The 57,671-nt window shown below is 38.0% G+C and carries 56 protein-coding genes and 1 tRNA gene (2 of these 57 running past the window's edge); 32 read left to right on the forward strand and 25 right to left on the reverse strand.

Annotated features, from left to right (window positions below; translation table 11 throughout):
- Positions 1 to 1,365, reverse strand: partial view of an FAD-dependent oxidoreductase gene (locus AC1M9M_RS06830; RefSeq protein WP_481595955.1) — the 5' portion only. The gene continues 378 nt to the left of window position 1, outside the view; 1,365 of the gene's 1,743 nt are visible here — the first part of the coding sequence; it begins with the start codon at positions 1,363 to 1,365; its stop codon lies beyond the left edge, outside the window.
- Positions 1,366 to 1,524: 159 nt separating this feature from the next.
- Between AC1M9M_RS06830 and AC1M9M_RS06835 the strand changes: the two genes are divergently transcribed.
- Both AC1M9M_RS06835 and AC1M9M_RS06840 read left to right on the forward strand, forming a co-directional pair.
- Complete coding sequence (locus tag AC1M9M_RS06835) at positions 1,525 to 2,433, forward strand: LysR family transcriptional regulator (RefSeq protein ID WP_481587770.1); 909 nt, start codon at positions 1,525 to 1,527, stop codon at positions 2,431 to 2,433.
- Positions 2,426 to 2,743, forward strand: a complete 318-nt coding sequence (locus AC1M9M_RS06840; protein ID WP_481595956.1) for an NGG1p interacting factor NIF3 — start codon at positions 2,426 to 2,428, stop codon at positions 2,741 to 2,743. Before AC1M9M_RS06835 ends, AC1M9M_RS06840 begins: the two co-directional genes overlap by 8 nt.
- On the opposite strand, the gene AC1M9M_RS06845 is transcribed toward AC1M9M_RS06840, so the two are convergent.
- The 4 genes from AC1M9M_RS06845 to AC1M9M_RS06860 all read right to left on the reverse strand — a co-directional run bounded on the left by AC1M9M_RS06845 (position 2,692) and on the right by AC1M9M_RS06860 (position 6,725).
- A complete protein-coding gene (locus AC1M9M_RS06845) occupies positions 2,692 to 3,762 on the reverse strand; it encodes a helix-turn-helix domain-containing protein (protein ID WP_481595957.1) in 1,071 nt (356 codons plus the stop codon). The genes AC1M9M_RS06840 and AC1M9M_RS06845 overlap by 52 nt on opposite strands.
- Positions 3,763 to 3,942: 180 nt before the next feature.
- Positions 3,943 to 4,959, reverse strand: a complete 1,017-nt coding sequence (locus tag AC1M9M_RS06850) for a DUF6670 family protein (protein WP_481595958.1) — start codon at positions 4,957 to 4,959, stop codon at positions 3,943 to 3,945.
- A gap of 159 nt (positions 4,960 to 5,118) precedes the next feature.
- Positions 5,119 to 5,868, reverse strand: coding sequence for a nitroreductase family protein (locus tag AC1M9M_RS06855; protein WP_092767080.1), 750 nt, complete (start codon positions 5,866 to 5,868; stop codon positions 5,119 to 5,121).
- A gap of 56 nt (positions 5,869 to 5,924) precedes the next feature.
- Positions 5,925 to 6,725, reverse strand: a complete 801-nt coding sequence (locus tag AC1M9M_RS06860) for an enoyl-CoA hydratase-related protein (RefSeq protein WP_481595959.1) — start codon at positions 6,723 to 6,725, stop codon at positions 5,925 to 5,927.
- 103 nt (positions 6,726 to 6,828) lie between these two features.
- Here AC1M9M_RS06860 and AC1M9M_RS06865 point away from each other — a divergent pair, with 103 nt between their 5' ends.
- Together AC1M9M_RS06865 and AC1M9M_RS06870 are read left to right on the forward strand one after the other, a co-directional pair.
- Positions 6,829 to 7,410 (forward strand): nicotinate-nicotinamide nucleotide adenylyltransferase, encoded by a 582-nt coding sequence (locus AC1M9M_RS06865; RefSeq protein WP_481591405.1) that lies wholly within the window; start codon positions 6,829 to 6,831, stop codon positions 7,408 to 7,410.
- Between the two features lie 32 nt (positions 7,411 to 7,442).
- Positions 7,443 to 8,000, forward strand: a complete 558-nt coding sequence (locus AC1M9M_RS06870) for a YceI family protein (protein ID WP_481591406.1) — start codon at positions 7,443 to 7,445, stop codon at positions 7,998 to 8,000.
- 27 nt (positions 8,001 to 8,027) lie between these two features.
- On the opposite strand, the gene AC1M9M_RS06875 is transcribed toward AC1M9M_RS06870, so the two are convergent.
- On the reverse strand, positions 8,028 to 8,909 hold the full coding sequence (locus AC1M9M_RS06875) for a LysR family transcriptional regulator ArgP (RefSeq protein ID WP_481595995.1): 882 nt from the start codon (positions 8,907 to 8,909) through the stop codon (positions 8,028 to 8,030).
- 101 nt (positions 8,910 to 9,010) lie between these two features.
- On the opposite strand from AC1M9M_RS06875, the gene AC1M9M_RS06880 reads away from it, so the two are divergent.
- Both AC1M9M_RS06880 and AC1M9M_RS06885 read left to right on the forward strand, forming a co-directional pair.
- Positions 9,011 to 9,613, forward strand: coding sequence for a LysE/ArgO family amino acid transporter (locus tag AC1M9M_RS06880; RefSeq protein ID WP_481595960.1), 603 nt, complete (start codon positions 9,011 to 9,013; stop codon positions 9,611 to 9,613).
- Positions 9,614 to 9,745: 132 nt separating this feature from the next.
- Positions 9,746 to 11,902: a TonB-dependent receptor gene (locus tag AC1M9M_RS06885; protein ID WP_481595961.1), complete on the forward strand. Its 2,157-nt coding sequence runs from the start codon at positions 9,746 to 9,748 to the stop codon at positions 11,900 to 11,902.
- A gap of 56 nt (positions 11,903 to 11,958) precedes the next feature.
- Here AC1M9M_RS06885 and AC1M9M_RS06890 read toward each other — a convergent pair whose 3' ends face one another.
- The 3 genes from AC1M9M_RS06890 to queC all read right to left on the reverse strand — a co-directional run bounded on the left by AC1M9M_RS06890 (position 11,959) and on the right by queC (position 13,606).
- Positions 11,959 to 12,420 carry a peroxiredoxin gene (locus AC1M9M_RS06890; protein ID WP_481590296.1) on the reverse strand — a complete coding sequence of 154 codons (462 nt, stop codon included), beginning with the start codon at positions 12,418 to 12,420 and terminating at the stop codon, positions 11,959 to 11,961.
- Between the two features lie 87 nt (positions 12,421 to 12,507).
- A complete protein-coding gene (locus tag AC1M9M_RS06895; RefSeq protein WP_481590297.1) occupies positions 12,508 to 12,921 on the reverse strand; it encodes a hypothetical protein in 414 nt (137 codons plus the stop codon).
- Between the two features lie 16 nt (positions 12,922 to 12,937).
- Entirely contained in the window at positions 12,938 to 13,606 is a 669-nt protein-coding gene (gene queC, locus AC1M9M_RS06900) for a 7-cyano-7-deazaguanine synthase QueC (protein ID WP_180028449.1), read from the reverse strand.
- Positions 13,607 to 13,883: 277 nt separating this feature from the next.
- On the opposite strand from queC, the gene filA reads away from it, so the two are divergent.
- The gene (gene filA / locus AC1M9M_RS06905) at positions 13,884 to 14,759 is read left to right on the forward strand and encodes a putative pilus system protein FilA (protein WP_481587782.1); all 876 of its coding nucleotides are present in this window, start codon (positions 13,884 to 13,886) and stop codon (positions 14,757 to 14,759) included.
- A 72-nt stretch (positions 14,760 to 14,831) separates the two neighbouring features.
- Here filA and queE read toward each other — a convergent pair whose 3' ends face one another.
- Complete coding sequence (gene queE / locus AC1M9M_RS06910) at positions 14,832 to 15,542, reverse strand: 7-carboxy-7-deazaguanine synthase QueE (RefSeq protein ID WP_481595962.1); 711 nt, start codon at positions 15,540 to 15,542, stop codon at positions 14,832 to 14,834.
- A 109-nt stretch (positions 15,543 to 15,651) separates the two neighbouring features.
- Complete coding sequence (dapD, locus tag AC1M9M_RS06915) at positions 15,652 to 16,473, reverse strand: 2,3,4,5-tetrahydropyridine-2,6-dicarboxylate N-succinyltransferase (protein WP_035267212.1); 822 nt, start codon at positions 16,471 to 16,473, stop codon at positions 15,652 to 15,654.
- Positions 16,474 to 16,771: 298 nt separating this feature from the next.
- Here dapD and carO point away from each other — a divergent pair, with 298 nt between their 5' ends.
- Complete coding sequence (gene carO / locus AC1M9M_RS06920) at positions 16,772 to 17,515, forward strand: ornithine uptake porin CarO (RefSeq protein ID WP_179997890.1); 744 nt, start codon at positions 16,772 to 16,774, stop codon at positions 17,513 to 17,515.
- A gap of 93 nt (positions 17,516 to 17,608) precedes the next feature.
- On the opposite strand, the gene AC1M9M_RS06925 is transcribed toward carO, so the two are convergent.
- The 7 genes from AC1M9M_RS06925 to AC1M9M_RS06955 all read right to left on the reverse strand — a co-directional run bounded on the left by AC1M9M_RS06925 (position 17,609) and on the right by AC1M9M_RS06955 (position 24,293).
- Complete coding sequence (locus tag AC1M9M_RS06925) at positions 17,609 to 18,538, reverse strand: CysB family HTH-type transcriptional regulator (RefSeq protein ID WP_481591412.1); 930 nt, start codon at positions 18,536 to 18,538, stop codon at positions 17,609 to 17,611.
- Between the two features lie 55 nt (positions 18,539 to 18,593).
- Positions 18,594 to 19,655: a sulfate/molybdate ABC transporter ATP-binding protein gene (locus AC1M9M_RS06930; protein WP_481595963.1), complete on the reverse strand. Its 1,062-nt coding sequence runs from the start codon at positions 19,653 to 19,655 to the stop codon at positions 18,594 to 18,596.
- A 12-nt stretch (positions 19,656 to 19,667) separates the two neighbouring features.
- On the reverse strand, positions 19,668 to 20,558 hold the full coding sequence (cysW, locus tag AC1M9M_RS06935) for a sulfate ABC transporter permease subunit CysW (RefSeq protein ID WP_481589027.1): 891 nt from the start codon (positions 20,556 to 20,558) through the stop codon (positions 19,668 to 19,670).
- Positions 20,555 to 21,388 (reverse strand): sulfate ABC transporter permease subunit CysT, encoded by an 834-nt coding sequence (gene cysT / locus AC1M9M_RS06940; protein WP_481595964.1) that lies wholly within the window; start codon positions 21,386 to 21,388, stop codon positions 20,555 to 20,557. The genes cysW and cysT overlap by 4 nt, the downstream gene beginning before the upstream one ends.
- Before the next feature lie 84 nt (positions 21,389 to 21,472).
- Positions 21,473 to 22,078 (reverse strand): alpha/beta hydrolase, encoded by a 606-nt coding sequence (locus AC1M9M_RS06945; RefSeq protein ID WP_481595965.1) that lies wholly within the window; start codon positions 22,076 to 22,078, stop codon positions 21,473 to 21,475.
- Positions 22,079 to 22,093: 15 nt separating this feature from the next.
- Positions 22,094 to 23,110: a sulfate ABC transporter substrate-binding protein gene (locus tag AC1M9M_RS06950; protein ID WP_481595966.1), complete on the reverse strand. Its 1,017-nt coding sequence runs from the start codon at positions 23,108 to 23,110 to the stop codon at positions 22,094 to 22,096.
- A 175-nt stretch (positions 23,111 to 23,285) separates the two neighbouring features.
- Positions 23,286 to 24,293, reverse strand: coding sequence for a sulfate ABC transporter substrate-binding protein (locus AC1M9M_RS06955; protein ID WP_481595967.1), 1,008 nt, complete (start codon positions 24,291 to 24,293; stop codon positions 23,286 to 23,288).
- 153 nt (positions 24,294 to 24,446) lie between these two features.
- Here AC1M9M_RS06955 and pabC point away from each other — a divergent pair, with 153 nt between their 5' ends.
- The 4 genes from pabC (at position 24,447) to AC1M9M_RS06975 (ending at position 27,430) form a co-directional block, all read left to right on the forward strand.
- On the forward strand, positions 24,447 to 25,256 hold the full coding sequence (gene pabC, locus AC1M9M_RS06960; protein WP_481595996.1) for an aminodeoxychorismate lyase: 810 nt from the start codon (positions 24,447 to 24,449) through the stop codon (positions 25,254 to 25,256).
- Between the two features lie 5 nt (positions 25,257 to 25,261).
- Complete coding sequence (mltG, locus tag AC1M9M_RS06965) at positions 25,262 to 26,311, forward strand: endolytic transglycosylase MltG (RefSeq protein ID WP_481595968.1); 1,050 nt, start codon at positions 25,262 to 25,264, stop codon at positions 26,309 to 26,311.
- 14 nt (positions 26,312 to 26,325) lie between these two features.
- Positions 26,326 to 26,949 carry a dTMP kinase gene (tmk, locus tag AC1M9M_RS06970; protein WP_180028439.1) on the forward strand — a complete coding sequence of 208 codons (624 nt, stop codon included), beginning with the start codon at positions 26,326 to 26,328 and terminating at the stop codon, positions 26,947 to 26,949.
- Positions 26,950 to 27,010: 61 nt separating this feature from the next.
- On the forward strand, positions 27,011 to 27,430 hold the full coding sequence (locus tag AC1M9M_RS06975) for a PaaI family thioesterase (protein WP_481595969.1): 420 nt from the start codon (positions 27,011 to 27,013) through the stop codon (positions 27,428 to 27,430).
- Between the two features lie 36 nt (positions 27,431 to 27,466).
- On the opposite strand, the gene nadB is transcribed toward AC1M9M_RS06975, so the two are convergent.
- Positions 27,467 to 29,098, reverse strand: a complete 1,632-nt coding sequence (gene nadB / locus AC1M9M_RS06980; protein ID WP_481595970.1) for an L-aspartate oxidase — start codon at positions 29,096 to 29,098, stop codon at positions 27,467 to 27,469.
- Positions 29,099 to 29,331: 233 nt separating this feature from the next.
- Between nadB and AC1M9M_RS06985 the strand changes: the two genes are divergently transcribed.
- From AC1M9M_RS06985 to AC1M9M_RS07035, 11 genes are all read left to right on the forward strand, one after another.
- Positions 29,332 to 30,717: a Do family serine endopeptidase gene (locus tag AC1M9M_RS06985; protein WP_481595971.1), complete on the forward strand. Its 1,386-nt coding sequence runs from the start codon at positions 29,332 to 29,334 to the stop codon at positions 30,715 to 30,717.
- A gap of 112 nt (positions 30,718 to 30,829) precedes the next feature.
- Positions 30,830 to 31,291: an acyl-CoA thioesterase gene (locus AC1M9M_RS06990; RefSeq protein WP_481595972.1), complete on the forward strand. Its 462-nt coding sequence runs from the start codon at positions 30,830 to 30,832 to the stop codon at positions 31,289 to 31,291.
- A gap of 163 nt (positions 31,292 to 31,454) precedes the next feature.
- Positions 31,455 to 33,272, forward strand: coding sequence for a translation elongation factor 4 (lepA, locus tag AC1M9M_RS06995; protein WP_035267184.1), 1,818 nt, complete (start codon positions 31,455 to 31,457; stop codon positions 33,270 to 33,272).
- Positions 33,273 to 33,288: 16 nt separating this feature from the next.
- A complete protein-coding gene (lepB, locus tag AC1M9M_RS07000; protein WP_481591419.1) occupies positions 33,289 to 34,143 on the forward strand; it encodes a signal peptidase I in 855 nt (284 codons plus the stop codon).
- Between the two features lie 25 nt (positions 34,144 to 34,168).
- Entirely contained in the window at positions 34,169 to 34,543 is a 375-nt protein-coding gene (locus AC1M9M_RS07005; RefSeq protein ID WP_035267180.1) for a DUF4845 domain-containing protein, read from the forward strand.
- The gene (rnc, locus tag AC1M9M_RS07010; RefSeq protein WP_035267179.1) at positions 34,515 to 35,216 is read left to right on the forward strand and encodes a ribonuclease III; all 702 of its coding nucleotides are present in this window, start codon (positions 34,515 to 34,517) and stop codon (positions 35,214 to 35,216) included. The genes AC1M9M_RS07005 and rnc overlap by 29 nt, the downstream gene beginning before the upstream one ends.
- Entirely contained in the window at positions 35,213 to 36,241 is a 1,029-nt protein-coding gene (gene era / locus AC1M9M_RS07015; protein ID WP_035267178.1) for a GTPase Era, read from the forward strand. The genes rnc and era overlap by 4 nt, the downstream gene beginning before the upstream one ends.
- Positions 36,242 to 36,267: 26 nt before the next feature.
- A complete protein-coding gene (locus AC1M9M_RS07020; protein WP_481595973.1) occupies positions 36,268 to 36,459 on the forward strand; it encodes an NF038104 family lipoprotein in 192 nt (63 codons plus the stop codon).
- Between the two features lie 12 nt (positions 36,460 to 36,471).
- On the forward strand, positions 36,472 to 37,185 hold the full coding sequence (recO, locus tag AC1M9M_RS07025) for a DNA repair protein RecO (RefSeq protein ID WP_481595974.1): 714 nt from the start codon (positions 36,472 to 36,474) through the stop codon (positions 37,183 to 37,185).
- A gap of 9 nt (positions 37,186 to 37,194) precedes the next feature.
- Complete coding sequence (gene pdxJ, locus AC1M9M_RS07030) at positions 37,195 to 37,920, forward strand: pyridoxine 5'-phosphate synthase (RefSeq protein WP_481591421.1); 726 nt, start codon at positions 37,195 to 37,197, stop codon at positions 37,918 to 37,920.
- 14 nt (positions 37,921 to 37,934) lie between these two features.
- Complete coding sequence (locus AC1M9M_RS07035) at positions 37,935 to 38,588, forward strand: MiaE family protein (RefSeq protein ID WP_481591422.1); 654 nt, start codon at positions 37,935 to 37,937, stop codon at positions 38,586 to 38,588.
- An 87-nt stretch (positions 38,589 to 38,675) separates the two neighbouring features.
- Here AC1M9M_RS07035 and AC1M9M_RS07040 read toward each other — a convergent pair.
- Positions 38,676 to 38,751, reverse strand: a tRNA-Asn gene (locus AC1M9M_RS07040).
- Positions 38,752 to 38,990: 239 nt separating this feature from the next.
- Here AC1M9M_RS07040 and AC1M9M_RS07045 point away from each other — a divergent pair.
- Positions 38,991 to 39,434, forward strand: coding sequence for a hypothetical protein (locus AC1M9M_RS07045; RefSeq protein ID WP_481595975.1), 444 nt, complete (start codon positions 38,991 to 38,993; stop codon positions 39,432 to 39,434).
- Positions 39,435 to 39,938: 504 nt separating this feature from the next.
- On the opposite strand, the gene AC1M9M_RS07050 is transcribed toward AC1M9M_RS07045, so the two are convergent.
- On the reverse strand, positions 39,939 to 41,165 hold the full coding sequence (locus AC1M9M_RS07050) for a pyridoxal phosphate-dependent aminotransferase (protein ID WP_035265512.1): 1,227 nt from the start codon (positions 41,163 to 41,165) through the stop codon (positions 39,939 to 39,941).
- Positions 41,166 to 41,380: 215 nt separating this feature from the next.
- Between AC1M9M_RS07050 and AC1M9M_RS07055 the strand changes: the two genes are divergently transcribed.
- On the forward strand, positions 41,381 to 41,563 hold the full coding sequence (locus AC1M9M_RS07055) for a hypothetical protein (RefSeq protein ID WP_179997905.1): 183 nt from the start codon (positions 41,381 to 41,383) through the stop codon (positions 41,561 to 41,563).
- Positions 41,564 to 41,605: 42 nt separating this feature from the next.
- On the opposite strand, the gene AC1M9M_RS07060 is transcribed toward AC1M9M_RS07055, so the two are convergent.
- The 4 genes from AC1M9M_RS07060 to AC1M9M_RS07075 form a co-directional block, all read right to left on the reverse strand.
- Positions 41,606 to 44,500, reverse strand: a complete 2,895-nt coding sequence (locus AC1M9M_RS07060) for a calcium-binding protein (protein ID WP_481595976.1) — start codon at positions 44,498 to 44,500, stop codon at positions 41,606 to 41,608.
- A 260-nt stretch (positions 44,501 to 44,760) separates the two neighbouring features.
- Positions 44,761 to 46,203: a sensor domain-containing diguanylate cyclase gene (locus AC1M9M_RS07065; RefSeq protein ID WP_481589035.1), complete on the reverse strand. Its 1,443-nt coding sequence runs from the start codon at positions 46,201 to 46,203 to the stop codon at positions 44,761 to 44,763.
- 145 nt (positions 46,204 to 46,348) lie between these two features.
- Positions 46,349 to 47,764: a sensor domain-containing diguanylate cyclase gene (locus tag AC1M9M_RS07070; protein ID WP_092767051.1), complete on the reverse strand. Its 1,416-nt coding sequence runs from the start codon at positions 47,762 to 47,764 to the stop codon at positions 46,349 to 46,351.
- Between the two features lie 76 nt (positions 47,765 to 47,840).
- Positions 47,841 to 48,626 carry an A1S_2505 family phage non-structural protein gene (locus tag AC1M9M_RS07075; RefSeq protein WP_481595977.1) on the reverse strand — a complete coding sequence of 262 codons (786 nt, stop codon included), beginning with the start codon at positions 48,624 to 48,626 and terminating at the stop codon, positions 47,841 to 47,843.
- A 190-nt stretch (positions 48,627 to 48,816) separates the two neighbouring features.
- Here AC1M9M_RS07075 and uvrB point away from each other — a divergent pair, with 190 nt between their 5' ends.
- The 7 genes from uvrB to AC1M9M_RS07110 form a co-directional block, all read left to right on the forward strand.
- Positions 48,817 to 50,838 (forward strand): excinuclease ABC subunit UvrB, encoded by a 2,022-nt coding sequence (gene uvrB / locus AC1M9M_RS07080; RefSeq protein ID WP_481595978.1) that lies wholly within the window; start codon positions 48,817 to 48,819, stop codon positions 50,836 to 50,838.
- Between the two features lie 122 nt (positions 50,839 to 50,960).
- Complete coding sequence (locus AC1M9M_RS07085; RefSeq protein WP_481595979.1) at positions 50,961 to 51,563, forward strand: lipocalin family protein; 603 nt, start codon at positions 50,961 to 50,963, stop codon at positions 51,561 to 51,563.
- Between the two features lie 106 nt (positions 51,564 to 51,669).
- The gene (rarD, locus tag AC1M9M_RS07090) at positions 51,670 to 52,614 is read left to right on the forward strand and encodes an EamA family transporter RarD (RefSeq protein ID WP_481595980.1); all 945 of its coding nucleotides are present in this window, start codon (positions 51,670 to 51,672) and stop codon (positions 52,612 to 52,614) included.
- Positions 52,615 to 52,771: 157 nt separating this feature from the next.
- Positions 52,772 to 54,484 carry a hypothetical protein gene (locus tag AC1M9M_RS07095; protein ID WP_481595981.1) on the forward strand — a complete coding sequence of 571 codons (1,713 nt, stop codon included), beginning with the start codon at positions 52,772 to 52,774 and terminating at the stop codon, positions 54,482 to 54,484.
- 245 nt (positions 54,485 to 54,729) lie between these two features.
- On the forward strand, positions 54,730 to 56,187 hold the full coding sequence (locus tag AC1M9M_RS07100) for a glyceraldehyde-3-phosphate dehydrogenase (RefSeq protein WP_180028420.1): 1,458 nt from the start codon (positions 54,730 to 54,732) through the stop codon (positions 56,185 to 56,187).
- 189 nt (positions 56,188 to 56,376) lie between these two features.
- Positions 56,377 to 57,135 (forward strand): MFS transporter, encoded by a 759-nt coding sequence (locus AC1M9M_RS07105; RefSeq protein WP_481595982.1) that lies wholly within the window; start codon positions 56,377 to 56,379, stop codon positions 57,133 to 57,135.
- An 11-nt stretch (positions 57,136 to 57,146) separates the two neighbouring features.
- Positions 57,147 to 57,671, forward strand: the 5' portion of a protein-coding gene (locus AC1M9M_RS07110; protein WP_481595983.1) for a hypothetical protein. 156 nt of this gene lie beyond the right edge of the window; the window shows 525 of its 681 coding nt (coding positions 1–525); its start codon is at positions 57,147 to 57,149; its stop codon lies beyond the right edge, outside the window.

Consider the following 57,671-nt stretch of genomic DNA (forward strand, 5'->3'; position numbering starts at 1 on the left):
AAGTTGATCATCTTGTTTAAATACTTCAGGTTCTGATTCAGAGATGACCGCATTTGAGCTATAACGCTGATTCAGTTCAACACCTTGAGCATTAAATTCAAAATTTTTAATTGCTAATGCATTGTAGAGTTTTGTACGTATTTCAGCGCCTTGTTCATTTTCAGCAAAAATACGCTCCAGCATTTGCTTTTGGGTTGTTACACCTTGATCAAAACCAAAAACTTCTTTGAGGTGTTTATAATCAAATCGTGATTGGTTGGCACGTGCAACAATTTGCTTACCTACAGGCGCACGTTCAACGGTATAAGAATCGAGAAGCGTAGGTTGAGACCAACCTTTAACTGCATATGCAAGTTTCCAACCGAGGTTAAAGGCATCCTGCATGCAGGTATTTGAGCCTAAACCACTTGATGGTGGATGACGATGTACGGCATCGCCACCACAGAACACGCGACCTTTCGAATATTCAGTTGCCCATGTTTGGTTCACGTACCAATAAGACAATTTTTGAATTTCGACATCTTCTACATGCTCACCAACGAAGGCATCAAGGCGTGCGCGAACTTGTTCTTCAGTCACTTGAGGCTCACCTTTAGAAATATCGAAGCCCCAACCCATAATCCACTCATTCCATGGGGTGATAGCACGCAATAGCCCCATACCTAAATCACCAAAACTGGCTTCAGGATTGACAATCCATTGCAAAATCGCAGGACGGTGCTGAACGTATTTAGACAAATCTGCCTTGAAGGTTACATAGACTGTACCAGCCCGTGCCATCACGCCTTCAAGGGGTAATCCAAGCTGTTCAACGACTTTTGAACGTGCACCATCCATTCCCACCAAGTATTTGGCGCGTAAATTGAATTCGGTACTGGTTATCCGATTGAGGAAAGTCGCAGTCACACCGTGTTCATCTTGTACGTGAGATAAATATTCAGTATTGAAGTTAAAAATAGCGCCTCGCTTAGCCGCATTTTTAACGAGTAGCGCTTCCATTTTAGGTTGGATAAGATCTACTAAAGGGCATGGACTTCCTTTGATATAATCGCCATGACGTTCATCGCCTGTGCCCCAAGCACTGATACGAGCAATTTCTTCACCGACTAAACTGGTTGTGATGAGGCTTTCACCCATGTGTTCCCAAGGTGTTGCGATTTCCTTCACCTGTTCTTCGATACCTAAATCACGGAGGACTTCCATGGCACGTTGATTAGTAATATGTGCACGAGGACTGTTGGCTAACCAATTAAACTGGGTAAACAATTGAACTTTGACGCCATAATTGGCAAGGGCAAGCCCCAGAGTTGAACCAGCAGGACCAGTACCAATGACAAGAACATCAGTGTCAAAATGTTGAGACATGCTTTTTCCTAAATGAATTGAATACATGGGGAGAGTTTTTGAATTGAGTCAGTCTAGAAAAAAAGTGCAGTGATCTATAGTCGTATTCATATAAACTATCGATCTATATAAAATTCAAAGTAATGAACGTGCACTTATGCACGATGGGCTGATTGAGATATGGAATTACGACATTTACGGTATTTTATGACTGTTGCTCAAGAGCAAAGCTTTACTAAAGCTGCCGAAAAGCTCTATACCGCACAACCATCACTCAGTCAGCAAATTAAAGATCTTGAACAGGAAGTCGGTGTTACTTTATTTGATCGGACCACTCGTAAAGTCAAACTGACTGATGAAGGGGAAGCATTTTTAAAATACGCAGCTTTGACGCTGGACAATGCCAAGCAAGCTGTAGCTGCAGCTAGACAGGTCGCTCAGCAAAAGAATAATCAGATTCACATTGGATTTTTGAATGTGGCTGAACTGAAACTGATGCCTAGCATTCTGGCGCAGTTAAGAAAGAATATTCCTAATCTTAAAATTCATTTACACAGTTTGACTTGTACTGAGCAAATACAAAAACTTAGAAATGCTGAACTTGATATATGTTTTACTCGATACAAAATGGATCATTCAGATTATGAAGATATCCATATTCTGACAGAACAAATTTATTTGGTGGCTGCGGACAATCTTCATCCTTCAGAACGGACATTGAAACTACAAGAGTTAAAAAATTCATCAGTGATTATGTGTGAACAAAATGCTTCACCAATATTCTATGACAAATTAAATGTTCTAGTTCCCTTCGAAAAGATGGATGATCAAATGCTGTGGGTGACTAATGTATTACAGCATATCAATCTGATTAATTTGGGAATGGGCTTTAGTTTTGCTCCCGAATACCTCCTGAAGTTTTTAAATCATAATATCAAAATTGTGAAAACAGATGAGCAATTACCACAGCTTGGTCTATATGCGAATTATCATCGTCATTCAAACAATATTGCATTGAAAATGATTACTGAAGCCCTTATGCAAATGACAACAGAGCGGAAAAGAGTGGAAGAGGTTATTCATGCTTAAACTGATCTATTTTGTACCAGAATCACATCTAGAGTTGACGAAACAGGCAGTATTTGAAGCAGGTGCAGGCGGGATCGGTGATTATGAGCAATGCGCTTGGCAGGTCAAGGGCTTAGGTCAATTTAAACCTGTCAATGGGGCTCAACCATTTATAGGTCAAGTCGGAGAGCTTGAACAAGTTGAAGAGTGGCGTGTAGAAACTATTGTGCCTGAAGATAAAGCCATAGATGTGGCACGTGCATTAAAAGCCAGTCATCCTTATGAAGAACCAGCTTTTGAATTCTTACACATTATCTCTATTGACCCATGATCGGTTGAATTTTGTATGCGCTGACGATACGAGGATGGAGATTCTCCTGTCCAATATTTGAAGGCTCGAGAAAAGGCTGATGGCTCTGAAAACCCTGTTAAATAGACAATTTCATCATGTTTGAGTGCGGTTTTCGCTAGTAACTGACGAGCAAGTTTTTGTCTGAATGACGTTAGAACATTCTCGTAATTCGTTCCAATATCTTTGAGTGAAATTTGGATTTTACGCGGGGAGAGTTTAAGAATTCTTGCGATATCTTCTAGAGCGAATTGTCTTAATTTTAGTTGTTCGCCTAAAGCCTCTTCAATTTTAATGACTAGTTCATGTTTATCTACAAGTTCAATGTGCTTCTCAATGATAGCTTGATGTAACAGAAATAAATCAGGCTGAGCAGACGGAGAGGCATATTCTAGAATTTCTGCTTTGAATTTTATACAACCATAAGGCTGATTAAAATAAACTGGGCAATGCCATAGCTCATGATATAAGTCCTGAAATTCTGTATTGTCGTAGCTGAGCCAAATTTCTTGTGCTTGAAATTTTCCCTGACTGATATAATCAAAAAAAGATAAAACAATGGTAATCGTACATTCTAAATAATGACGGACAGGGTGATGAAAACCTTTTAGGGTAACGGTGTCATCTTCTATGTGAAGTTCAATATCCAATCCTGTAGTGAAATATTGATAGTATTTCATTGCTATTTTTAATGCATCGCCAAAATTTGCACTACTTAAAAAAATGTATTCAAAAAGTTGACCACGAAAAGTGGGGAGATGGTGACCGACAGTTAAACCAATATTGGAATTTTGTGTAATAACTTCTGTGAGTTCCCAGAATTTTTTTTGAACACGATTGTCATATCTTAAATCGCGTTGAGGATAGTCGATTGGATGTTGTAACGCATTTAATTGCGACAATATTAAATCCACATCAACGCCCATATTTTGCAGTGTCTCGTATACCATGCTTGGAAAAATACCAGCATCGGTTCTGATTTTACTTTTTCTTGCGCTCATACCGATATTCAAGACTCAAGTCATGCATTGGAAAAACTAAGGATGCTCTATCCTCAGTTTAAAATGCTGAAATTATAATGTTGAAATGAGTTTAGAAATAATTTGAATGAATGAACATGTCTTTAAATGTCAAAGCCCCATCTCATGAGGCTTAATTATTGAAAGTTTATTTTGAAGCGCTTAATTGCTTATAGGATCAATATACTCAATATAACCTCGACCCTGAATATGCTGACCTTTGAATTGACCTGAATATTGGTAACTACCTGCATAACCGCCAGCCATACCATATTTAAAGTCGCCATTAGCCTTGCCATAAATAGAAATCAGAAGATTGCCTTGATCATCATTGACTTGCCATTCAAAGACTCGAGGTAAACGCATTTTAATGCCATTTGGTGTAGTTACAGGTTCAGGCTCATATTCATGCACCACAGATTCAAGCCCTCGTTCGTATATTCCTCCATGATGATCTACAGAACGAACGTAAACACGACTTTGCAAAACTAAACCCATTGGACCATGAGTGTCCACAAATAAGACTTGAGTGTGGTTATTAATATTTAAGATTTGATAAGTAAAAAATCGAATGGGAATGTTGATATTGACACCACGTGCATATTCGAAGGTGCATAGACCTTGAACCTGAGTTTTCTGCCCATCGAGTTCTAAATATCCTTGGTACTCACAAAGCAGTGACCAATGTTCATACATGCTTCCGGCGAGTTTAACGAAATGTGCGATTTTATCAGTCGCTTTTAATTTAAGTTCATAATTGAAAGCATGACCTTGGCGAGTTGCTTTAATGTCTGGGTAGTTAACCTCTATAACTAAGTCATTACCGAATTTGAGATATTGACCATTAGTCGCCAGTAAACATTCATGCTGTATACTATATCCAGAAAATAAATTAGGCTGCGTTGCAGCAGTACCAATTAATAGATTTGCGGTATCTAAATCTGAAGTTTTTATTAAATGAGAATTTCTGAATATTTTAACGAGAGGTTGTCCTGCAACCACAATCATATTTAAGAAGTTGAATGGGGCAGGTAGATTAGGAATCATGATCCCGTAGTGTACACAGGTATATTTCCCGACAGGTGTGTGTGTCGCAGTGTTTGGATCAAAAGCTTGACCATTTACAAGAGATGAATAATCTATATGTTTAACAATGCTTGAGGGAAGTTTAATTTTCATCTTATTCTCAATTAATATTTTGGCTTAAAATCATTTTTGGAAAAATACAATCAAAAATATAAATCGAGATAAAAGAAAAAAATTGACACTACAAACAGTAAGCAATTGTTTGAAGTGTCAACACGAAAAATAAGTCATCAAAAATGTGTGATATTACATTTAAACTTTTTGAATAAATAAGTCTCGATCGAAACGATATTGTGGGAAGAACACACCATCTTCAGCACGCTCTCCCGCACCAATGACCATTATTGGAAACTCTTTAGCATTGAGCCCCAATGTTTTACATACTAAAGGTTCGTCAAAACCTTCCATCATACAACTGTCGAATCCATAAGCTCTGAGCGCGAGTACAAGATTTTCGCAGGCTAAAGCTGTTGTCTTCGCTGCCCAAAGTTTGGCATCCGCAGGTGTAAAAGCGGTAACAGGCATTTGTTTGTCAAAAGTACGTGCTACTTTGAAAGTTACTTTCTTAAAGTTACCAATTGCATTTAAGTAACCCGTTTTATAATTCAGTGGAATATAGGTGTAATATTTTTTGACGAGTGGAGGAATCTCAGGAAATGGAAATTCTTGAATATTCAGCTTTGCCATTTCATTAATTCGATCTGTACGTGCGACACAGACAATCAATTCAGCCGCTGTGCGCGCAGCCCATTGATTTAGACACGCTTTTACAATCTTTTGTTTCTTTTCAGGATTTTGGACAACATAAAAAGTCCAAGGTTGTAAGTTAGATGAATTAGGGGCCAAGAGTGCTAAATCTAAACATTGATCGAGGATATCAGACGGTATAGGTTTTCCTGTAAACTTCCGAACAGATCGACGACTGGTCACGACCTTTTTGAAATTTTCAACATCAATGCCTTGTGGTGCAGGTTCGTAGTAGCGTTTTTTTTCAGTCGTCATGATCCATTCCTTAGATAGAGAGTATTCACCGAGTCGTGAGACTCGGATCTTTTAGCTTAATTAAATTGTGTGAAATCAGGTTTACGTTTTTGCATAAAAGCTTGTACAGCTTCCATCATTTCTGGAGAACCGACGCGCCCCATAAAGATTACTGCTTCATGATCAATCCAGGACACGATCTCATCAACATCATGTTTCATTAAGGCTTTAGATTGCACGAGAGAAGCAAGTGGTAGTGAAGCCAGTTGAGTGGCTTTTTGAGCGGCAGTTGCATAAACGTCAGATTCAATACTGTTGATCAAGTTTGCAGCCAATGCTTTTTCACTGTCGAATTTATCAGCAGTTAATAAAAGTTCTGCTGCTTTCACATGACCTGCTTGACGTGCTAGTAATTTACTAGATGCGCCTTCAGGTGAAAGACCTAAGCTTACAAATGGAATTTGGAACAAAGCAGTGTTATCTGCATAAACTAAGTCACAATGCAATAAGATCGTTACGCCAATACCAATTGCAACACCACGTACCGCAGCAATCAGTGGTTTAGAAAATTTAGCAGCAGATTTTAAAAGCACAAAAGGAGGACCATCTTCTGGACGAATTTGATCTTTCATCGCCGCAGATTTCATGAAGTCTTGCATATCATTACCAGCACTGAAATCCGCATCTTCGCCACGTAAAATGACCACACGAACAGCTTGATCTTTGTCTGCTTCATTAAGGGCTTTGGCGATCCATAGGTATAATTCGCCGTATAATGCATTTTTGGCTTTAGGACGATTAATCGCCAAGGTCAGCACACCATCTTCTAATTTTGCATTTAAATGCTCATGAGGTTGTTGAATACAACTTAATGACATCGTACTATCCTTGCTTTCAATTAATATAGATTTTATGAAATCTATTATGTCGTATTCTGGCGAAGAGTGACATAACTGATCAGTTCATAAACGTGACTTGGCGATGAATTATAAATTTGATTATTTGGTTTATATCGGACGTTTTCAGCCTTTTCATTTGGCACATATGGAAACCATTAAAATTGCGCTGACGCATAGCCAGAACGTTATTTTAGCGCTTGGTTCTGCTCAATTAGAGCGGAATATAAAAAATCCATTTTTAGCCATTGAACGTGAACAGATGATTTTGTCTAACTTTTCTCCTGATCAACAGGCAAGAATCAAATTTGTACACGTCATTGATGTTTATAATGATGAAAAATGGCAAAAATTGGTCAAATCTTTAGTGGCGGATGTAGTACAGCCAAGTGATCAAGTCGGCTTAATCGGTCACTTTAAAGATGACTCATCTTATTATCTAAAATTTTTCCCAGAATGGGAGATGTTGGAACTCGATAGTTTAAAAGGTGCAATTTCTGCAACACCACTTCGTGAAGCATACTATCGGGGGGAAATTATGGAAAAAGAACTTCCCCACGGAACCATTCAATTTTTACAAGCGTTTCAAAATTTAGAAATTTACCAACAACTGAAAACTAAATACCAACGTCAAGACAGTACAAGTTTGAGTGAATCAATTGAATGATTGTGTTTAACACAAGAAAACCGAGGGAAATCGTGCGTACTATTACACAAATGAGTTTGGCCACAGTGCTATTGTCTGCTTCTGTTTTTGCTCAAGCGCAAACATGGACACTATCACCTAGCAGTAAGATCAGCTTTGATATCCGATCTGCAGGAATGTCGATTGTAAATGGGCAATTTCAAAAGTATCAATCACAGATGAATTTTGATCCGGCACAGCCTAATCAAGGTTCAGCTAAATTTGTGATGGATGTGAATAGCCTTAAACTGAGCAAAAACTCTTTAAAGGATATGGTCTTTGGTGACAGTTTCTTTCATGCAAGCAAATATAAAACTGTGACCTTTCAAAGTAATCAAATTCGTGCTTTAGGAAATAATAAATACAAATTTGATGGACAACTCACTATGCGTGGTGTGACACGTCCAGTTTCATTTGAGACAACTTTAACTCCAAATGCATCGAATCCAAATGTGTTGAATGTACAATCTTCAACAGTCATCAACCGTAGTGATTTTGGTATGCGCAAAGCGATTGGTGGAATTGGCGAAAAAGTGAATATCAAGCTTGAAGGGCAATGGAAAGCCAACTAAATCGATAAAAAGAAAGCAGTGATTCAATCACTGCTTTTTTAATGTCATGAGTATGTCAGTAATATGTTTGAGTTGTGGGGACTGCTGTTTCCAATGATGCCAATATAGATCAACGTCTTGTGTTGCCTCAGGCAACAAACAAATCAATTGTCCTTGATCGAGTAAGTCTTGAATTTGCAGTTGAGGCACCATGCCATAGCCTAAGCCGAGTTGGATTGCATCGACAAATGACTTAGAAGAGGGGACATAATGATATGGATAACTAGATTGCGGTAATCCAAATTGATTGAGTAGAACAGTTTCATGTAAATGATCTTTATCATTAAAGATGACCGCAGGCGCACGGCGAAAGGAATCGCGATTTAGTCCGTTTTTAAACCATGCTAATTTGAATTCTGGCGTACACACCATTTGATAACGCATCGTGAACAAAAATTCTGAGTGGCAACCTGTCATGGGTTGGGATTCAGCGCTTATACATGCATTTACATAGCCTGATTCCATTAATTGATGCGTATGATCCTGATCATCTATTCGAAGTTGTATTGTGATTTTATGCTCTATTAACTTTTCAGCAATCGCAGGCAAAAGCCAAGTTTCTAATGAATCTGCATTCGTTCCAATGATAATTTTATAAAACTCAGAATTTTGACTTTTTCCCTGAATAAGCTGCAGAACATTTTCTTCTTGACGCTTTTGCCTTAATAAATGTTCAAGCAATATTTCACCTGAATGTGTCACACGACAAGGTCGTTCTCTCAGGATTAATGTTTGCCCAATCTGCCGTTCTAATTGTTGGATTCGAAGAGTAATTGCAGCCGCAGAGAGACAAAGCTTTTTAGCAGCCAGATCAAAACTTCCAGTTTCCGCCACGGTGATAAACGCGACACAGTCTTTATAATTGAAAATCATGATTTAATAAAACTTAATGAACTTAATATTAATTTAATAATACTCAATTTAAGATTGAATTGTTCATAATCCGCCTAATGATAAATATTAGGTGTTTTATGTCTTTATCCGTACTGTTTAATGGCTTTGTAACGAGTTTAAGTTTGATTATGGCGATAGGTGCTCAGAATGCTTTTGTGCTCAAACAGGGCTTAAAAAAAGAATATGTTTTATCCATTTGCCTCATTTGTGCCTTTTCAGACTCACTTCTAATTTTGGCTGGGGTATTTGGATTTGGGAAGTTTATCTCAGGCCATCCACAAATAATGACGTATGCACAATGGGGTGGGGCTACATTTTTAGTTGTATATGGTGCCCATCATTTTTATCAAGCGTTTTCGACCAAAAAATCGATGTGTCTTGATCATCATACGGCTGTTTCATGGTTTAAAATTATTCTCATTTGCTTGGCATTCACATGGCTAAATCCCCATGTATATCTAGATACTATCGTGCTTGTAGGTGCGATATCAACGCAATTTGAAGATCACTTATTATCGTTTGCTATCGGTGCGATCACAGCATCATGGTTATTTTTCTTTAGTTTGGGTTTTGGTGCGCATTATCTATCAGCTTACTTTCACAATCCCCGCGCATGGCAAGTCTTGGATATTTTGATTGCTTTAATCATGTGGTACATCGCCTATCACTTAATTATATGAATATTGATTAGATAAATTCCTCTAAAGCTTGTACGTCGATTAGATGACAACATTTAATGAACAAAAACTCACATAAATATAATAATGAGAATCATATAATAATGATTCTCATTATTATTAATTGTTCCGAAAATGAAAAATTACAGTACCAAATTACTCTCTCAATCTGTAAGTGTTCTTATGATGAGTGGCGGTATAGCGACTATCACATGGGCAAATGATCAAAACCAACTTCCTACGATTACAACACAAGCTGAAGCGATAAATGCTTATGCAGATGGAAAATTAAGCAATGTATCTAAGTTAGGTGCTTTAGGTGAAAAAAAATTAATCGATACACCATTCACTGTAATGCAATATGAGGAGCAATTAATACGAGAAAGACAGGCATCCACCGTAGGTGATGTTTTAAAAAATGATGCCAGTATTCGACTGACGACAAATCAAGGTCATTTAAACGAAAACTTCAAAATTCGTGGTTTTGACTTAAATCATGAGGATATGAACTACAACGGATTTTATGGTATTGCACCATACGGAAAAGTGCCGACTGAATTTTTAGAATCAGTGACAGTTTTGAAAGGACCAAATGCAATTGTCGCTGGTATGGCACCGAATGGAGGCGTTGGTGGTGTGGTCATTGCCAACTCTAAACGCGCTGACCAAGACATGACAAGACTAAACACACAATACCAAGATGGCGGCTACTATCAATCAGGTATTGATGTCTCAAGACGATTTGGTGCAAACCGTGAGTTTGGTGTTCGGGTCAATGGTGCATATGGTGATGGTGAACATATCATTAATGATATGAATGATCGCATAGTTCTTGGTTCCATCGCTGCGGATTACACCACGGATAAACTTAAAATTAATTTTGATAGTTATGCTATTAAGCAAAATCGCGATGGTGGGTCACCAACAATGGTTGCACTGGGTGGAAAAGATACAGTTAATAAAGTCATTGCACCGCCTAAAGGTGACCAAAACTATTTTACGTGGTTAGAAGGGAATTCTGACAGTAAATTTGCTGGCTTATCAGGTGAATATCAATTTTCACCCTATTTGAAAACCTTTGCTGGTCTAGGATATGCTGAAAAATCATATGATGGTCATTTATTCGGTACACGAATGATCGTAAAGAATGAAGACGGCGATGCCTCTTCACAATATTACCGAGTGGGTGCAAATGAAAAAAATAAAACAGCACACATTGGGGTTGAAGGAAAATTTGATACTGCTGGAATACAGCATAATGTTGGATTGCGTGCAGATTATTTAAATAAAAAATCGGATCAACATAAAGGACGTGGAGCTCCTCCTGTAGATTTTAACACCAATCTTTATGACCCAAGTAAAGAAGGCAATATGCCTTTACAGCGTCCAGAAATTGCACCTTTAGCAGATAATAAGTACATCAGTTATACATTGACTGATCAAATTTCATTATTGAATGATCAGCTTCAATTGATTGTAGGCGCTCGTTATCAAGATATTGAAACGAATAATTTACAGACCAAAAAAAATTACCAAGAAGACCGTATTTCACCAAGTTTAGGGATCGTCGTTAAACCTTTTGGTGAAGACTTGTCACTATATGCAAGCTATGTAGAAGGGTTATCAGAAGGATCGACCGTTGATAATGTCAATGATGCAAACGACAAAGTCACTTTTGCGCCGTTTGTGACGAAGCAATATGAGTTAGGTGCAAAACATCAGCATGGAACTTGGCTGAATACGCTGGCACTTTATCAAATTGAAAAACCAAGCACGATGAGCAAGTCGATTGAACCTTATACAGAAAATGGTGTAACAATTAATCAAATTACAACAGATGGTGCTGAAACTCGATCACGCGGCATTGAGTGGTCATTTTCTGGAGCGATTACTGAAGATTTAAACCTAATGGGAAGTATGGCTTATATTGATGCAAAATATTCCAAAGCTCAAATGAATCAAGGAAATCAAGTTTTTGGTGTACCTGATTTTACTGCAACGCTTGGGGTGGATTATGATGTCCCACAACTCGAAGGATTAAATTTAAATGCCAGAGCAAGTTATGTCAGCGAACAGTATTTAAATGATACCAATACCTTGCAACTTCCAGATTATACCGTCATCGATCTAGGTGCACGTTATAAGACCAAGCTTGGTGGCGTGAATACGACGTTCTTAGCTAATGTTGATAACATTACAGATAAAAAATATTGGGAAGGTGCTTTTAACTCGAATTATGCGCTGATTGGTGGATCAAGAACTTATAAACTTGGTGTAAGTTTTGATTTCTAATCGTAGTTAAAAAGAAGTATAAATAGATGAAACCCACGTCAATCGTGGGTTTTTTATTAGCTTTGCAAAGCTTTTAAATCTTCAAGCACTTGTTCAGCATGCCCTGCAGCTTTGACTTTACGATATTCTTTAACGAGTTTTCCTTGATGAAAAATAAAAGTTGAGCGCTCAATCCCCATCACTTTTTTTCCATACATATTTTTCTCTTTAATCACATCAAAGTGTTGGCAAAGCACTTCTTCTTTATCGCTAATCAAATCAATTGTTAAAGATTGCTTTTCGGTGAAGTTTTGATGGGCTTTCACTGAGTCTCTAGAAACACCGAAAATAGTGGTATGAAGCGCATCAAACTGATCTTTCAAACATGAAAAACCAACAGCTTGCGTTGTACACCCAGGTGTTGAATCTTTTGGATAAAAATAAATGATGAGCCAATCTGTATTCAACTCAGTTAAATTCACAGAACCTGTAGTCGTTGGGAATGTTTGATTGGGTAAACTAATCGTTTCCGTAGACATTATATTTTCCTCAAAATTTGTCACTACATTTATAGGGGAATTCAAAAAAAATAGCCACACGAGGTGGCTATCTTATGTAAACTGCGATTATTTTTTAGCTTGTGCTGCTTTCATTGCTTCCTCTGTTAACGACTGTAGCTTAGACGTTAACTGTGGGCCGAAGCATGCTTGAAGATCAGCGTTCTGTTTCTTCACGATAGCTAAAGTAGAAGGGCTTTTCTTTTGGTTAATCGCACTTTGGATTTCCCATTTTTGAGCATTAGTTAGCTTGCCGTCTGCTTCAATTGCACATGTACAATATTTGCTGACTTCAGTAGCAGAAAGCTTGTTCCCTTTAGCAGTTTCTTCCTTACAAACATTAATCAGTGCAGATTTTACGTTAGTACTTTTGTAGGCTTGCTGCATTTTATTATTCGGCTCATTTGCTTGAGCCGCAGAACCGAAAAGTGCTGCAGCAGAAACAATCGCTGAAAGAATAATGTTTGATTTTAAATTTTTCATATATGGCACCCTGTTATTACGGTATATAACGAGTTGGGTCTTCAACGCCAGCATCTGCAAAACCTTGTTTACGCAAACGACAGCTGTCGCATTTTCCACAAGCTCGTCCTTGGTCATCTGCTTGATAGCATGACACCGTTTGACTGTAGTCTACGCCATGTTCGATGCCTAAGCGAATAATATTTGCTTTGGATAATTGTAGTAAAGGTGTTTCAAATTTAAGAGGTTTTCCTTCCACACCTACTTTTGTCGCTAATCTTGCCATATTGGCAAATGCTTCAATAAATTCTGGTCGACAATCTGGATAACCCGAATAATCTACCGCATTAATTCCAATTACGATGGCTTCTGCGTCAAACACTTCTGCTGCTGCAAGTGCATAAGACAGGAAAATCGTATTACGTGCTGGAACATAAGTGACAGGGATCCCTTCTTGTTCTTGATCAGGAACATCAATGGAATGATCAGTTAATGCAGAACCACCTAAATTACCCAAATCTATATTAATCACGCGATGTTCAACGCCTGCTTGTTGTGTCAGTTTACGTGCAGCATCCAATTCAGTTGTTGAGCGTTGACCATACATAAAACTTAAAGCGATACATTCATAGCGTGCTTGCGCCCAAGCCAAGCAAGTCGTTGAGTCTAAACCACCTGATAACAATACAATGGCACGAGGGCGCATAGGAGAACTCCAAAAAATTAAAGTAAATAAAAAATGAATTATAACTGATTATATAAAGAATAATGGGGTATAAATTTTTTGAATATATAGATCTGCATAAGTCACAAAACTAAATGAGATCATTATAAAGAACGCGAAATGTTCGTTTTAGAAGATGAGATAAAACTCTCTTTTGAGTCGAATAAAGTTTAAACAGTTGTTGTTTTTGTTTAAATATTAAATATAATTTAACAAACACTTGATTAAAACTTACAAAAATAATTTTTACGGAATGAAAATGAATCAAATTAATACTTTAATTTTAACCACTGCTGCGTTGATCAGTACAAATTCTTTTGCATTTGAGGAGCTTTCAGATCAAGAATTGTCAACATATGCAGCACAAGATGGTATTACGATTAGCCTTTTACCAGGTGGACCCATTCAAGCTGATTTGATTTGGCACGATAACAGTGGATTCGGGCCAGATTACAACGAAGGAAACACAAAAGCAGGTGCCTTAATTTTCGGTACAGCGAATGGTCGTAGTAAGAATCCATTATCACTTTCTTCTGGTTCGGCAGATATTAGTATTACCTTAAAAATCGATGCTCAAGGAGGGAGTAGTACTACAGGCCCTTTTCTGAATTTAGGTGTATTTGTTCCTGAAGATATTATTATTAATACCGGTGATATTTGGGTGGGTAAATCGGGTCAAGTTAGTCCAACAGGACGAGGCTATAGTGACCCCGTTAAAATTATGGATAATATGAAATTTTATGTATCCAACCTCTCAACCAATATTCAGCTCGGTTCAGCACCTCAAGGCAGTCTTTTAAAACTCAATGGAATATTTAAAGATGGATTACGTTTAGAAGGCTTTAAAGTCCACGATCATGATGGTGGTGGCGCATTTGGAATAGAATTTATTAATTTAAAAAATACTCAACCAGGGCGTTTTGGCATCAATAATCTTGATTTTGATGTTGCAGGTTCGATACGTACAGATGGACTGGAACTCAAAATAAATCGTCTTGGAGATCAAAATGGTTTTAATGCCATGTTATGGGGGGTAGGCGTTGGGGATGCATCAACAATAAATAATAAGATTGGGGATATTTCAATGAAAGGGATTAATTTGAATGGCACGACCATTAAAGTGTCAGCACACTAAAAGATCATTTTGTCTCAAACAACAGTACAGAAAAGTGCTGTACTGTTTTAATTTGAGCTATTTTTTTACGTTTTAACGACCTGTTTCGTCATTCCAGAGCAACTTATGTAATTGAAGCTGGAAACGAACTGGTAAGTGATCCTCTAAGATCCATTGTGCTAAATCACGTGCAAGTTGCGGTAACTTTGCAGCACCTTTTTCTACAGCAAACGCAGGTGAGAACCAAACTGTACTTACACGCTTGTGCAATTCATATTGATTCACTTGTTGTTTAGACCATTCATAATCTTCACGATTGCATATGACAAATTTAATCTGATCATGGTGAGTTAAATGGTCTAAATTACTCATTAAATTACGTGAGTCTTCACCTGAAGTTGGTGTTTTTAAATCTAGGACTTTAGAAACTCTACGATCCACTTTTGAAACATCTAGCGCTCCACTCGTTTCAAGGGAAACTTCACAGCCTAAATCTGCTAGACGCTCCATGAGCGGTAATGCATTGGGTTGAGCTAATGGTTCACCACCAGTAACACAAATATAGGGTGTCTTAAAATCAAGCGTGGTCTGGATAATATCCTCTAAAGACTGACGTTCACCGCCTTCAAAAGAATAGGTGGTATCACAATAAGTACAACGCAGTGGACAACCTGTTAAGCGTATAAACACTGTAGGTAAGCCTGAAGTGTTGGCTTCACCTTGTAATGAATAGAAGATCTCCGTAATACGTAACCCCGCAGACGGATCAGAAACAGGAATAGCGGAAGATCGCAAATTACTCATATCGACAAAACCAAACTAAAATAGAGATTATATAAAAGAAAAATCTCTACGATTATTACTAACCGTAGAGATGTGGAGTGTACTCCAAATACTATAAAGTATAAAAAAATTAGTCAGCGCGTAATAAGTCGTTCAAACTTGTTTTAGCACGAGTCTGAGCATCGACTTTTTTTACGATAATTGCAGCATATAAGCTGTATTTACCGCATTTAGAAGGAAGACTACCAGAAACTACCACTGAACCTGCTGGAACACGACCGTAGTGAATTTCACCTGTTTCACGGTCATAAATCTTAGTTGATTGACCAATGTAAACACCCATTGAAATCACTGAACCTTCTTCAACGATTACACCTTCAACGATTTCAGAACGTGCACCGATAAAACAATTGTCTTCAATGATCGTAGGGTTCGCTTGAAGAGGCTCAAGTACACCGCCAATCCCAACACCACCAGAAAGGTGAACATTTTTACCAATTTGCGCACATGAACCTACAGTCGCCCATGTATCAACCATTGTACCTTCATCAACATAAGCACCAATGTTGACATAAGATGGCATAAGTACAACATTCTTAGCTTGATAAGAACCTTTGCGTGCAACTGCAGGCGGTACAACACGTACACCAGCTGCTTTAAATTGCTCTTCAGTCCAACCTGTAAATTTAGTGTCTACTTTGTCATAGAATTGGAGATCGCATGATTCGATTGGTTTATTATCATTAAGTTTGAATGACAATAGAACAGCTTTTTTTAACCATTGATGAACAACCCATTCACCATTAATCTTTTCAGCAACACGTAATGAACCATTATCTAATCCAGCAATTGCTTCCTCGACTGCTTGGCGAATTTCAGCAGGGCAATCTGTAGCTGTGAAGTTTGCACGATCTTCAAACGCTTGTTCGATGATTGACGAAAGCTGAGACATAATCTTCTCTTCCAAAAAAAATTTCAAAGATTTTACACTAAATTGATTATAAAAATTACAATTAATCCTGAAAAAATGTCCGACAATAATGACTATTCTTTATAAGTATGTGAATAAAAGTTAATAAAAGACTTAAGTGCAAATTATTTATAAAACAACAACTAAATCAAAATTGTATCAAAAAATAACAAAAAAGCATCAATTTGAATATTAACCAGCTTTGAAATCTCCATTAAGATGCTTCCGAGTCGAACACATTAATGATTAAAGAACAACTCATTTCTTTGAGGAGAAAAAAATGAAAGTGTTAAAATTACTCGCTGTTACAACAGCATTATCTGTTTCAGGCTTCGCTATGGCGGACACTCAAGTTGTACGTACAGGTAATGTATTTGAAGCTAATCAATTAATCCCTACTGGTGTTCGTGCTGAAGTTGGTACAACTGGTTACGGTGGTGCATTACTTTGGACTGCTAACCCATACGTTGGTCTTGCTTTAGGTTACAACGGTGGTGATATCTCTTGGTCTGATGATTTATCTATTGACGGTACTAAGTACGATTTAGATATGGATAATAGTTTGGCATACTTAAATGCTGAGATTCGTCCTTGGGGCGCGAGTCAAAATCCATGGGCTCAAGGTCTATATATGGCTGCTGGTGTAGCATATATCGATAATGAATACGATGTTACTAAGCGCTTAAACAATACGAATGATGTTGTTAAGATTGATGGCAAAAATTACAACGCTCCATCTGGTCAAGGTTTCATCGATGGTAAAATGTCATACAAAAATGACTTTGCTCCATACGTAGGTTTTGGTTTTGCTCCTAAAATCAATAAAAACTTCGGTGTATTTGGTGAAGTAGGTGCTTATTACACTGGTAACCCTTCTGCAAATATTACGTCAGTAGGTTTAGCTGAAGTTGGTGGTACTGGTACTGGTGCTGATGCAGCTGAAGCTTTAGAAGCGAAAATTGAATCTAAAGACAAATATGAGTGGCTTCCAGTCGGTAAAGTGGGTGTGAGCTTCCACTGGTAAGATCCAATTAAAAAAACGAGCTTCGGCTCGTTTTTTTATGCAAGTTAATGCAAATAATAAAGGCGCTATGGTGCCTTTATTATTTGTAGCTTGTTAATCTTCAGGATAAGCTACTCGTTTTAACGCTTTGATATCAGCACTAGGTGCACATAGCGAAATAAACTCGTAACCGTATCCACGTAACAAATGACCTTTACGTACAGCAATCCAAGTGGTATTCACCCCAAATAAATCAGTATCAATTTGTTTTAAGCGATGATCACGTTCTGTATCGTAGGCTACATCGTTGACAATCCCGACACCCATACCTAATTCAACATAAGTTTTGATTACATCAGCATCAAGCGCAGACATCACTAAATCAACATCAAGTCCTGAGTCTTCAAAGGCTTTATCAATCTTTGAACGTCCCGTAAAACCACCGTGATAGGTAATAATCGGATACTCTGCCAAATGTTCTAAGCTAATCTCTCGTGATGCTATTTGAGTAAGTGGATGACCTTGAGGCGTAATAATACTGTGTTTCCAGTTATAAAAAGGAACACTTGCTAAGTTTTCTTCAGTAGTTAGATTCTCAGTCGCAATACCAATATCAGCATCGCCTAAAAGTAACATTTCAGTGATTTCAGTTGGGCTTGCTTGTTGCAAAATCAAATGGACTTTCGGAAATAATTTTTTGAATGAATTTACGATAGGTGGTAATACATATCGCGCTTGAGTATGAGTGGTTGCGATGGTTAATGTACCTTCATCTACACGATTAAAATCATCGGCTAATCTTTTAATATTGTCTGCATCGACCAGCATGCGCTCTACGATACCGAGCAAAGCTTGACCAGGTTCAGTTAACCCTAATAAGCGTTTACCTTTTCGGATAAATAGTTGAACACCTAATTCATCTTCTAAATCTTTAATATGTTTACTTACGCCTGATTGAGACGTGTAAAGGGCAGCGGAAGCTTCCGTTAAATTAAAATTTTGTCTGACGGTTTCTCGAATAATTCTTAATTGTTGAAAGTTCATAGTCTTTGTTACCTTTAAAATGATGGGGCTATATAAAAGCCCCATCTACACATTTTTATGCGTTTTCTTGTGCAAATAAGTGCAATGTATTAGTCGTTAACCAAACCGATTGATTTGGGCGGAATTGATGCAGTTTAGCTTCATCTGGAGTGAGTAGAATTTCGATGAGATTGCCATATTGACCTTGAAGTTCGGCAATCACTTTTCCTGCAATCCAAACTTCACGTAAGAACGTTGCTTGAATTGCATTATCTGTAGGTTGAGCATGAATTTGGAACTCATCTGGTCGAATGAAGGCAATCACTTTACCTTCAGGCGCATCTTTAGCTAAAGGCAGTTGAATGCGATCATTTCCGATCTGTACGATTCCCGCTTGATTATGACCTTCGAACTTATTCGCTTGACCTAAGAAGTCAAATACAAAAGGCGTTGCTGGTTTTTCATAAACTTCACGAGGTGAGCCAATTTGTTCAACATTGCCTTTATTCATTACAATGATTTGATCTGCAACTTCAAGCGCTTCTTCTTGATCGTGAGTTACAAAAATCGAGGTGATGTGAAGTTCATCGTGTAAAGTTCTCAGCCAGCGACGTAACTCTTTACGAACTTTAGCATCAAGTGCGCCAAATGGCTCATCCAGAAGTAGTACACGAGGTTCAACTGCAAGCGCACGTGCAAGTGCAATACGTTGACGCTGTCCACCAGACAATTGTGCTGGATAACGATCTGCTAAGAATCCTAATTGAACTAAATCGAGTAGTCGTGTAACCCGTTTTTTTATTTCAGATTCTGAGGGGCGTGTAGAACGTGGACGAACACGTAAACCAAAAGCAATATTGTCAAATACTGTCATATGACGGAATAAAGCATAATGTTGGAATACGAAGCCAACTTGACGTTCACGAACATGAACATTCGTTGAGTCTTGACCTTCAAGGATCACTTGACCGCTGTCAGCAGATTCAAGACCAGCAATAATGCGAAGTAAAGTCGTTTTACCGCAGCCTGAAGGTCCTAACAATGCAACGAGTTGACCATCAGGAAAATCTAGGGAGATATTATTTAGTGCATGGAAAGCACCAAAGTGTTTTTCAATATTTTTAACTTGAATACTCATCGGATACTTCCTTTAAACTGTAGAATCTTCATTACGTTTGCTTAATTTCTCTTGGCGAATTTCGACCCATGTTTTAAGAATCAATGTCACAATCGCCAATAAAGCCAAGAGGGATGAAACAGCAAATGCTGCACTAAAGGTATATTCGTTGTAGAGAATCTCTACATGCAGTGGCAATGTATTGGTCTCTCCACGAATATGACCCGATACTACAGAGACTGCCCCGAATTCACCCATTGCACGTGCGTTACAAAGAATAACCCCGTATATCAAGCCCCATTTAATATTTGGAATCGTGATTTTCCAAAAAGTTTGCCAGCCTGAAGCACCTAAAACGATTGCCGCTTCCTCTTCTTCTGTACCTTGAGCTTCCATCAGTGGGATGAGCTCACGCGCCACAAAAGGAACTGTAATAAAGATGGTTGCTAGTACAATTGCTGGAACGGCATATAGAATCTTAATGTCGTTATCCATCAGCCATCCACCGAACCAACCTTGCGTACCAAACATCAATACCAACATCAGACCTGCGATTACGGGAGATACTGAGAAAGGCATATCAATAATCGTGGTCAATATGGATTTACCACGGAAATTAAATTTCGCAACAGACCAAGCTGCAGCCACACCAAATACTACGTTGAGCGGTACAGCAATTGCAGCTGTTAGTAAGGTGAGTTTTACAGCCGACAACGTGTCTGGATGAACTAAAGCTTGCGCATAAACGCCGATACCCTGTTTGAATGCTTCAACAAAAACTAAAATCAAAGGCAGGATTAAGCAACTGAGGAAGAAAATCATGGCAATGACAATGAGTGTATAACGAACCCAAGTCGGTTCACGCGTCGCATCACGAGATTGCAATTTTTCCGCTAAAGCATTGCTATTTGTATTCAAACTCATTGTGCAGTTCTCCCTGTACGACGACTCGCCCATGCTTGTAACAAGTTAATCAAGAACAAGATAGCGAATGAAATAAGGAGCATGACAACGGCGATCGTTGTTGCACCTGCATAGTCATATTCTTCCAATCGAGAAATAATCATTAATGGCGCAATTTCAGTTTCGAAGGGTTGGTTACCTGCGATAAAGATGACCGAACCATATTCACCCACGCCACGGGCAAATGCGAGAGCAAATCCTGTGATTAATGCAGGGAAAAGAATCGGTAAAATCACTTTGGTTACAATTTGTAGTCGATTTGCACCCAATGCTGACGCTGCTTCTTCAAGTTCAGTCTCTAAGTCACTTAGTACAGGTTGTACTGTACGAACCACAAAAGGTAAGCCAATAAATATCAGGGCTAATGTAATCCCAATAGGGCTATAAGCGACTTTAATTCCTAAGGGTTCAAGATATTGACCAATCCAGCCTGTCGGAGCATATAAAGATGTTAATGCAATCCCAGCAACAGCTGTTGGTAACGCAAAGGGTAAATCAACTAATGCATCAACAATTCTTTTACCAGGGAAACTATAGCGCACGAGACACCAAGCGAGTAATAAGCCAAATACAACATTAATGAAGGCAGCAATGAGTGCAGCACTGAAACTTAGTTGTAATGATTTTAAGATACGCTCAGAACTTAAAATCTCCCATAAACCTTCCCAGCCAATACCTAAAGACTTAATAAAAACAGCCGACAAGGGTATGAGCACAATTAAAGATAAATACGCTAGGGTAAAGCCTAGAGATAGACCAAATCCTGGCAGCACTCGGGATTGCTGCGACATGACTACTCCTCAAATGAGAGAAAAAGCTTACCGTAATCAATAAGCAATTGAATTGAAAAATTTATCAAGAATAAGTGGCGAACTTTAAATTGCAAATTTGTAATACAACTTGTCATTATCAATACTATTGATATAGTTCGACAACTTTTCATGAATCAAAAAATCGAAGATCTCTGGAAATGGTCCAAATCCTGAATCAACATTAATATGACCGACTTGACCTAAGTTAATCGGCTTTACACCCCATGATTTTGCTAGTTTTTTTGCATCCTCAAAACCTAACCACGGATCATTTTCACTGATGATCATTTTTGTGGGAACGCTAATCTTAATTTGATGAAAGTAAAAACTATAATCAGTCAAACTCAAACGAGCAAAACCATTCTCACCAAAACGACTTGGATTGGCTGGAGCAACTAAAACCAGTTGTTTAACCTTCTGTGCTATTTCTGGGTGTTGATGCAAAGCAGCGACTGACGTTAAACAGCCAAAACTATGTGCAACAATCTGTACGGGTTCATCAATCTGCGAAATTTTTTCTACAAAACGATTGATCCAATCTGAAAGTAAGGGAAAGTTCCAATCATCTTGTTGAACACGTGAGCATGGCATGACTTGACGTTGCAACCATGATTGCCAATGATTTTCATCACTTCCGCCGACGCCGGGTACAATGAGTGTATGTATCATGTCATGCTCCACTGATTATTTTTTTGTGTTATTGGCTTCGGTAATTTGGTCAAAAATACCATTATTCTCAAAATGAGCTTTTTGTACTTTCGCCCAGCCACCAAACTCTTGATCAATTGTGACCAATTTCAATGGCTTAAATGTTGATGAATATTGTTTTGATACAGCTTGATTACGCGGACGATAGAAATTCTTCGCGGCAATATGTTGTCCCTTAGGTGAGTAAAGGAAATTCAAATAACCTTGCGCCAAATATTTATTGCCTGATTTTTCTGCATTTTTTTCAACGATCGCTACAGGTGGTTCAGCAAGTATAGAAAGTGTTGGCGTGACAATTTCAAATTTACCTGGTTGTTCACGCAGTGCTAAATGAGCTTCATTTTCCCAAGCAAGCAAAACATCGCCAATACCGCGTTCAGCAAAAGTTGTAGTTGAGCCACGAGCACCTGAATCTAAGACCTTAGTTTGTTTATAAATTTGCTGAACAAATTGTTGTGCTTTGGCGTCATTTCCACCTGGTTGGTGTTTGGCCCATGCCCAAGCCGCTAAATAATTCCAACGTGCGCCACCTGACGTCTTAGGGTTTGGTGTAATAATGTCCACACCCGGTTTTACTAAATCACCCCAGTCTTTAATATTTTTTGGATTTCCTTTTTTGACGAGGAAAACAATTGTGGAAGTGTAGGGTGTTGAGTTATGTGGGAATTTTTTCTGCCAATCTTTTGGTAATAAATTAGTTTTTTCAGCAATAGCATCAATGTCAGCTGCAAGTGCGAGAGTCACGACATCTGCATTTAAACCATCAATGACTGCACGCGCTTGTTTACCTGAACCGCCATGTGACTGACGAAAGTTGACGTTTTGCCCAGTCCGAGATTTCCAATACGCACCAAATTCTTTATTTACTTCTACGTAGAGTTCACGAGTAGGATCGTAAGAGACGTTTAATAAATCTTTAGCGGAAGCGCTAAGCGAAGCAGCCGAAACAAAAGCTGCGAGAACCCCAAGTTTTAATTTAGCTGAAAAGCGCATGGCAACCTCAAAAGAAAATATTCTGTTACATGGTGCTAGAATAAATCTAATCTTTATGCATAAAAAATAATTAAAAATGAATTTTATATGAAAAAAAAAGATTTAGGTGTGTTGTTAAAAAAATGCCGATCATGAATATGATCGGCAAGCCATAAGTTAAAGCTTAAATCTTAATTTATTTATTACTGTTTGCTTTGACAATTTGATCGAATATCCCGCCATTATCAAAATGTTGTTTTTGGACTTTTGTCCAACCTCCAAACTCTTTATCAATCGTGACTAATTTTAAAGGTTTAAACACGGATTGATATTTTGAAAGTACCGTTGCATTTCGTGGTCGATAAAAGTTTTTGGCAGCAATGGTTTGACCAGCTGGAGAATACAGATAATTCAAATAGGCTTTTGCTACATTGAGGTTGCCATCTTTTTGCGCATTTTTCTCAACAATTGCTACAGGGGGCTCAGCAAGAATGGAAAGTGTTGGTGTAATGATTTCAAATTTTCCAGGTTGTTCACGAAGAGCTAAATGTGCTTCATTCTCCCAAGCCAGGAGTACATCTCCAATGCCACGCTCTGCAAAAGTTGTTGTTGCACCACGTGCACCAGAGTCTAGCACTTTAGTATTTTTATAAATTTTTCGTACAAATTCTTGTGCTTTAGCATCGTTACCGCCGGGTTGGTGTTTTGCCCAAGCCCATGCTGCTAAGTAATTCCAACGCGCACCACCTGATGTCTTAGGGTTTGGCGTAATAATTCCAACATCATTTTTAATCAAGTCTCCCCAGTCTTTGATCCCTTTGGGATTGCCTTTTTTGACTAAAAACACGATGGTTGAGGTATAGGGTGTAGAGTTCTGTGGAAATTTTTTCTGCCAGTCTTTTGGTAATAAATTGGTTTTTTCAGCAATCGCATCAATATCTGCTGCGAGTGCGAGAGTCACGACGTCTCCATCTAGGCCATCAATTACCGCACGCGCTTGTTTACCAGATCCACCATGAGATTGTTTAAAATTCAAATCTTGACCAGTCTGCTTTTTCCAATATGCTCCAAACTCTTTATTAAAGTTGTCATAAAGTTCGCGAGTTGGATCATATGAAACATTTAAAAAATCTTTTGCGAGTGTAGAAACAGAAGTGACTGAAAGTAAAGCTGCAATGACCCCAATTTTAAAAGAACGCATCATTATTCCTATGTGTTTGTCGTTTTTTGATGATTTGAGCATAGGGAAATTTTTTAAAATAAAAAAATAAGAAGAAATGAAAAAGTTATGATCAAAACAGCTATTCATTTTGTGAGTGACTTTTTACACTATGAGAACGGAATGAGGTTGCTTGAAATGATCTGTTTAAAAAATGCCAAGCCAATGGATGCAATATCTATTTTTGATCGAGGCTTCCATTATGGGGATGGCTGTTTTACCACGGCAAGAATTCGAAATAATAAAATTGAATTATTTGAACGTCATTTAAAAAGATTGAATACTGCCATTGAGCGATTGTCACTTCAAGCTAATCTTGACTATATTGCTGAGTCTATCCAGTATTTACAGCAAGAATATGAGCAATTAAACGGGACGATTAAAATTGTACTGAGTCGAGGCGAGGGGCAACGAGGATACAGTTTACCTCATCATTCAGCAGATCTTTGGTTGTATTATTATCCGCAAAACGTGACTGATCATCACTATGAAGTCATTGTGAGTGGTTTACTTGAGAGAGCGATGGGTTTAACCATGCCACAATTGGTGGGAATTAAATCACTGAATCGGTTAGAACAAGTGTTACTAAAGCAGGAAGCTGATGAGAAGGGTTTTCAAGAAGCCTTAGTTACAGATGTGCAAGGCTATATTGTTGAAGGAATCAGCAGCAACTGCTTTATACGATTGAATGATACGTGGATTTGCCCTGAACTTCGTTATAATGGCGTTCATGGGGTGATGCGTGCTGAAATTTTGGAGCGCATGAATCATTATGGTATAACGTTCCAAAAAAGAGTAATTGATTTGAATGAGCTTCCTCACATTCAAAGTGTATTTTATTGTAATGCGCTCCACCCAATGAAAATCGCCTCTTGCCTTGATGATCGTCGATTAGATACACAAGCGTGTATTGATCTTTTTCACCACCTTCAACTTAATCAGATTTAAAGCTTATGTCCTCTCCTCAGAAATCAACAAAGAAAAAGAACAGCAAGACATCCTTTAAACCTAAAGCGCTTTTACTCATTATTGCAGGCCTAATGTTGCTTGCAACCATGATTCTATCTACAAGTCTATGGAAGGATTATCCTGTAGAGGGTAAAAAGCAAATGCTCGCGATTAATCATGGTGATACTTACTCACAATTTATTGATCGTTTAGCTCAAAATAAACAAGTTTCATTTCCCATTATTTTAAAGATTTATCAACGATTGATGATTCATGACAGCATGAAAGCTGGAGTTTATGAAGTTAAAGAGGGAATGAGTGTCCGTCAAGTTCTAGACATGATTTCGAATTCTGAAAATGCACAACTGAATCGAATTTTGGTCATTGAGGGTACAACATTTAAGCAGTTAAAAAATGCACTCAAAAATGATGAATTGGTGACGAAAGAGCTGGTTCATTTGAGTGATGCAGAAATATTAAAGGAATTGAATATTCCATTTTCACATCCAGAAGGTTTATTTGCGCCTAATACTTATTTTTTTGCGAAGGGTGAAACAGATCGTAAAATTTTAACTGATTTGTATCAACATCAGATGAAGGCACTAGATAAAGCCTGGGAAAATCGAGCTTCTGATTTGCCTTATAAAAATAAATATGAAGCGCTCATCATGGCATCAATTATTGAGAAAGAAACCAATGTTGATCATGAGTTAGATAAAGTCTCAGGCGTATTCGTTCGTCGATTAAAAATAGGTATGCGTTTACAAACTGATCCAACCGTAATTTATGGCATGGGCGATCAATATACGGGCAACATTACCCGTAAAGATTTAAGAACGCCGACACCATATAACACATATACGATTTACGGATTGCCACCAACACCGATCGCATTACCAAGTGATAAAGCGATCGAAGCGGCAATGCATCCAGATCATTCTGACTATATTTATTTTGTGGCGACTGGAAATGGAGGTCACAAATTCAGTACCAATCTAGATGACCATAATCGCGCTGTTCAAGAATATCTTGCTGTGATTCGATCTAAAAAATAAGGGGTAAAATAGACGTGTTTATTAGCTTTGAAGGCACAGAAGGTGTTGGTAAAACGACATTGATCCATAAAATTCGTGACTACTTCCTTGAGCAATCAAAGCAAGTTGTTCTAACTCGTGAACCAGGTGGTACTCCGCTCGCTGAGCAAATTCGTTCCGTACTTCTGACGGTGAATCATGAAGAAAGAATGAGTAATGATACTGAACTATTATTGATGTACGCAGCTCGAGCGCAACATTTGCAACAAGTCATAATACCTGCACTTGAAAATGGTTCGATTGTGTTATGTGACCGATTTTGTGATAGCAGTTTCGCGTATCAGTGTGCAGGTCGTGGATTAAGCCGTGAAAAATTAGCGCTTTTAAACCAAAACTTTGTCCTAAAAATGCCAGACCTGACATTTTGGTTGGATGCTCCGACAGAACTCGGGATGCAACGAGCACGAGCGCGTGGAGCATTGGATCGGTTTGAACAAGAAAAAGCAGCTTTTTTTGAAAAAGTACGTGCAGGATTTGCTGAATTGCATCAGTTAGAGCCGAATCGTGTTAAGCGTATTGATGCAACACAAAGTCCTGAGCAAGTATTTAATGATGCAATTGAACGAATTAGTTCATGGAAAGCTGAGCATAAGTGCTAATTAAAAAAGCAAATATGATTTATATTGAGTCATTGTTTATGGAAAAACGATTAGACTCAATATGATCAGTAATAAAGAAGAAATATTCAAATTCCTACAAACCGAATTTCCACAAAGTCTCCAAAAATGTGAAATAGTGTCAGTAGAGCCACGTGGTGCTACAGTCATTTATCATGTTGATGAAAATGATTTAAGACCTGGAGGGACAGTTTCAGGTCCGACCATGATGACAGCAGCCGATTATGGATTGTATATCGCAATACTGGGAGAAATTGGTATTGTAGGTCTTACAGTGACGACCAATATGAATATAAACTTTCTTAAAAAACCGAAAGGTGGTTGTGACATCAAAGGTGTTTGTAAATTAATGAAAGTTGGCAAAACTCTAGTTGTCGGAGAGGTTTACTTGTACTCTGTTGGGAATGATGAGCCGATAGCTCACGTTACTGGAACTTACTCAATTCCTCCCAAAAGGGCATAAAAAAGCGAGTATGAACTCGCTTTTTTTATTTTGAACTTAAACCTCAACTAAAGGTGTTTCCACTTCAAAATTTGGTGGGGTGAGTACGGTTTTTCGTAATTCTTGCGAAGGCTCAGGATAGTCCAAGGTATAATGTAATCCGCGTGATTCTTTTCTTTGCATCGCACAACGAATAATCATCTCAGAAACGAGTACAAGGTTACGTAGCTCAATTAGATTTTTACTGACATGATAATCTTGATAATATTCGGTGATTTCATGTTTCAGCATTTCAACGCGATGTAATGCACGTTCTAAACGTTTGGTCGTTCGTACAATACCTACATAGTTCCACATGGTCTGACGTAACTCATCCCAGTTTTGCAAAATGACAACGTCTTCATCAGGATTCATGACTTGAGAAGCATCCCATTCAGGGACTTCATAGTGATCTATAATATTTTGATGTTGATCTTGAATATGCTTTGCTGCACTCATACCATATACAAAACATTCTAAAAGTGAGTTACTTGCCATACGGTTAGCGCCATGTAAACCCGTATAAGACGTCTCACCAATCGCATATAGACCTTGAATGTCCGTTTGACTATGTTCATCTACTACTACACCACCACAGGTGTAGTGCGCTGCTGGCACAACTGGGATCATATCTTTGGTAATATCAATACCCAGCTCGAGTAGGCGAGCATACAACGTAGGGAAGTGCTCTTTAATGAACTCAGGAGATTTGTGGGTAATATCTAGCCATACATGTCGTATACCCAATCTTTTAATTTCGTAGTCGATAGCTCGAGCTACAATATCGCGTGGTGCTAACTCAGCACGTTCATCGAAACGGAGCATGAAGCGTTCGCCATCAGGTAAACGAAGATAAGCGCCTTCACCACGCATTGCCTCAGTAATTAAGAAGGAACGTGCTTGAGGATGATATAAGCAGGTTGGGTGGAATTGATTAAATTCCATATTGGCTACGCGGCATCCAGCACGATATGCCATTGCAATACCATCGCCTGTAGCGATATCAGGGTTAGAGGTATATAAATATGCTTTCATGGCACCGCCACATGCCAGTGCAGTAAAAGGTGCTAAGAAAGTATGCACTTGCTCGGTTTGCTCATCTAAAGCATATAAGCCCAAAGCACGATTTTCCTGATTCAAATGACCTAACTTATGCGCTGTAATGAGGTCAATCGCAATGTAATTTTCAAAGATGTGAATATTGTTTTTTTCTTGTGCCCGTTCAACTAAAGTGGTTGAAATTGCTTTCCCTGTTGCATCTGCGGAATGAATAATGCGGCGCTGAGAATGCCCACCTTCACGTGTGAGATGCAAGTTATCTTCATCATCTAGTGTGAATTTAACACCTTGTTTCAGTAAAAAATCAACAGAGGGTTTTCCTCCTTCAACCGTGTGTTGAACAGCTTGTTTTTCACAGAGATAAGCACCTGCAATGAGCGTGTCATCAATATGTTGTTGAATAGAATCAGCCTCATCAAGAACAGCTGCAACGCCTCCTTGTGCATAATACGTGCTGGCATCTTTCAAATGAGATTTTGCTAACACTGCGATATTAAAATGATCAGGTAATGAGAGTGCTAGACTTAAACCCGCACCGCCACTGCCCACAATAATCACATCAAATTGATACGCACTTGTATTTTTCGGCATTTCCATTCGCAAACTGAATTTTAAAAGTGCGTTAATATGGCTCTTTTTTAAAGCAAAATTCAAGAGTTTGATTGATCAAATTTTTTTTTATGCACTTGAACTATTAGTTTTTAATCATATTTTAAGTAAAGTATTGTTTTCTATTAATATAGAAACATTTATTTACGCACAGAGAATTTTGATTGTGCTAAAAATTATTTTATCCAAGAATCATAAATGAGAGTTCACTTAACATGAAAAATCGCGTTATAGCATCAGGGCTTTTTGCTGCAGTCTTTACTGCGGCAGTGCAAACTCAAGCGGCGGCTACTGTTGACTTTTCAAATCTTGTAGAGCGAGTAAGTTCGGGTGTCGTCAGCGTGAATGTTGTTAAGAAAATGACACAAGAAGAAATTCTTCAACAACAAGTACCTGAACTACTGAAACGATTCTTCGGCAATCAAATTATTATTCCACAGCGCCAAGCTCCTCAAGAGAAAACGGGTTTTGGAAGTGCATTTTTTATTAGCCGTGATGGTTACCTGATTACCAATCATCATGTTGTAGAAAATGCTTCACAAATCACCATCATGTTAAATGATCGTCGCGAGATTGATGCCAAAGTTATTGGTAGTGATGAACGTACTGATGTGGCATTACTGAAAGTTGAAGGTACGAACTACCCAGCACTTTCGACTGGGAATATCGACCAATTAAGAGTTGGAGAACCTGTTCTTGCCATTGGCTCACCGTTTGGTTTTGAATACTCGGCATCTGCGGGGATTGTCAGTGCCAAATCAAGAAATATGTTGGGTGAAACATCAGTTCCGTTTATTCAAACTGATGTCGCGCTAAACCCTGGTAACTCTGGCGGGCCATTGTTTAATCAACAAGGTCAAGTGATTGGTGTGAACTCTCGTATTTTCAGTGGTACTGGCGGATATATGGGATTGTCTTTCTCCATTCCAATCGATGTGGCGATGGATGTGGCGGATCAATTAAAGAAAAATGGTAAAGTCAGTCGCTCATATCTTGGTGTTCATTTACAAGAAATTGATCGTAACCTTGCAGAAGCTTATAAGTTACCGAAACCTGAAGGTGCTTTAATCACAGAAATTGCGCCAAATTCCCCAGCAGAGCGCGCTGGCTTAAAGCAAAATGATATTATTTTGAAATACAACGGAACTGCAATTTCAAGAACGAGTGAGCTATTAAATTACTTAAATAGAACACAGCCAAATCAAAAAATTCAGCTAGAAATCTTGCGCGATGAACGTGTACGTACGATTTCAGCAACACTTGCATCAGCACCAGATGAAACACCAGCACAAGCGCAAAATGTAAGTGAAGCTAAAAAACGTGGACCTACATTAGGTGTTGCGATACGCGAACTTGCACCTGTTGAAAAAACACGCCTTGGTGTTAAAGGTGGTGTCTACATTCAAGAGGTTGTACGCGGAGGTTTGGCGGCACAATCTCGTATTATGGCTGGTGATGTGATCACCTCGATTAATGGTAAGAATGTAAGTACAACACAAGATTTTGTGGAAGCGGTGGCTAATCTTAAAACGAATACAGTTGCACGAGTGGGTATCATCCGTGAAGGGCGAAATGCCATGATCGGATTAAGAATCAAGTAAACATGAATTGAATAAAAGGCCTTGCGATAGCAAGGTCTTTTTTATTTAACCCTAAAATTATACTAAAATCTTTTCGAATGTTGATGATGAATACGCAATACAAGGGAATACAGTGAGTACAATCTTTGACCTTAAAATAAAAGCAACAGCACAAGACATTGATATTTTAGGTCATGTGAATAATGTGGTGTATGTAAAATGGATGCAAGATGTTGCAACAGCACATATTGAACAATTGGGTTTGGGGGTTGAGCAATATCTAGAACTCAAACATGCCATGGTTGCTGTTGAGCATCACATGAATTACAGAAAGGCGTGTTTTGAAAATGATGAAATTATTTTAAGAACTTGGCTTAATGATTTGAATGCGATGTATTCATTCCGTCAGTACGCTTTTTTTAGACCTTCAGACCAATCATTATTATTTGTGGGAAATACCAAATGGGCCTGTGTAGAGATTGCGACAGGCAGACCTAAACGATTATCGCCAACATTTACTCAAGCTTATCAGCCTATTTCTGAGGTATTAAATCCTTTGGATTTCACTCAAGATTATTCTTTACCCGCTAACTAAAGAATTGCTTGAGTCGGACGAATTAAATATTTCACCACATGGTGTTCATTATTATGAATACTTTGAAAAATCCATCTGCTATAATCGTCCGCAATTTGTTAAACAGCTTTTGCTATGTAGTTTTTATTTCATGCATAGCGCAATTTATTGTTCAAGGTAACCCATGGCGCAAGCTAAAAAATCCGTAAATATCAAAAATATACGTAACTTTTCGATCATTGCTCACATTGATCACGGGAAGTCAACTTTAGCTGACCGTTTTATTCAGACCTGTGGTGGTTTGCAAGATCGCGAAATGCAAGCGCAAGTTCTAGACTCAATGGAGCTTGAGCGTGAGCGCGGGATTACCATTAAAGCTGCATCTGTGACGCTTTATTATACACACCCAAATGGCGAAGAATATCAACTGAACTTTATTGATACACCTGGGCACGTTGACTTCTCATATGAGGTTTCGCGCTCGCTTGCTGCTTGTGAAGGTGCACTTTTAGTTGTTGACGCAGCTCAGGGTGTTGAAGCTCAGTCAGTTGCAAACTGTTATACAGCTATTGAGCAAGGTCTTGAGGTTCTTCCAGTACTTAATAAAATTGATTTACCTCAAGCTGAACCAGAGCGTGTTATTCAAGAAATTGAAGACATTATCGGAATTGAAGCAACTGAAGCACCTACGTGTTCAGCTAAAACTGGATTAGGAATCGAAGGTGTTTTAGAAACACTTGTGAATACCATTCCTGCTCCGACGGGTGACCGTGAAGCGCCGCTTCAAGCTTTAATTATTGACTCATGGTTTGACAACTATCTAGGTGTTGTATCCTTAGTTCGTATTAAGCAAGGTCGTGTGCGTAAAGGCGATAAAATGTTGATGAAATCAACAGGTCAAACGCACATCATTACCTCTGTCGGTATTTTCAATCCTAAACATACAGAAACTGATATTTTAGAAGCAGGTGAAGTCGGCTTTGTGATTGCTGGTATCAAAGATATTTTTGGTGCGCCAGTTGGTGATACGATTACACTTGCTACAACGCCGGAAGTAGAAACTTTACCTGGGTTCAAAAAAGTTAAACCACAGGTATATGCTGGTTTATTTCCAATTGATTCGAGTGAATTTGAACCTTTCCGTGAAGCATTACAAAAACTGCAAATTAACGATTCAGCATTATTCTTTGAACCTGAAAGTTCAGATGCATTAGGATTTGGTTTCCGTTGCGGTTTCTTGGGTATGCTGCACATGGAGATTGTTCAAGAGCGTTTAGAGCGTGAATATGATCTAGACCTGATTTCATCGGCACCGACTGTAATTTACGAAGCTGTCATGAAGAGTGGTGAGACAGTTTATATCGACAGTCCATCAAAAATGCCAGATGGATCTACTGTAGAAGACCTTCGTGAGCCGATCGCAGAATGTAATATCCTTGTGCCACAAGAATATCTTGGCAATGTAATGACGTTGTGTGTTGAGCGACGTGGTGTTCAAAAAGATATGAAGTTTATGGCAAACCAAGTAGCCATTACATTTGAGATACCAATGGCTGAAGTCGTGATGGATTTCTTTGATAAATTGAAATCATGTTCACGTGGTTTTGCATCATTAGATTATAACTTCATCCGTTTTGAGTCTTCTTCTCTTGTAAAAGTAGATGTCTTGATCAATGGTGAAAAAGTTGATGCATTGGCAATGATTTGTCACCGTCAAGATGCGCGTCATCGTGGTATTGCACTTGTAGAAAAAATGAAAGATTTGATTCCTCGTCAAATGTTTGATGTGGCGATTCAAGCTGCGATTGGTGCTCAAATTATCGCGCGTTCAACAGTAAAAGCAATGCGTAAGAACGTATTGGCAAAATGTTATGGTGGTGACGTTTCACGTAAGAAGAAACTTCTCGCTAAACAGAAAGAAGGTAAGAAACGTATGAAGCAGGTGGGTAGTGTAGAAATCCCACAAGAAGCTTTCTTAGCTGTGTTAAAAGTAGAGCGATAACAACAAGGAATATCCCATGGATTTTGATTTTAACCTCATTCTCGTACCTGCAACCCTAATCTTTTTTGGATTGTGGTTGCTGGATAAATTGGTGCTCAAACAAAGAGCAACCAAAGGAAAAGGGAATGAAAATTTCATTATTACATGGGCATATGATTTTTGGCCTGTACTTGCAGTTGTGTTAGTGCTGCGTTCATTCTTCTTTGAACCTTATAATATTCCATCTGAATCCATGGTTCCGGCATTGGAAACAGGTGATTATATCTTGGTGAACAAATATCAATATGGTGTTCGTTTACCGATTAGCAACACCAAAGTGTTGAATGTCAATGAGCCTGAACGTGGTGATGTGGCGGTATTTAGATATCCACCAAACCCATCAATTAGCTATATTAAGCGTATTATTGGTTTACCTGGTGATCATATCGTTTTTGAGAATAATCAATTAACCATCAATGGTGAAAAAGTTGTAACGGAATCGACTGAATTTAATCGTGAAAAAGATGTTTCAGACACGCCAAATTCAATTTATCATTATGAAACTTTAGGTGATCATAAGTATTTGGTTCGTAATTTGGAAGGTCAAAACCCGATTATTGCGCATTTTAATTATGCACAAACCAAACAAGATCTTCCTTATGTTGCCACTGCGAATGATCGCTTTGTAAGAACAAATGGTCAAAGCTGGGAAGTAACTGTTCCGAAAGGATATTACTTTGCCATGGGTGACAACCGTGATCAGAGTGCTGATAGTCGAATCTGGGGATTCGTACCTGAGGCAAATTTAACAGGACAAGCAATTTATGTATGGATGCATAAAGAAGCTGGTTTGAAATTGCCATCATTCAGTCGTAATGGTCAAATTCAGTAATCTTCAAATATATGGATAATAAAAAATGCGTAACACTCAACGTGGTGCATCGTATACAGCGATTTTATTAGGGGTAATTGTTGCGGCATTTGGACTTAAAGTGCTCGTAGCATTGTGGCAGCCTTATTGGGATGACCGACTAATCAATCAATTGATTGAAGAGCAAGTTGCAATCAGCTCAAAGGCGACAACACCACAACAGTTTGCTTCAACAATGGGGCAGAAATTTAGCATGAACAATATCCGTGACATTGAGTTTAAAGATATTGCGACTGTCAAATCTAAACAAGGTTTACAAGTGACAAAGAAATATGAAGTAAGAAAGCCATTCTTATTTAATATTGATTTAGTCCTCACATTCGAGAAAAGTTTTGATCAAAGGTCAGTTCAAAGTAAGTGATTCTCGCTTACTGAGTCGCATCGGTTATCAGTTTAAGAAAATTGAATTACTTCAACTTGCATTGACACACCGATCGGTTAGCCATAAACATAACTATGAACGCCTAGAGTTTCTAGGCGATTCATTGTTAGGAATGATTATTGCCAATTACCTTTATCATGCTTATCCACATGAAAACGAAGGTCGTCTGACGCGTATGCGAGCTACTTTGGTTCGACAAGAAGCGTTAGGCAAAATTGCAACAGATTTGAAACTTAGTCAGAGTTTAATACTCAGTACTGGTGAATTAAAATCTGGTGGTCATCATAGAGAGTCGATACTCGCTGACACAGTCGAAGCGATTATTGGTGCAATCTATACTGATAGCCAAGATTTAAAGTTGTTAGAATCAATTGTGTTGAAATGGTATGAACCTTATTTAGATCATATTGAACCAACAGATCAATTGAAAGATCCTAAGTCCCGTTTACAAGAGTATCTTCAAGCTCGTAAAAAACCTCTCCCAGTGTATGAGGTTGTTGATATTCAGGGTGATGCACCAAACCAACATTTTAAAGTGGAGTGTATGGTTGAAGGCTTGCCAAAATGTATGGGTGAGGGTTCAAGTCGTCGTTTTGCTGAGCAAGCAGTAGCGGCGGAAATTTTAAAATTTTTGGAGCAAAAGTCTTCATGACTACTCATTCCGATCACATCGATGCTGATCACGAGTCGCAAGACAGCGGCAATGATTTAATTAATCAATTTTTTAGTTCTCAAGGTACTACAATTCCCTCAGACTACAAAAGTGGCTTTGTAGCAATTGTAGGTCGTCCGAATGTAGGTAAATCTACATTAATGAACCATATTTTGGGTCAGAAGCTTTCGATTACGTCACGTAAGCCTCAAACAACTCGACACAAGATTGTGGGTATTGATACGCGTGAGAAATCTCAGGCAGTATTTGTTGACACCCCTGGAATGCATAAGAAAGAAGTCCGTGCTATCAATAAAATGATGAATCGTGCAGCTCATTCAGCCTTGCGTGATGTAAATCTTGTACTATTTGTTGTAGACGCTGACAAATGGACTCAAAATGATGAATTAGTCCTTGAGAAGCTCAAAAATGCCGAAATGCCTGTCATCTTGGTCATTAATAAATTGGACACATTTGAGAATAAAAATCAGGCATTACCACTAATTCAAGAACGTACTAAATTAATGAATTTTGCTGAGATCGTTCCGGTATCGGCATTGCGTGGCGCTAACCTTGATCATCTTCGAGATACGATCGAAAAATACTTACCGTTTCAACCACCATTGTATGCACTAGATCAACTCACAGATCGTTCTGAACGCTTCTTAGCTTCTGAAATTATTCGTGAAAAAATCATGCGTCAACTGGGTGAAGAGCTTCCATATGATTTAACGGTTCAAATTGAATCGTTTAAAACAGAAGAAGCGACTTTAAATGAGAAAACTGGTCGTATGAAGCCTGCTTGTACCTATATTGATGCTACGATTTTTGTTGATCGCCCTGGGCAAAAAGCGATTGTCATCGGTGAAAAAGGATCAAAGTTGAAAAAAATTGGTATGGATGCACGTGCTGATATGGAAAAAATGTTCGAAGAAAAGATCATGCTCACCCTTTGGGTTAAAGTCAAAGGCGGTTGGTCTGATGATGAGCGTGCATTAAAAAGCCTAGGGTATAGTGATATCTAAGGATTAAACGGTTATAGGAGCTGATGATGATGAAGATGGTTGCGATAATTGTATGTGCTTTGGTTTTACAAGGTTGCATTCATAAAGTTGTCACAGTTCCTGTAAAAGTTGCGTATAAAACCACCAAAGGAGTCGTCAAAGGTACTGCAGCAGTAGTTGGGGCCGTTATTCCCGATGGTAATGATGATGAAGAAGAAGAACTAAAGAAAGATAAATAATAAGATTAGTCGATGCGAAATGAACTTTTGCATGGATACTTAATCCATCATCGAAAGTATCGAGAGCGGAGTCATATTGTCCATTTATTCACTGAAGAGTATGGACGAGTTGACGGCATACTAAGACAACCTCCACCACCGCAGTATCAGCCTATCGCACTTCAAGCGACAGGAAAGTCTGAATTAAAAAATTTCACAAAATTAGAAATTGTTAATCATCCCATTTTTTTTCATGGTGATGCATTCTTTTCAGGATTTTATTTAAATGAAATCTTATTGAGATTATGCCCATTAGAAGAGGCAATGCCAGATACTTTTGCACAGTACCACAAGACATTAGAAAGTTTACAAAAATTAGCTCAACATTCAAATCCTAACGAATTCTTGAAGCAAATTCTTCGTCAATTTGAATACGTACTTCTAGAAGAGCTTGGTTATGCGATTGATTACTCGATAGACGCACACCAAAATGAAATTTTAACTTCACAAAAATATCAATTTCAATTAAACGAAGGCTTCATACCAGTTCAGTATTCAAGTGCCGCTACACTGACAGGTGAGCAAATTCGAAGCATGTTAAATTATGAAAATGGTACAGATTTCAATGCTGAACAGTTACAATTACTGAATAAATTATATCGTCAAATGATTACTTCATTATTGGGTGATCGCCCACTAAAAAGTCGTCAATTGTGGATTCAAAACGCTCAATCAAAATCAAATTAGGAAAATGTTATGGCTGCATTGCTTGGTGTGAACATTGATCATGTTGCAACTCTAAGACAGGCTCGAGGCACACGCTACCCGGATCCAGTACAGGCAGCACTAATTTGTGAAGAGGCAGGGGCTGAAGGCATTACATTACATTTACGTGAGGATCGTCGTCATATTCATGATGATGATGTCCGTCGCATGCGCCCTGTACTTAAAACACGCATGAACCTTGAAATGGCAGTGACAGATGAGATGGTGGCATTTGCTAAAGAAATAAAGCCGCATCACGTGTGTTTTGTGCCTGAAAAGCGTCAAGAAGTCACGACCGAAGGTGGCTTAGATGTTGTTGGTAATTTTGAGGCTGTTAAGTCTGCTACACAGGAATTAGCAGCGATTGGATGTGATGTATCGTTATTTATCGATGCTGATATTGAACAAATTGATGCTGCAATTGCCTGTGGTGCGCCAACTATTGAGATTCATACAGGTGCTTATGCAGATGCTGAAACAGAAGAAGCACAGCAGGTAGAGTTACAACGTATTATCCGTGGAGCAGAATACGCTGCTGCTAAAGGCTTAGTTGTAAATGCTGGACATGGACTCAATCTTGACAATGTTGCTCCTATTGCAGCAATTCCTCAAATACACGAATTGAATATTGGACATGCTCTGATTGCCGATGCTGTTTTTAAAGGACTTACGCAAGCAGTTCAAGATATGAAAGTAGCAATTAAAGCTGCACGATAAGACTGATGAGTACTATGTCAAATATTGATTATGATGAATTAATGAAGCCTGTCATAGGCTTCCTTGGTTGTGAAACTCCACAAGCTTGGTTAGATGAGGCTGTAAATAATCTTGATATTTTGATGCAAGATCATGCAAACTGTGAAAAGAAAGCAGCCAGTACAGCCATGAATCTCATGTTTAGATACAGCTTTTTTGTAGATTTACAAGTCAAGCTCGCTCAATTAGTGCGTGAGGAAATGCTGCATTATGAGCAGGTTTTAGAGTTTATGAATAAGCGCGGGCAGCAATGGGTTGGTTTAAGTGCTGGGCGTTATGCGGGTGGCTTACGCAAAGAAATTCGAACGTATGAACCAGAAGCGTTGATTGATGTTTTAATTATTGGTGCGTTTGTGGAAGCACGCTCATGTGAACGTTTTTATGCATTAGCGCCTAGAGTCGATGAGGAATTAGGGCGCTATTATCGCTACTTATTAAAATCTGAATCACGCCATTACGAGGATTATTTGGCTCTAGCTCTAGATGTGGCTAAGACTGCGAAATTGAAAGATCCTGAGGAGGATATTCAAAGTCGTATAGAGCACATTCGTGAAGTTGAAAAGCAACTCATCTTAACACCTGATGAAACCTTCCGTTTTCACAGTGGAGTTCCAGTAAAAGCAGCTTAAAATATGGTTGAGAAAATCCTCCCAAATGGGGGATTTTTTTGGCATAAAAAAAAGCCCAAGTCTTAAATGCTTGGGCTTTTTAGTATTTGGCTCTCCAACCTGGGCTCGAACCAGGGACCTGCGGATTAACAGTCCGTCGCTCTACCGACTGAGCTATTGGAGAATCTGAATGCGATTATAAGGGGATTTAAGATTGGGTCAAGTGTAAATTGCCATACAATTGTCACTTTTGAGCCGCATGTTGTTTATTTGCTCAAATAAAATGTTTTTTTTAAATTTACTTGCCAATTTAGAATGAGCTTGTTAGATTTATTTAACAACAGAGCGCTTGAAACAGAGTTTTAAGCAGTGTGGATTTATACCAACTTGCCAGCACTAAATGGCTAAAATAGGAGAAAGCGAATGAATACGCTTACCATTTCTCAGATCTTTTCTAATCTTGAATTTTATAAACAAAATTACCTGTCTATCTTAAATTCGCCTAGTTCTTATTTCATTGAAGTAGAGGGCGCGGTAATTGATGTATTTCCTTTTAAAAAACATCATCTGGTTTTGGGTGAGCTATTACAGCTGTGGTTTTCTGAAAAATGGTCTGTTGATTACGATCAATCATGCACGCTTGAACAATATTTGGCAGCAAATGACTTAACACCTAACTTAAATAAACTCTATATCTACTCCATAAAAGGGAATGCCATTCTTGGCACGAATAAATCGTTTGCTTGGGTAAATGAGTCGAATGCGGTGAGCGAGATTTTATTAAAGTCACCACTCAAATATTATGTTGAATGCTTAAGTTGTTCTCGTCCTTCAAAGCACTTGTTTAATAAACAGCTTGCAGTTTAGGCAAATTTTCACAAGTCAAATCTGAAATTGTTGAATAAATTGTTTCTTTAAAACATAGTCAAACTTAGCTTGTGTTATTTTATCTTTAATTTAGTAGGGTGAATTGGTGTTTCTAGAAGTTTTTTTTATTAATTAAATCCTATATTGTGGTTGCTTAGATCGGTTTTATCTTCTATATGATGGTGCAAAGCATATCTATAAATGGGATTTTCAGTGATAAATATGATGTTTCAGATTGAGCTATCGATACTATGAATAGTGTTTAAATTTCAATATTTTCAATATTCTATTTGGATCACTGATGGATCATGTTTGGATAGCTTTAAAAAAACCTCCGACGTTTATCCAATCCTAAAAGCACACTTTGTTCGATTCAGTGAACGATCGTATTAACCAAAAGGTTTTATGTTGAGTATTGGGTTATGTAGGTGCATGAAGGGGTTTAGATTTAAGCAAAAAAAACCCGCGAAAATCGCGGGTTTTTGATCTGATTAATTTATCAGATTATTTTTCAGCTGCGATAGAAGCAATTGCTGCATCTACGCCTTCGATTGAGTCAGCTGCTTTTTTGATACGTGCAAGCGCATCAACCAATACTTCATCTGCTGTTGCATATGAAATACGCATATAACCGCCTAAACCGAATGCATCACCAGGAACAACCGCAACACCAGTTTCTTCCAATAACCATGCAGAGAATTCTGTGCAAGATTTTAAACCTTTTGCACGGATCAATGGACGAATGTTTGCATAAGCATAGAATGCACCGTCAGCAGGTAAGCATGTAATGCCTTTGATATCATTCAAGCCATTAACAACTAAATCATGACGGCGTTTGAAAGCTTCAATCATTGGTTTAAGTACATCTTGAGGACCATTCAATGCAGCTTCTGCCGCAACTTGCGAAATTGAAGTTGGGTTAGAAGTAGATTGTGATTGAATTTTCTTCATTGCGCCGATTAATTTAGCAGGACCTGCTGCATAGCCGATACGCCAACCTGTCATTGCATATGCTTTAGATACACCGTTGAGAACGATTACGCGATCGTAAAGATCTGGTGCAACTGTAGCAATGTTATAAAACTCGTCGTCCCAACGAATTGGTTCGTACATATCATCAGAAGCAACATATACTTCAGGATATTTACGAAGAACTTCAGCTAATGCTTCTAATTCTTCTTTGGTATAAATCATACCTGTTGGGTTAGAAGGGCTGTTTAAAACAACTAGGCGAGTCTTATCAGTAATTGCAGCTTCTAATTGAGCTGGTGTGATTTTGAAACGTTGTTCTTCACCACATTTAACAATAACTGGCACACCTTCTGCAATGATCACCATATCTGGATAGCTTACCCAGAATGGAGCAGGGATGATTACTTCATCGCCTTTATTTAACAATGCAAGCGCAAGGTTAAAGAATGATTGCTTACCGCCACAAGAAACGAGAATCTGGTTAGCAGCATAATCAAGGTTATTATCACGTTTTAATTTAGCGATAATTGCTTTTTTAAGACCTGGCGTACCGTCAACTGCGGTGTATTTAGTAAAACCGTTGTTAATCGCTGCAATTGCTGCATCTTTGATGTGTTGTGGTGTATCGAAATCCGGTTCGCCTGCACCTAAACCAATAACGTTTTTACCAGCAGCTTTAAGTTCTGCAGCTTTATTGGTCACAGCAAGCGTTGGGGACGGTTTGATGGCATTGACACGATCAGAGAGACGTACGTCCACGGCAGTATTCCTTCTTATAGGGATTAAAAAATAAAAAGCACACTATCTTAGCTTAAATTGAATGTTTTAGTCGTCCAATATCTAGGCAAATTAGCAAAAAATCACGAAATTCATCGAATTTTAATGCAATGATACATATCCATATTAAACAACGTGGGTCGCATAAAAAAACAAATTTCCGTACAATAGCGTTAGATTGAAATGAGTGGTCTCAAATGAGTTCGGAAAATTCTCCCAAAAAGAAGCCTGTAGTGAATCTTCCATTTCCTATCAAGCAAGTGAATGACGCAAAGCAAGCTGATGAAGAAATCGAAGATCTACGTCCAAAGCCTCAGCGCTATGCTGATCGCACATGGATGCCGCCACGTGGTACACGTCGCTCAATGGGTAAAAGATAAAAAAATAGGTGCTTTAAGCACCTATTTTTTTGTGGGAAAGAATTACACGTAACTTAAGCTTTGATCTAGAGTCAGTAAGTTGAATGTAGAACCGTCTTTAAATACGATTGATTCAACTTGATGTGCTTCACCTTTTGCCCAATCTTTAATAGTGATTTGATCAGCAGAATCTTTAAGTTTGATGATACGATCATTCCCAGAGTCTTGAACGAGTAAATCATCAATTGCGATACCAGCACCAAATTGAATGGTATCTTGACCACCTTTTTCATAGATTGTATCTACTCCAAAGCCTTGATCAAAATAGTATGTCTCGTTACCAAGATCGCCATACAATTTGTCGTTACCAATACCACCATTTAAGATGTTAATTAGACCCCCGTTTGCGATTAAGGTGTCATCTCCAGCGAGGCCTTTTAATTCGTTATTTACGAATTTGCTACCTGTGATAATGTTGTCAGATTGGTTACCCGTACCACTTTGTTGAATTTCTGATCCAGCAATCAAAAGTTCTTTGATTGGATTGATCAGCGTAAGGTTTTCAATATTTTCGGTTAATTGATACTGATCTGCAGAACTAATGACAGTGTCTGTACCTTCATAGTTGTGTTCAAGTACGAAGTCATATTTTGATTGTACATAATAGGTATCGTCACCACGACCACCTACGAGGACATTGATGCCTTCACCACCTTTTAGAATGTCATTGCCCCAACCACCAAAGAGCAAGTCATCACCTTTACCACCTACAAGCGTATCGTTGCCGACACTGCCTTTAATGATGTCATTACCATCTTTACCGTTTAAGGTACGTCCGAAAACTGAGTAAGTGGTAATAATGTTGGTGTTAGGGTTAAATAAGTTTGTCGCTACTGCTACAGAACCAGCCAAATCACCTGCATATGCGTAAGCAAGTTGAGTCAATGTATTTACAAGTTGATCACGTGAAGAGAAGCCATCATCAAATATTTCACCTTTGATGAATTGTCCAACGAAGTTTAAGCCCTCAGTCACGATCTGATTCACAACATCAAAGATACTCGCACCAGCTTTTAAGTTGGCTTTAACTACATCACCCAATAGCTCTAAATACCAAGTAAACGGACGGCTATCACCACCATTCAATTGTGAAGTATCAACACCTAAATAGTGATCAAGAATACTTAATGGTGTGATACCTGTCCAATCACCTAGCTCGCCACCCAAGTTTTCAAGAGCTTGAGTTGCATCCATAAGTACCAATCCAAACTTACCATCAGAGCTTGGTAAATATCCTGCTGGAACAACAGTCTCGCCATCAGCATTTTTAACGCCATTCAAGAAATTGTCAGCTAAAGTTTTGATCAATACATTTGATGCTTGCCAGAATTGTTCATCCGTAATATAGATGCCTTTATCTGCGAGTGATTTACCTGTTCCTAAGCGAACATATTGATAAAGGAAGCTCTGAGGATCAGCTATTGCAACAGCTTCAGCAACTTTTAACCAGTTTTTAGTACCCTGATCAACTGCGTCATTTGATGCTAAATCTTCTTTGATCACGGTATAAATAGGGCGCCAGAAATTTTTACCTTGTAAAGAACCAGTCGAGATAAACTTGTTATATAGTTCTTGAACTTGTTTAAATGCAGATTCACTTACGCGGTAACTGAATTGATTGTCAATTTTGTAGAATTTAGGACGACCGTCATCTGATGGATTAGATTGATCTGGTTGTTTTGGTTGCCCCCATTCTCGATCAAAATGTGAGTCTGAAGGTGGAAGAGTGGCACCAATATCCTTACCAATATTTACGATAATGTCTGAAATTTGATCAATGATTGCATCACCGGCTTTATGAATTTCTTCGAAACCAGGAATGAATTTATCACCAACTTTAACCAATGGCGCAACGCTATCTAATAAATCATTCACGATGCCATCTTTGCCGATAATCAAATTACCAACCAGCTCACTTGGAATTTTTAAAATTGAATCAAGGCTAAGTTCGCCATCTTTCCATTCATTTTTGTGGTGTGTATCTTTTGCTTCTACATTTGAGCCGAGGGCCTCACCAGCACCACTGAGTAAATTCGATGCTGCATCGATAATGCGGTCACCTAACTCATGAACAACTTCAAATGGTTTACCAAGTAGAGCATTACCTGCTAGGCCAATAGGCGAAGCCACATCTAAAACTGTATTGACTAAATTTGCTGTCGTGACTAAACCATTACCTAGTAACTGAGCTGGAATAGAAAGTACTGAGCTAAATTTGAAATCAGGAACATAATCGAAAATAGGTTCAAGTGCATTTTCAACTTGATTTGCAACTGTATTCACAATTGATTTTAGGTTTTCAGTAGCTGATGGAAGCTCTTGAGACCATTCATTATCATAATGGGTATCTTTAGGTTCAATTGTCCCGCCAATCGCTGAGCCAATGTCATGAGCCACATCAGAGACAGCATCAATAATCGTATCACCTGCTTTATGAACAACATCAAAACCAGGGATAAGCGCATTTCCTGCAATAGCAATCGGTGCAGCAGCATCAAGAATATCATTGGCAATATTGGTTGCACCGATAATGGTGTTTCCAATTAAATCCCCAGGAAGGCTTAAAATGTTATCTAAGCTGAGTTCTTTGTCTTCCCACTCATTTTTATGATGAGTGTCATTCGGTTCGATGGTTGCACCAAGTGCTTTACCCACTGAATTCACTGCATCTGAAGCTGCATCAATAATTTTATCACCAAGTTCGTGCACTGCTTCGAAAGGTTTGCCAAGTAAAGCATTACCTGCTAAACCAATAGGAGATACTACATCAAGAACAGTATTCACAGCATTGGTGGCAGCGATTAGACCATTACCAACGAGTTGAGCTGGAATTGAGAGAACTGAACTTAATTTAAAGTTAGGTAAGTAATCGAATGATTTATAATTGAACAAAGCCATTGTTATAGTCTCTTATAAAAATAAAGTGTTTTTAATCATTGTTCGTGATTAAAGTGTGATGAGAATCACATTTTATTAATTTAAAATCAATTGCTTTTGTTAGACAAGATCATGAATTTTTTGTCATAATTTAATGAAAAATATAGTAAAGCTTATATGAGAACTAAATAAGATTGATTTTTAAAAAAAAAACACCAGTGCAATGACTAGTGTTTCAAGAGCAAATAAAATGTATGATCTAAAAATATAAATACTGTAAATTATTGATTTTTATTGGATAAATATTTGTAGTATTGTCTCTTGTGATCATACATGGATTGGTCTGCACGCTTTAACATATCCTCAATTGTTTCATTCTCAAGGCTTGTAGCAAATCCCATTGATGCACTGATGATATGGTTAGAATAATATTGATTATCGATATTCAATAATTCTTGAATGGTCAAAATCGTCGACTGAACGGTAGTTTCATTTGCACCTTGCATCAGGATAACAAATTCATCACCTCCAATTCGAGAGGCTGTATAACTGGTATTGTGAATCGTTCTACTTAAGATATTACCCATTCTGCGTAAAATCTCATCACCTACATCATGACCAAATTGATCATTAATCGGTTTAAGGCCATTCATATCTAGAAAAATTGCAGAAACTGGGCGAATAAGTGCGCGTTCCAATCGATGGATTTCTTCAGTGTAGAACGAGCGATTTTTGAGTTTTGTTAAAACGTCGTGTTTACCTAAATATTCTAAATAGCTCTCAGCTTTTTTTCGCGCTGTAATGTCCGTTAGGGCAAGTTGTACAAGTCCCCAATCTTCTTCATAACCTGGAAACACAGTGAATTGAAGTAAAACATAGCGAATTGAACCATCCAAAGCATAATTGATCGCTTCACGACTATGATGAATTTTCCCATTCCATAGTTCGATCAATTGTTCCTTAAAAGTTTGATGCATTTCTTTCGAGAAAACTTTTTTTAGATTTTGAAATAAATCTGATTTCGTCGATGCCTTGAACAAATCCAATGTTGCTTGGTTGACGTCAAGTAATACAATGTCTTCAATGCATTGTTGTACGAAATCTTGATGCACATCTAAAAAAGTTCTGAAATCATCAATACCAATTGATTTAAGATGATCGAGTCTTAATTTAATGCGACTAAAGTCTTCAACCCATAATGATGTGGGTGAATAACTAAATCTTGCTTCAGCTAATCGACGATTTTTTTCTTCTAAACGCCGAGCTTGCATATAACCACTAATATCTTCTGTAGTAAGCAAAATACGGTCTAAACTTTGTTCTGAACCAGGTAAAACGACAGCTCGCAGTTTTATGTCTAAGGGTTGACCACTCAAGGTGAAATTAGTGGTTGTACTTGTAAACTCTAATTCACCCTTCCAAAGTGCAACTAATTCCGCTACATGTGCATCAAACATTTGATGTTGGAAAATGGTGCTTAAATTTTGGGTAAGATGTTTAAGGCTTTGTGCTTCAAAAAGATCGAGTGTTTTTTGATTTACTTTAACAATCTTAATTTGATGTGCGCATAAAGTCACAAGATCTGGATTTTGCTGCAGATGTAAAGCTAAATCAGTAACCCCATCACTACGCCATTGGTTAAAGATGGTTTGAATGGCACTAAAATCTTCCAACCACATTGGGATAGGAGATAAATCAAAAATTGATGAATCAAGTATCTCCATAACTATCCTTGAACTTTTCTTTTAAAACAATAAATTGTGGATAATATAGCACTAAATTATTTTGATATAAAATTCAAATTTTTTATTATTTACGTGATTTAAGACACTTTTTTAAGCTAAGCTAACGTTGAGCTAAATCCTAAGCTCAATTCGTTAGATTTTTATTTTGATAAAAATGATGCTTGTTAATATACATGCATTTATCTGCACGGCGTAACATATCTTCTAAGGTTTCGCCTTTAAGTCTTGTGGCATGTCCGAGTGAAACGCTGATAGAAAGATGAGGGTGATCTAGATTATGTTGATGTATTTGAGTTTCAAGATCATGAACAAGGATTTTAACTTGCTCAACATCGGCATGAGGCATCAATAATACAAATTCATCGCCACCTATTCTAGAAATTGAAAAATCTTTTTTGTGAGTGACAAATTGAAGAATTTCGGCAAAGTTTTTTAGATACTGATCACCGACATCATGTCCGAACTGATCATTGATAATTTTTAAACCGTTCATGTCAATGTAAATACAAGACACTGGATAGAGATCAAGTTGCTCAATCCGTTCAATTTCTTCATTAAAATAAGTTCTGTTATGTAAATCCGTTAAAATGTCATGTTGACCCAAATAATGTAAGTGATTTTCTAATTTTTTTCGCTCAGTGATATCTGTAAGGGCGACTTGTATCACCGCCCAATCATCTAAATTATGTGGAAAAATATTTAATTGTTCTAAAACGAAGATTTGTTCTCCATTCGCGTTGTAGAAACTACTTTCTCGCTGTTGATATTCTTCATGATTCCACAATTGTAGTAACTGGCTTTTAAAATTTTCCAAACGTTTAATATCAAATAAATCATGAGAATGATGTAAAAATTGAGATTTATCTTTCACAGCAAAAAGTTTGAGCGCCGCTTCATTGACATCAATGAAATTTATTTGCTCAAAGCATTCCACAACAAATTCTGGATGTTGATGAATGTGTTGGTCTAAATTCTCAATGTTTTGCAAACGGAGCAGCTCAAATCTTTTTTTAATTTGGCTAAAATCCATGATCCATAGTGCTGTTGGATTATAAGTAAATAAAGATTCGGCAAAATGACGTGCTTTTTGATATTGGGAAATATCTTCGGTGGTCATGAGTAGGCATTTCCAATTATCCTCATAACCTTTTAATTTCATACCGCGTAATTGAACATCTAAACGCTTTCCATTGGTCGTATAATTGATCACTGGAATATGATGTTCAGTATTCTTCCAAAGTGATACAAAAAATTGGATTTGGAAAGTGCTGACTTCAGGATGAAGGAACTTCTGAAAACTTTCTAAAATTTCTTCTAAGTTTTTTGCTTCATACAGTTTAAGCGTACTTTGGTTAACACGTAAGGTATGAATCGTACTCAAGCAAAGGTGGAGACGACTGTGATCCTCCATCAAATATGCTTCAATATCTTCAATACCTTCAGCAGTCCATTGTTCAAAAATTTGTTTAACACCGCTGAAGTCTTGTAGCCACATCGCAATTGGAGATAAATCAAAGATGGTCAGATCTAAATGATCCATAGATGCGAGCCTTGGTGTTTAAAATTCATTCATTTATACAATATAAGTGAATGAATCTTATAAAATCAACATCTTATTAAACTGATTTTTTTGCTCGATGCTCAGGTTTTGGCGCAGAAATTGACTTAAGCCCTTGCCAAACATCAACAAAATCTTGTTCATTCATTTGGTAGAGTTCAAGTAAAGCCAATACCACACCACCCATCATGAATGCACGATCGGACTTAGGTTCATATTGGAAGGTTTGATCTTTTAGATGATAGAGGATATCTTCGATTTCAAATATGCGTTCACGTCCATTACTGTCCACGGGGAACATCGGCGTTTCGATCAAAATATTGGCTAGTTTCTTTTCAGATTCATTTAAATTAAGTTGCTCAAATGCCGTTTCTAAAGAATCCGCGAACAGCAGTTCAGAAGAAAAAATGGCATGTAATAAAGGTTGGTTTAATTTAGGAAAGGTTCGTTCAACGAAAGGTTTAAACGAAATCGGGAAAATCACATTTTTTGATATACCTTTGAACATGGGTGCTATTTCAGCAACTTTGTAACCTGCTACACCACAACCAACGGCTGTAATAAAATACTTAATCTTGGGGTGGTTTTTTGTATAGATCTTAAAATCATTGATGTAGTGTTCAATCTGGGATAGAGGCATTTGTTGCAAATGCTCATTCATGGTGGGTATTGCATAGCTCTGTCCAGCCCAGCCGCGGCCAGCACCTTTAACCGCACCGAAATGTTGAAGTGCAATTTTTGCAGCACCACCTGCATGCGTGCCTGCTAAATTACTACCAAATACAAATACTGTATCTTCATTTAAACTGTTGATAATCGTTTCATCGTGATATTGGTAAGTCATAGTTTTTTAAATCAACATGCAATTTAAGTTCATGGTGCAATTGATTGCTGTAAGGGTCAAGTAAAATTGATTGAATTTATGGTTTTCACCCTCATCATCAGATGAGTAAATCATAAAGATTTGAGCAAGCAAGCCATGCATTACCAGTGTTATTGCATATTTTCATCATCTGTATAGCGAGAATTATCGAGTGAGTGACAGTCGTCCATTTGAATTAGTAACTAATTACGAGCCTGCAGGAGATCAACCTCAAGCAATTGAGAAACTTGTTAAAGGAGTACAACAAGGTTTTAAGGATCAATTGCTATTAGGGGTAACAGGCTCTGGTAAGACCTATACGATGGCGAATGTGATTATGCAATTACAACGTCCTACTATTGTAATGGCACACAACAAAACCCTTGCGGCCCAACTCTATGGAGAATTTAAAGCATTTTTTCCACATAATGCTGTTGAGTATTTTGTAAGTTATTACGATTACTATCAGCCAGAAGCATACGTACCGTCATCTGATACTTTTATTGAGAAGGATTCTGCTATTAATGATCACATCGATCAGATGCGGTTGTCCGCAACGCGTGCTTTGCTTGAGCGTAAGGATGCCATTATCGTTGCTTCGGTGTCCGCCATTTATGGTTTAGGTGATCCTAACGCATATATGAATATGCTCTTACATATTGTGACAGGTGATCGAGTCAGCCGTGATGAGTTGATTCGTCGATTGGTAGAAATGCAATATACGCGTAATGAACTCGAATTTTTACGAGGTACTTATCGAATTCGTGGAGAAATTCTTGATATTTTCCCCGCAGAGTCAGAACAAAATGCAGTGCGGATTGAGCTATTTGATGATGAAGTGGATTCGATCCGCTGGTTTGATCCTTTGACTGGAAAAATGATTCGTAAAGTCCCACGAATCACGATTTATCCTAAAAGTCACTATGTGACGCCTAAAGATAACTTGCAGCGTGCCATCGAAACGATTCGTGAAGAACTCAAAGAGCGCTTGGCATATTTCAGAGCTGAAGATAAATTGCTTGAAGCTCAACGTATTGAACAGCGTACTCGATATGACCTTGAGATGATGCAACAGCTTGGTTATACCAATGGTATTGAGAATTACTCGAGACATTTATCAGGTCGACCAGCTGGAGAGGCCCCGCCAACGCTTTTCGACTACCTGCCTGAGGATGCATTACTTATTATTGATGAATCGCATGTTACGGTTCCTCAAATTGGTGCGATGTATAAAGGCGATCGATCACGTAAAGAAAATCTAGTGAATTATGGTTTCCGCTTGCCAAGTGCATTGGATAATCGACCAATGAAGTTTGAAGAGTGGGAACGTATTATTCCTACTACAATTTATGTCAGTGCGACGCCTGCCAATTATGAATTAGAAAAATCAGAACAAATTGCTGAGCAGGTGGTGCGTCCAACAGGGTTGATTGACCCCGTCATTGAAATTCGACCAGTATTGACTCAGGTGGACGATGTCCTTTCGGAGATTAATCAACGTAAAGATAAAAATGAACGCGTCTTGGTCACAACGTTAACCAAACGTATGGCTGAAGATTTGACGTCATATTTAAAAGAGTACGGGATCAAAGTGGCTTATCTGCACTCTGATATCGATACTGTCGAACGTGTGAAGATCATTCATGAATTACGAACAGGTGTCTACGATGCATTGATTGGAATTAACTTACTCCGTGAAGGTTTAGACATGCCTGAGGTATCTTTAGTTGCAATTTTAGATGCCGATAAAGAAGGCTTTTTACGCTCAGAACGCTCACTTATCCAAACCATTGGTCGTGCTGCTCGAAATGTTGAAGGAAAGGCTATTTTATATGCAGATCGGATTACGGATTCAATGCAAAAAGCAATTGATGAAACGGAGCGTCGCCGTACCAAACAAATTAATTTTAACTTAGAACATGGCATCACTCCGCGTTCAGCAGTCCGCCAAGTCATCAAAGAAATTGATACTGGTGAAGTGTATGATGATGAGTCAATTGATGAGAGTGTATCGGGACAAGCACGTGCATTAAGTGCGGATGAGCGCTATATTGTTTCTGATCCGAAACTATTGGCAAAACATTTGGCTAAATTAGAGAAGGAAATGCTCAAAGCTTCGAAAGAGCTTCAGTTTGAGCAAGCAGCGCGTTTCCGTGATGAGATCGTGCGTTTAAAAGCACAGTTAATTCAGTGATTTAATTTACAGAAAACATTGTAAAATCATCACATAACGTAACATTAAGCCGAGAAATAACCGTTATTGTTGAAGAGTAAATGAATACTCACAAACAAATTCAATAAATAGGGGTTATTTAGATGATCAAGAGTCTCCCATCTGCTGGTTTCAATGTTAGCAAGATTGTATTGGGTGGTGCGTTATTGGTTGGTTTAGGGGCAGCAACGATGGTTTATGCTCAGGACAAACCACTCAATACCGTTGATAAAGTTGAACTCGATAAATACTTAGGTGTTTGGTATGAAGTAGCACGTAAACCACTTTATTTCCAAAACAAGTGTGATCGTGATGTGACTGCGACATATACATTAAATGAAAATGGTAATGTTAATGTTGATAACCGTTGTTTTACCGCTGACGGTAAAGTTACTCAGTCAGTGGGTGAGGCATTTGTACAAAATCAGCCATTTAATACAAAATTGAAAGTTAGTTTCTTGCCGAGTGCTATTCGATGGTTACCAGTTGGTCGTGGCGACTACTGGGTGCTGAAACTGGATGAGGATTATCAAACTGTACTCGTGGGTGAGCCAAAGCGTAAGTATATGTGGGTACTTTCTCGCACGCATAATCCAGATCAAGCAGTCGTGAATGAGTATCTTGATTATGCTAAATCTGTTGGTTATGACTTAAGCGATGTGATACGTACAAAGCAAACGGGTCAAGCACCTGGTTCAACAAAATAATGTTGAAAATGATGAGAACCACGCTAAGGCGTGGTTTTTTTATGCATCAACATCAATTGCTATGAATTCTAGCTATAATATCGTTTGGTAAAATTTAGGTTCAGATATGTTAAAAGGTATAGCATTGTCAGTTGTGGCATCAGTGACATTTGGGGTGCTATATTTTTATACGTATTTTCTTAGACCACTAGACAGTGAGCAAACCTTTGCTTGGCGAATGTTAGCAACATTACCTTTTTTAACGCTGTTTATGTGGTGGTCGGGTGATCTAAAATATGTTCGAGAAATTTATAATAAAATTTACAAACAACCATCTATTTTAATTTGGCTCTTGATCAGTTCGTTTTTGTGTACAACTCAACTCTGGTTATTTTTGTGGGGGCCAATCAATGGTCGGGGGCTTGAGGTTTCTTTAGGATATTTTTTGTTGCCTCTGGTGATGGTCCTCTTTGGTTGCGTTCTTTACAAAGAAAAACTCTCAAAATGGCAAATTGCAGCAGTGTTTTTTGCAATTCTTGGTGTTAGTCATGAAATCTGGCGCATTGGTACGGTGGCATGGGAAACCATGTATGTTGCTGTGGCTTATCCGATCTACTTTTTTTTAAGAAGAAAATTTGGAACAGATCATTTAGGTGGATTCTGGTGGGATTTATTGCTGGTGATTCCAGTTGCTGTTTTTCTAGCATTTTTTTATTCAAACACATTGCCCCTGATTATTGAGTTTAAATATCTCATTTTAGCTGTACTAGGTCTAGGTTGCTTAAGTGCCTTAGGGCTTGGAAGTTACATCTTGGCGAGCAGATATCTTCCATTTGTGATTTTTGGGTTATTGAGTTATTTAGAGCCAATTTTGTTGGCAGGAGCATCAATAGCAATGGGTGAACGCGTGGAAGCAGGAGAATGGTTGACTTATATTCCAATTTGGTTTGCTGTATTGCTCCTTATTTTGGAAGGTACAATTTATCTCTATCGTCAAAGAAGAACTGAAAAGTTACTTCAATATCAACATAAGAAACTACAATCGCGTCTAGCCAAAAAAGATGAGCACTAAGTTTCATATCATTACATAAGCATGAGTTGTACATAAGAGTTTTTGACTGAATGATAAGAATAATTACTTATTCTTTAAAAATATTTGTGACATAATTAACTAAAACATAAAAATGTGGTAAATTTGTTAAATCAATAATAATTCTAATTTAACAATCATGATTCAGTACCAAACAAGAGCAGCATTATTACAGATGGAGCCTAGTCTGGATTTAAACTGGCAAAGACTCTTAGAGCGTATATTTCAACATTCAGATAGTGACGTTCGCGAAGAAATTGATCGTCAAATTCTCAAACCTAAAGATATATTTTGGAATCGTGTGAATAACACATTCGAATATAAAGTCACGACGTCGCTGGGAATTTTAAAGCATAGTTTTTCTAGTGAAAGAATGCGCTCCATTGCAGCAAAGTTATGTCAATCTATCCAATGGTTGAAGGAGATGACGGATTGCGTACAAGTGGCAGACTATTTAGAAAATGCGCTGTATCAAATTGACCTAATTGCTGTTGAGGACAATTTAAAATTACAACGCGAAAAAATGTTAATGCGTCGGGTTTTTTTGCAAGATGTTGCTAAGTTAATTCGTGAATTAAATCTTGAAACACCAGTTGGAGCTCGTCAGTTAACTTCAGCTCAGATTAAGAGCTTTATGATAGAGGTATTTATTAAGCAACAATTATTGGGGTATTGGTTTAAACCCCTTCTACCTAGAAGCTCATCGATCATGGAGCATCCTTTTTTTGCACAATGGTTGCTGAAAGAACAGTCCATTCGACACTTTGATATTGTTAAAACCTCTGAATTTCTATTCGTCATCGCACCAACCAGTCAGTTTGAACAAAATCCATTTTCGATCCGTCGTTTTTTATTTGAAGATCGAATGGAATACAACCAGCAAATTTATCTCAATGGGTTGGTTTTGGATATGCGCCGTTACAATGAAGAGGGGTATATCAAACAGTTTATGGAACACGTGCAGATGATGGTTACTATTCAGCATCAAGTCCATAAAGATGTCATTCAAATTGTGCAAGAATTTGAAGATGTTGCTGAACAGAAGATATTACCGCTTTTGACACAAAATTTAGGGATGGCTGGAAGTAATAGTGATTTTGTAGCCAAACAGCATTTACGGAAGATTGAGCAAGCATTGACTGTCGAATTGCTACAACCTCTCGTGGTGGCTTTAGAACAGCATTTATCACATATTGAAGAATATGAGCATCTGTTTAAAAGTGTGCATCGCATATTTTCAGATATTCTGGCGAATTATAAAGATTTTAAACAACAGCCTTCATTATTTTTTAATTCCTCAGTCCAATTGTTTGAATACAAGTTGTTAGCCTATTTAAAACTACTTGAAAAGCGTAAAGATGAAATATTTGTACCATTGAATATGTATGAGCGTGGAGTCATGCATGAGCGCTCCAAGAAACCGTTAAATGCATTACAAGAAGATTTAAGCCAACATATTCAAGATTACCGAGAAATGCTGTCTCATACGATGCGTTTGAAACGAGATTATGCTGAAGTTCAAGGCTCATTTTTAAAAAGAATGGTGGCTGGAGAAAAGCTAGAAAAAGAACTTCAACAAACTTCATTGGCCATGGTGAAAATCAAGAAGCAGGCTTATCTAGATATTTTAAGTGTGCCTAAAAACTATCGAAAATATAGTGTATTTATTGAATTTGAAAGTTTTTCAGCTACAAGTGAGTTTGAACGACATTATGCATTCCCTTCGGGGCAAAATGGTTTAACTAAGCTTCCAGTATTGGTCAAACTCCCAGAAAACTTAGAAGATTTTAATTTAGAAGATTTAAATATGATGTTGAGTCAGGATATTTCGGCTTCACCAGTATTTAGTTGAACAGGCTGTAACTCAGTGACGAAATTGGATTTGTAGGCTTAATGATCAGTATTTGATATCTAAATGAAATCATTTACCCAAAAAATTATATTGTAATTCAATTGCTAAAATATATTTTTTACAAAGAGAAAATTGCTTTAGTAAAAAATAAAACGAGTTTTCATTTCAACTCTGAGTTAATTCCTTTACAATTATGGGGTTTTGAAATTTATGCTTAGATTTACAATTAATTAGAGGACGTATCTGTGAGCAAAGACACTATCGTTGCCCTACATGCAGAGCACCAAGGTCGCTGGAAAAACCGTGAAGAACTCGCGGAACGTATGATTGCCCTTGTTGGTCAGTTATACCGTGAAAAAAACATCGTAGCTACAGTATACGGTCGCTCTTTAATTAACCGCTCGGTTATCCAAATTCTTAAAGCTCATCGTCGTACACGTGTTTTAGACGTTGAACTTTCTGCTGTAGATACTTTCCCAATCCTCGAAGCATTGGTTAAAGTACAAAATATCGGCACAGCTGAAATCGATTTAGGCAAACTTGCTGTAGAATTTAAAGCAAAAGGTGGCGATGTAGATGCATTCGTTGCTGACGCTGTTAAATCACTACAAGGCAATGCTGCATCTGTTGAGCATAAAGATGTTGTGCTTTATGGTTTTGGTCGTATTGGTCGTATCCTTGCACGTCTTATGATTGGTCAGTCTGGTCTTGGTCGTGGTCTAAATCTTAAAGCGATTGTTGTTCGTAAATCATCTGATGGTGATTTAGAGAAACGTGCTTCTTTACTTCGTCGTGACTCTATTCATGGTCCATTTGCAGGTACGATTTCTGTAGATGAAGAGAACGAAGCAATTATTGCGAATGGTCAATTCATCAAAGTGATCTATGCATCTAATCCATCAGAAGTGGATTACACTGCATATGGTATTGAAAATGCATTGGTGATTGATAACACTGGTAAATGGCGTGACGCTGAAGGTCTTGCTCAGCACCTTAAATGCCCAGGCGCTGCACGTGTAATCTTAACTGCACCTGGTAAAGGTGATATGAAGAACGTTGTGTTTGGTGTTAACCAAGCTGACATTCTTGATGAAGATACAATCATCTCTGCTGCAAGCTGTACTACAAACGCGATTACACCGACGTTGAAAGTACTTCATGACAAATATACAGTGATTAATGGTCACGTTGAAACAGTTCACTCATTCACGAACGACCAAAACTTGATCGATAACTACCATAAAGCTGACCGTCGTGGCCGTGCTGCAACGTTGAACATGGTGATCACTGAAACGGGTGCTGCTAAAGCAGTTGCTAAAGCACTTCCAGCGCTTAAAGGCAAATTAACTGGTAACTCTGTACGTGTTCCAACACCTAACGTGTCTTTAGCAATCCTTAATCTGACTTTAGATAAAGAAGTTGATCGTGATGAAGTGAACGAATATATTCGTCAAATTTCTATCAACTCTAATCTACAAGGTCAAATTGGTTATACAAACTCTACTGAAGTTGTATCATCTGACTTTATCGGTTCACGCACTGCAGGTGTTTTTGATGCGCAAGCAACAATTACGTCTGGTAACCGTTTAACAGCATATGTATGGTACGACAACGAAGTAGGTTATAGCTGCCAAGTTCTGCGTATCGCTGAACAAATGGGCGGCGTAAGCTATCCAAAAGTTCCTGCTGAAACAAATGCATAATTTGTAAGGCATAAAAAGAGCCTCTTTCGAGGCTCTTTTTTATTTGCCTAAATTTACGTAATAAAGACTTTAGAGCAATATGGTTTCTTCAAAATAAGTGGTTTAATATTGAAAAATTGTGTATTTGTTCACATAAAATATGGATTGTGAGCAGGTGATTAAAAAAATAAGTGTTAAAGGATTATATTTTTGCGCATCAAATATCTTGTCATTGGCTTCGTGCTGATTGCTTTGGCTGCCGCGAGTGGTATAGCAATTGCCTTATGGGTTTTTCAACATTTTAAAATTTACATTCCACTTGAAGATCAAGCCGTGAATATTGATCTTCAGGAGCCATTGCAAGCGAAAGTTCAAATCCATGATGCTTTGGATGTGAATGTGACAGGTCGTGTGAAAACGACCATTCCTATACGTGAAAATCTTTCTATTCCTGTACAACAAACATTGAATCCTATTGTTCATTTCGACAATCAAGTACCAATTAAAACGGTTATTCCAGTCCGTGAAAATTTGATTGTGGATCAAAATTTAGCAGTAGATACTAAAGTTAAGGTTCGCATTTTGGGCAAAGATATTACACTGCCATTGAAAGGGACGATTCCAATTAAACTTGATGTACCTGTTGAAATGGATGTTCCCTTAGATCAAATGGTTCACTTGAAATTTCAAGCACCTGTTCAAGCGGATTTAAAAGAGAATCTACGCATCCCATTAAATAAGGATTTAGATGTGGATATACCAGTACAAGGTCATTTGAATGCACCAATTAAAACTGCGTTAGAGGCTTCAGTCAACGTACAAAATACTTTGCCAATTAAAATACAAAAAGGTGAGTTGGTTATCCCACTCAATACCTTAACATTACAAAAAAATCAAAAAGTGGAAGCAGCATCACCCATTAAAGTTCAGAAGGATGATCAATCTGCTGAATCGGTGAAAGCCCAGTGAGCTCGAGAAGCATGAGTGCTAAAAAAATCGTGGGATATGGTTCGCTCTTGTTTATTATCGTGGCAAGCATTGTCGCCGTAGGTTTTTGGCTATATCTCAATATTCAAGCATCCATTCAAGTCACTGCGAAGAATGCAAGTGTACAATTATCAGAATCATTGCCGACAAAAATTGATGTTGGGAATTATCTTGAGGTACAAGCGATTGGCGCGCTAAATACACAAATTAAAGTGCAGGAAAATATTGATTTAGATTTGCAGGGTAAATACAAAACCAATCTCAAGTTTAAAGTCGAAGTCCCTGTTTCTGTGAGTGTGGATTATCAAACGAAAGTAAAAATCGATCAAACGATTCCAATTAGTGCAACAACAGATTTGGTTTATAAAACACGATTTTTACCTAAATTTCCGTTAAATTTAGATTTGCCTATTCAGCTTGAAGTTCCATTTCATTTGAAGCGTACTTATCAGGTTCCGATTACGATTGATTTTGATGGTCTTGTCTATTTAGATTTGCATGAGCAGCTTGATGTGGAT

The sequence above is a fragment of the Acinetobacter sp. ANC_7503 genome (assembly GCF_056780035.1).

Excerpts from the sequence above, each read along its gene's own strand:
- AC1M9M_RS06835 (WP_481587770.1), top strand. The coding sequence starts at position 1,525 with ATGGAATTACGACATTTACGGTATTTTATGACTGTTGCTCAAGAGCAA.
- AC1M9M_RS06840 (WP_481595956.1), top strand. The coding sequence starts at position 2,426 with ATGCTTAAACTGATCTATTTTGTACCAGAATCACATCTAGAGTTGACG.
- AC1M9M_RS06845 (WP_481595957.1), bottom strand. The coding sequence starts at position 3,762 with ATGAGCGCAAGAAAAAGTAAAATCAGAACCGATGCTGGTATTTTTCCA.
- AC1M9M_RS06850 (WP_481595958.1), bottom strand. The coding sequence starts at position 4,959 with ATGAAAATTAAACTTCCCTCAAGCATTGTTAAACATATAGATTATTCA.
- AC1M9M_RS06855 (WP_092767080.1), bottom strand. The coding sequence starts at position 5,868 with ATGACGACTGAAAAAAAACGCTACTACGAACCTGCACCACAAGGCATT.
- AC1M9M_RS06860 (WP_481595959.1), bottom strand. The coding sequence starts at position 6,725 with ATGTCATTAAGTTGTATTCAACAACCTCATGAGCATTTAAATGCAAAA.
- AC1M9M_RS06865 (WP_481591405.1), top strand. The coding sequence starts at position 6,829 with ATGAATTATAAATTTGATTATTTGGTTTATATCGGACGTTTTCAGCCT.
- AC1M9M_RS06880 (WP_481595960.1), top strand. The coding sequence starts at position 9,011 with ATGTCTTTATCCGTACTGTTTAATGGCTTTGTAACGAGTTTAAGTTTG.
- AC1M9M_RS06885 (WP_481595961.1), top strand. The coding sequence starts at position 9,746 with ATGAAAAATTACAGTACCAAATTACTCTCTCAATCTGTAAGTGTTCTT.
- AC1M9M_RS06890 (WP_481590296.1), bottom strand. The coding sequence starts at position 12,420 with ATGTCTACGGAAACGATTAGTTTACCCAATCAAACATTCCCAACGACT.
- AC1M9M_RS06895 (WP_481590297.1), bottom strand. The coding sequence starts at position 12,921 with ATGAAAAATTTAAAATCAAACATTATTCTTTCAGCGATTGTTTCTGCT.
- queC (WP_180028449.1), bottom strand. The coding sequence starts at position 13,606 with ATGCGCCCTCGTGCCATTGTATTGTTATCAGGTGGTTTAGACTCAACG.
- filA (WP_481587782.1), top strand. The coding sequence starts at position 13,884 with ATGAATCAAATTAATACTTTAATTTTAACCACTGCTGCGTTGATCAGT.
- queE (WP_481595962.1), bottom strand. The coding sequence starts at position 15,542 with ATGAGTAATTTGCGATCTTCCGCTATTCCTGTTTCTGATCCGTCTGCG.
- dapD (WP_035267212.1), bottom strand. The coding sequence starts at position 16,473 with ATGTCTCAGCTTTCGTCAATCATCGAACAAGCGTTTGAAGATCGTGCA.
- carO (WP_179997890.1), top strand. The coding sequence starts at position 16,772 with ATGAAAGTGTTAAAATTACTCGCTGTTACAACAGCATTATCTGTTTCA.
- AC1M9M_RS06925 (WP_481591412.1), bottom strand. The coding sequence starts at position 18,538 with ATGAACTTTCAACAATTAAGAATTATTCGAGAAACCGTCAGACAAAAT.
- AC1M9M_RS06930 (WP_481595963.1), bottom strand. The coding sequence starts at position 19,655 with ATGAGTATTCAAGTTAAAAATATTGAAAAACACTTTGGTGCTTTCCAT.
- cysW (WP_481589027.1), bottom strand. The coding sequence starts at position 20,558 with ATGAGTTTGAATACAAATAGCAATGCTTTAGCGGAAAAATTGCAATCT.
- cysT (WP_481595964.1), bottom strand. The coding sequence starts at position 21,388 with ATGTCGCAGCAATCCCGAGTGCTGCCAGGATTTGGTCTATCTCTAGGC.
- AC1M9M_RS06945 (WP_481595965.1), bottom strand. The coding sequence starts at position 22,078 with ATGATACATACACTCATTGTACCCGGCGTCGGCGGAAGTGATGAAAAT.
- AC1M9M_RS06950 (WP_481595966.1), bottom strand. The coding sequence starts at position 23,110 with ATGCGCTTTTCAGCTAAATTAAAACTTGGGGTTCTCGCAGCTTTTGTT.
- AC1M9M_RS06955 (WP_481595967.1), bottom strand. The coding sequence starts at position 24,293 with ATGATGCGTTCTTTTAAAATTGGGGTCATTGCAGCTTTACTTTCAGTC.
- pabC (WP_481595996.1), top strand. The coding sequence starts at position 24,447 with ATGATCTGTTTAAAAAATGCCAAGCCAATGGATGCAATATCTATTTTT.
- mltG (WP_481595968.1), top strand. The coding sequence starts at position 25,262 with ATGTCCTCTCCTCAGAAATCAACAAAGAAAAAGAACAGCAAGACATCC.
- AC1M9M_RS06975 (WP_481595969.1), top strand. The coding sequence starts at position 27,011 with ATGATCAGTAATAAAGAAGAAATATTCAAATTCCTACAAACCGAATTT.
- nadB (WP_481595970.1), bottom strand. The coding sequence starts at position 29,098 with ATGCCGAAAAATACAAGTGCGTATCAATTTGATGTGATTATTGTGGGC.
- AC1M9M_RS06985 (WP_481595971.1), top strand. The coding sequence starts at position 29,332 with ATGAAAAATCGCGTTATAGCATCAGGGCTTTTTGCTGCAGTCTTTACT.
- lepA (WP_035267184.1), top strand. The coding sequence starts at position 31,455 with ATGGCGCAAGCTAAAAAATCCGTAAATATCAAAAATATACGTAACTTT.
- lepB (WP_481591419.1), top strand. The coding sequence starts at position 33,289 with ATGGATTTTGATTTTAACCTCATTCTCGTACCTGCAACCCTAATCTTT.
- AC1M9M_RS07005 (WP_035267180.1), top strand. The coding sequence starts at position 34,169 with ATGCGTAACACTCAACGTGGTGCATCGTATACAGCGATTTTATTAGGG.
- era (WP_035267178.1), top strand. The coding sequence starts at position 35,213 with ATGACTACTCATTCCGATCACATCGATGCTGATCACGAGTCGCAAGAC.
- AC1M9M_RS07020 (WP_481595973.1), top strand. The coding sequence starts at position 36,268 with ATGATGAAGATGGTTGCGATAATTGTATGTGCTTTGGTTTTACAAGGT.
- recO (WP_481595974.1), top strand. The coding sequence starts at position 36,472 with ATGCGAAATGAACTTTTGCATGGATACTTAATCCATCATCGAAAGTAT.
- pdxJ (WP_481591421.1), top strand. The coding sequence starts at position 37,195 with ATGGCTGCATTGCTTGGTGTGAACATTGATCATGTTGCAACTCTAAGA.
- AC1M9M_RS07035 (WP_481591422.1), top strand. The coding sequence starts at position 37,935 with ATGTCAAATATTGATTATGATGAATTAATGAAGCCTGTCATAGGCTTC.
- AC1M9M_RS07045 (WP_481595975.1), top strand. The coding sequence starts at position 38,991 with ATGAATACGCTTACCATTTCTCAGATCTTTTCTAATCTTGAATTTTAT.
- AC1M9M_RS07055 (WP_179997905.1), top strand. The coding sequence starts at position 41,381 with ATGAGTTCGGAAAATTCTCCCAAAAAGAAGCCTGTAGTGAATCTTCCA.
- AC1M9M_RS07060 (WP_481595976.1), bottom strand. The coding sequence starts at position 44,500 with ATGGCTTTGTTCAATTATAAATCATTCGATTACTTACCTAACTTTAAA.
- AC1M9M_RS07065 (WP_481589035.1), bottom strand. The coding sequence starts at position 46,203 with ATGGAGATACTTGATTCATCAATTTTTGATTTATCTCCTATCCCAATG.
- AC1M9M_RS07070 (WP_092767051.1), bottom strand. The coding sequence starts at position 47,764 with ATGGATCATTTAGATCTGACCATCTTTGATTTATCTCCAATTGCGATG.
- AC1M9M_RS07075 (WP_481595977.1), bottom strand. The coding sequence starts at position 48,626 with ATGACTTACCAATATCACGATGAAACGATTATCAACAGTTTAAATGAA.
- AC1M9M_RS07085 (WP_481595979.1), top strand. The coding sequence starts at position 50,961 with ATGATCAAGAGTCTCCCATCTGCTGGTTTCAATGTTAGCAAGATTGTA.
- rarD (WP_481595980.1), top strand. The coding sequence starts at position 51,670 with ATGTTAAAAGGTATAGCATTGTCAGTTGTGGCATCAGTGACATTTGGG.
- AC1M9M_RS07095 (WP_481595981.1), top strand. The coding sequence starts at position 52,772 with ATGATTCAGTACCAAACAAGAGCAGCATTATTACAGATGGAGCCTAGT.